This window comes from Bacteroides sp. 3_2_5 (assembly GCF_000159855.2).
Taxonomy (GTDB): Bacteria; Bacteroidota; Bacteroidia; order Bacteroidales; family Bacteroidaceae; genus Bacteroides; species Bacteroides fragilis.
Map to the genome: position 1 here is coordinate 3,143,908 of NZ_JH636044.1, position 57,671 is coordinate 3,201,578.

48 protein-coding genes, 1 pseudogene and 1 riboswitch (2 of these 50 only partly in view) are annotated in these 57,671 nt (G+C 46.2%); of the genes and pseudogenes, 31 read left to right on the forward strand and 18 right to left on the reverse strand.

The annotated features are described in order from the left end of the window. From carB to BSHG_RS23785, 4 genes are all read right to left on the reverse strand, one after another. Positions 1-2,415: the 5' portion of a carbamoyl-phosphate synthase (glutamine-hydrolyzing) large subunit gene (gene carB / locus BSHG_RS0220615; RefSeq protein WP_005788239.1), read on the reverse strand. Its footprint begins 816 nt before the window's first position; 2,415 of the gene's 3,231 nt are visible here — the first part of the coding sequence; it begins with the start codon at positions 2,413-2,415; its stop codon lies off the left edge, out of view. 162 nt (positions 2,416-2,577) lie between these two features. After that, on the reverse strand, positions 2,578-3,654 hold the full coding sequence (gene carA / locus BSHG_RS0220620; RefSeq protein WP_005788241.1) for a glutamine-hydrolyzing carbamoyl-phosphate synthase small subunit: 1,077 nt from the start codon (positions 3,652-3,654) through the stop codon (positions 2,578-2,580). 34 nt (positions 3,655-3,688) lie between these two features. Then, entirely contained in the window at positions 3,689-5,572 is a 1,884-nt protein-coding gene (locus tag BSHG_RS05295) for an amidophosphoribosyltransferase (RefSeq protein WP_005793382.1), read from the reverse strand. Positions 5,573-5,692: 120 nt separating this feature from the next. After that, the gene (locus BSHG_RS23785; RefSeq protein ID WP_005815449.1) at positions 5,693-6,142 is read right to left on the reverse strand and encodes a glucosamine--fructose-6-phosphate aminotransferase; all 450 of its coding nucleotides are present in this window, start codon (positions 6,140-6,142) and stop codon (positions 5,693-5,695) included. 554 nt (positions 6,143-6,696) lie between these two features. On the opposite strand from BSHG_RS23785, the gene asnB reads away from it, so the two are divergent. The 6 genes from asnB (at position 6,697) to BSHG_RS05260 (ending at position 14,539) form a co-directional block, all read left to right on the forward strand. Beyond that, positions 6,697-8,373 carry an asparagine synthase B gene (gene asnB, locus BSHG_RS05285; protein WP_008660553.1) on the forward strand — a complete coding sequence of 559 codons (1,677 nt, stop codon included), beginning with the start codon at positions 6,697-6,699 and terminating at the stop codon, positions 8,371-8,373. A gap of 250 nt (positions 8,374-8,623) precedes the next feature. After that, positions 8,624-9,385 (forward strand): glycerophosphodiester phosphodiesterase family protein, encoded by a 762-nt coding sequence (locus BSHG_RS05280; protein WP_005788251.1) that lies wholly within the window; start codon positions 8,624-8,626, stop codon positions 9,383-9,385. 219 nt (positions 9,386-9,604) lie between these two features. Next, positions 9,605-10,918, forward strand: a complete 1,314-nt coding sequence (locus BSHG_RS05275; RefSeq protein WP_008660557.1) for a retroviral-like aspartic protease family protein — start codon at positions 9,605-9,607, stop codon at positions 10,916-10,918. A gap of 208 nt (positions 10,919-11,126) precedes the next feature. Further along, on the forward strand, positions 11,127-12,002 hold the full coding sequence (locus tag BSHG_RS05270; RefSeq protein ID WP_008660558.1) for an outer membrane beta-barrel protein: 876 nt from the start codon (positions 11,127-11,129) through the stop codon (positions 12,000-12,002). 442 nt (positions 12,003-12,444) lie between these two features. Further along, on the forward strand, positions 12,445-13,254 hold the full coding sequence (gene dapF, locus BSHG_RS05265) for a diaminopimelate epimerase (protein ID WP_008660560.1): 810 nt from the start codon (positions 12,445-12,447) through the stop codon (positions 13,252-13,254). A 52-nt stretch (positions 13,255-13,306) separates the two neighbouring features. Further along, complete coding sequence (locus tag BSHG_RS05260; protein WP_005793370.1) at positions 13,307-14,539, forward strand: LL-diaminopimelate aminotransferase; 1,233 nt, start codon at positions 13,307-13,309, stop codon at positions 14,537-14,539. Between the two features lie 132 nt (positions 14,540-14,671). Here BSHG_RS05260 and BSHG_RS05255 read toward each other — a convergent pair whose 3' ends face one another. Then, positions 14,672-15,238, reverse strand: a complete 567-nt coding sequence (locus tag BSHG_RS05255; protein WP_005788262.1) for an HdeD family acid-resistance protein — start codon at positions 15,236-15,238, stop codon at positions 14,672-14,674. A gap of 170 nt (positions 15,239-15,408) precedes the next feature. Here BSHG_RS05255 and BSHG_RS05250 point away from each other — a divergent pair, with 170 nt between their 5' ends. Together BSHG_RS05250 and BSHG_RS05245 are read left to right on the forward strand one after the other, a co-directional pair. Further along, positions 15,409-17,475 (forward strand): RNA degradosome polyphosphate kinase, encoded by a 2,067-nt coding sequence (locus BSHG_RS05250; RefSeq protein WP_005788264.1) that lies wholly within the window; start codon positions 15,409-15,411, stop codon positions 17,473-17,475. Continuing rightward, positions 17,472-18,386, forward strand: coding sequence for a Ppx/GppA family phosphatase (locus BSHG_RS05245; protein WP_005788266.1), 915 nt, complete (start codon positions 17,472-17,474; stop codon positions 18,384-18,386). The genes BSHG_RS05250 and BSHG_RS05245 overlap by 4 nt, the downstream gene beginning before the upstream one ends. A 192-nt stretch (positions 18,387-18,578) precedes the next feature. On the opposite strand, the gene BSHG_RS05240 is transcribed toward BSHG_RS05245, so the two are convergent. After that, on the reverse strand, positions 18,579-19,724 hold the full coding sequence (locus BSHG_RS05240; RefSeq protein ID WP_008660567.1) for an iron-containing alcohol dehydrogenase: 1,146 nt from the start codon (positions 19,722-19,724) through the stop codon (positions 18,579-18,581). A 372-nt stretch (positions 19,725-20,096) separates the two neighbouring features. On the opposite strand from BSHG_RS05240, the gene BSHG_RS23730 reads away from it, so the two are divergent. The 14 genes from BSHG_RS23730 (at position 20,097) to BSHG_RS05170 (ending at position 35,070) form a co-directional block, all read left to right on the forward strand. Then, a complete protein-coding gene (locus BSHG_RS23730; RefSeq protein WP_008660570.1) occupies positions 20,097-20,336 on the forward strand; it encodes a hypothetical protein in 240 nt (79 codons plus the stop codon). A 608-nt stretch (positions 20,337-20,944) separates the two neighbouring features. Continuing rightward, a complete protein-coding gene (gene trpB, locus BSHG_RS05230) occupies positions 20,945-22,117 on the forward strand; it encodes a tryptophan synthase subunit beta (protein ID WP_005788278.1) in 1,173 nt (390 codons plus the stop codon). Between the two features lie 134 nt (positions 22,118-22,251). After that, positions 22,252-23,658 carry an anthranilate synthase component I family protein gene (locus BSHG_RS05225; protein ID WP_005788280.1) on the forward strand — a complete coding sequence of 469 codons (1,407 nt, stop codon included), beginning with the start codon at positions 22,252-22,254 and terminating at the stop codon, positions 23,656-23,658. Positions 23,659-23,801: 143 nt separating this feature from the next. Then, on the forward strand, positions 23,802-24,407 hold the full coding sequence (locus tag BSHG_RS05220; RefSeq protein ID WP_050443357.1) for an anthranilate synthase component II: 606 nt from the start codon (positions 23,802-23,804) through the stop codon (positions 24,405-24,407). A 46-nt stretch (positions 24,408-24,453) separates the two neighbouring features. Beyond that, on the forward strand, positions 24,454-25,449 hold the full coding sequence (trpD, locus tag BSHG_RS05215; protein WP_005793365.1) for an anthranilate phosphoribosyltransferase: 996 nt from the start codon (positions 24,454-24,456) through the stop codon (positions 25,447-25,449). Positions 25,450-25,474: 25 nt separating this feature from the next. Further along, positions 25,475-26,287, forward strand: a complete 813-nt coding sequence (gene trpC / locus BSHG_RS05210) for an indole-3-glycerol phosphate synthase TrpC (protein WP_008660577.1) — start codon at positions 25,475-25,477, stop codon at positions 26,285-26,287. A 90-nt stretch (positions 26,288-26,377) separates the two neighbouring features. Next, complete coding sequence (locus tag BSHG_RS05205; RefSeq protein WP_008769019.1) at positions 26,378-26,998, forward strand: phosphoribosylanthranilate isomerase; 621 nt, start codon at positions 26,378-26,380, stop codon at positions 26,996-26,998. Positions 26,999-27,057: 59 nt separating this feature from the next. Then, complete coding sequence (trpA, locus tag BSHG_RS05200; protein ID WP_005788291.1) at positions 27,058-27,849, forward strand: tryptophan synthase subunit alpha; 792 nt, start codon at positions 27,058-27,060, stop codon at positions 27,847-27,849. Between the two features lie 247 nt (positions 27,850-28,096). Next, positions 28,097-29,143: an asparaginase gene (locus BSHG_RS05195; protein WP_005788293.1), complete on the forward strand. Its 1,047-nt coding sequence runs from the start codon at positions 28,097-28,099 to the stop codon at positions 29,141-29,143. A gap of 215 nt (positions 29,144-29,358) precedes the next feature. Then, positions 29,359-31,785, forward strand: coding sequence for an LruC domain-containing protein (locus BSHG_RS05190; protein ID WP_008660583.1), 2,427 nt, complete (start codon positions 29,359-29,361; stop codon positions 31,783-31,785). A gap of 202 nt (positions 31,786-31,987) precedes the next feature. Further along, positions 31,988-32,353 (forward strand): PleD family two-component system response regulator, encoded by a 366-nt coding sequence (locus BSHG_RS05185; protein WP_005788296.1) that lies wholly within the window; start codon positions 31,988-31,990, stop codon positions 32,351-32,353. After that, positions 32,354-33,514: a sugar transferase gene (locus tag BSHG_RS05180; RefSeq protein ID WP_008660587.1), complete on the forward strand. Its 1,161-nt coding sequence runs from the start codon at positions 32,354-32,356 to the stop codon at positions 33,512-33,514. 17 nt (positions 33,515-33,531) lie between these two features. Further along, on the forward strand, positions 33,532-34,425 hold the full coding sequence (locus tag BSHG_RS05175) for a hypothetical protein (protein ID WP_005788300.1): 894 nt from the start codon (positions 33,532-33,534) through the stop codon (positions 34,423-34,425). Between the two features lie 15 nt (positions 34,426-34,440). Further along, a complete protein-coding gene (locus BSHG_RS05170; RefSeq protein ID WP_005788303.1) occupies positions 34,441-35,070 on the forward strand; it encodes an acyltransferase in 630 nt (209 codons plus the stop codon). 599 nt (positions 35,071-35,669) lie between these two features. Here the strand turns inward: BSHG_RS05170 and BSHG_RS05165 are convergent. Continuing rightward, the gene (locus BSHG_RS05165; protein WP_005788304.1) at positions 35,670-36,278 is read right to left on the reverse strand and encodes a helix-turn-helix transcriptional regulator; all 609 of its coding nucleotides are present in this window, start codon (positions 36,276-36,278) and stop codon (positions 35,670-35,672) included. Further along, positions 36,268-36,972 carry a hemerythrin domain-containing protein gene (locus BSHG_RS05160; protein ID WP_005788306.1) on the reverse strand — a complete coding sequence of 235 codons (705 nt, stop codon included), beginning with the start codon at positions 36,970-36,972 and terminating at the stop codon, positions 36,268-36,270. Before BSHG_RS05160 ends, BSHG_RS05165 begins: the two co-directional genes overlap by 11 nt. 209 nt (positions 36,973-37,181) lie before the next feature. On the opposite strand from BSHG_RS05160, the gene BSHG_RS05155 reads away from it, so the two are divergent. The 6 genes from BSHG_RS05155 to trxA all read left to right on the forward strand — a co-directional run bounded on the left by BSHG_RS05155 (position 37,182) and on the right by trxA (position 41,658). Beyond that, a complete protein-coding gene (locus BSHG_RS05155) occupies positions 37,182-38,357 on the forward strand; it encodes a phosphoribosylaminoimidazolecarboxamide formyltransferase (protein ID WP_005788311.1) in 1,176 nt (391 codons plus the stop codon). A 127-nt stretch (positions 38,358-38,484) separates the two neighbouring features. Continuing rightward, entirely contained in the window at positions 38,485-38,994 is a 510-nt protein-coding gene (gene fldA, locus BSHG_RS05150) for a flavodoxin FldA (protein ID WP_005793355.1), read from the forward strand. 22 nt (positions 38,995-39,016) lie between these two features. Continuing rightward, entirely contained in the window at positions 39,017-39,379 is a 363-nt protein-coding gene (locus tag BSHG_RS05145) for a DUF2023 family protein (RefSeq protein WP_005788315.1), read from the forward strand. Between the two features lie 509 nt (positions 39,380-39,888). Further along, positions 39,889-40,104: a DUF6132 family protein gene (locus tag BSHG_RS05140; protein ID WP_005788321.1), complete on the forward strand. Its 216-nt coding sequence runs from the start codon at positions 39,889-39,891 to the stop codon at positions 40,102-40,104. An 11-nt stretch (positions 40,105-40,115) separates the two neighbouring features. Next, positions 40,116-41,150 (forward strand): TQO small subunit DoxD, encoded by a 1,035-nt coding sequence (locus tag BSHG_RS05135; protein WP_008660595.1) that lies wholly within the window; start codon positions 40,116-40,118, stop codon positions 41,148-41,150. Positions 41,151-41,172: 22 nt separating this feature from the next. Further along, on the forward strand, positions 41,173-41,658 hold the full coding sequence (gene trxA / locus BSHG_RS05130; RefSeq protein WP_005788325.1) for a thioredoxin: 486 nt from the start codon (positions 41,173-41,175) through the stop codon (positions 41,656-41,658). 52 nt (positions 41,659-41,710) lie between these two features. Here the strand turns inward: trxA and BSHG_RS05125 are convergent, their stop codons facing one another. From BSHG_RS05125 to BSHG_RS05090, 10 genes and pseudogenes are all read right to left on the reverse strand, one after another. Next, positions 41,711-42,820, reverse strand: coding sequence for a cytochrome-c peroxidase (locus tag BSHG_RS05125; RefSeq protein WP_008660598.1), 1,110 nt, complete (start codon positions 42,818-42,820; stop codon positions 41,711-41,713). Between the two features lie 158 nt (positions 42,821-42,978). Further along, positions 42,979-43,956, reverse strand: coding sequence for a hypothetical protein (locus BSHG_RS05120; protein WP_005788329.1), 978 nt, complete (start codon positions 43,954-43,956; stop codon positions 42,979-42,981). Between the two features lie 63 nt (positions 43,957-44,019). Next, positions 44,020-44,227: riboswitch (cobalamin riboswitch) on the reverse strand. Positions 44,228-44,373: 146 nt separating this feature from the next. Then, entirely contained in the window at positions 44,374-46,677 is a 2,304-nt protein-coding gene (locus BSHG_RS05115; RefSeq protein ID WP_005788333.1) for a TonB-dependent receptor, read from the reverse strand. A 70-nt stretch (positions 46,678-46,747) separates the two neighbouring features. Then, positions 46,748-47,068, reverse strand: coding sequence for a hypothetical protein (locus BSHG_RS22370; RefSeq protein WP_005788335.1), 321 nt, complete (start codon positions 47,066-47,068; stop codon positions 46,748-46,750). Positions 47,069-47,321: 253 nt separating this feature from the next. Next, positions 47,322-48,509 (reverse strand): DUF418 domain-containing protein, encoded by a 1,188-nt coding sequence (locus BSHG_RS05110; protein WP_008660601.1) that lies wholly within the window; start codon positions 48,507-48,509, stop codon positions 47,322-47,324. 151 nt (positions 48,510-48,660) lie between these two features. Further along, positions 48,661-50,190 (reverse strand): DHA2 family efflux MFS transporter permease subunit, encoded by a 1,530-nt coding sequence (locus tag BSHG_RS05105; protein ID WP_008660603.1) that lies wholly within the window; start codon positions 50,188-50,190, stop codon positions 48,661-48,663. Beyond that, positions 50,187-50,867 (reverse strand): annotated as a pseudogene (locus tag BSHG_RS0220625) (HlyD family secretion protein). Before BSHG_RS0220625 ends, BSHG_RS05105 begins: the two are co-directional and overlap by 4 nt. 169 nt (positions 50,868-51,036) lie before the next feature. Continuing rightward, a complete protein-coding gene (locus BSHG_RS05100; protein ID WP_005788346.1) occupies positions 51,037-52,635 on the reverse strand; it encodes an aspartate:alanine exchanger family transporter in 1,599 nt (532 codons plus the stop codon). Between the two features lie 676 nt (positions 52,636-53,311). Next, positions 53,312-54,220, reverse strand: coding sequence for a cation diffusion facilitator family transporter (locus BSHG_RS05095; RefSeq protein WP_008660613.1), 909 nt, complete (start codon positions 54,218-54,220; stop codon positions 53,312-53,314). Positions 54,221-54,267: 47 nt separating this feature from the next. Next, on the reverse strand, positions 54,268-54,612 hold the full coding sequence (locus BSHG_RS05090) for a DUF6686 family protein (protein WP_005788354.1): 345 nt from the start codon (positions 54,610-54,612) through the stop codon (positions 54,268-54,270). A 441-nt stretch (positions 54,613-55,053) separates the two neighbouring features. Between BSHG_RS05090 and BSHG_RS05085 the strand changes: the two genes are divergently transcribed. The 3 genes in view from BSHG_RS05085 to BSHG_RS05075 are tightly spaced (at most 42 nt apart) and all read left to right on the forward strand, a layout consistent with a single transcriptional unit that may run on beyond the window. Next, positions 55,054-55,899: a calycin-like domain-containing protein gene (locus BSHG_RS05085; protein WP_005788356.1), complete on the forward strand. Its 846-nt coding sequence runs from the start codon at positions 55,054-55,056 to the stop codon at positions 55,897-55,899. A 42-nt stretch (positions 55,900-55,941) separates the two neighbouring features. Further along, positions 55,942-56,610, forward strand: a complete 669-nt coding sequence (locus BSHG_RS05080; RefSeq protein ID WP_008660616.1) for an HmuY family protein — start codon at positions 55,942-55,944, stop codon at positions 56,608-56,610. A gap of 29 nt (positions 56,611-56,639) precedes the next feature. After that, positions 56,640-57,671, forward strand: partial view of a TonB-dependent receptor gene (locus BSHG_RS05075; protein WP_008660619.1) — the beginning only. 1,113 nt of this gene lie beyond the right edge of the window; the window shows 1,032 of its 2,145 coding nt (coding positions 1-1,032); the start codon lies at positions 56,640-56,642; its stop codon lies beyond the right edge, outside the window.

Below are 57,671 nucleotides of genomic sequence, written 5' to 3' on the forward strand. Positions count from 1 at the left end.
ATACAACTTCTGCGGCGGAAACTGGATAGTGGCGTCACCGGAATGTACTCCCGCAAACTCAATGTGTTCGGAGATTGCATAAGCGATGATTTCACCGTTCTGTGCCACAGCATCCATCTCCACCTCCTTGGCATGTTCGATGAACTGGCTGACCACTACCGGATGCTTCTTCGATACGTTGGCCGCCAGTTGCAGAAAGCGTTCCAGCTCTTCTTGGTTGGAGCATACGTTCATTGCCGCACCACTGAGCACATATGACGGACGGACAAGCACAGGGAAACCTACCTTATCGACAAACGAGTTAATGTCCTCAAGTGAAGTAAGGGCACGCCACTCCGGTTGATCCACTCCGATACGGTCGAGCATGGCGGAGAATTTGTCGCGGTCCTCGGCATTGTCGATGCTCTGGGCGGATGTTCCGAGAATGTGGATGTTCTGGGCATCGAGACGCAGGGCGAGATTGTTAGGTATCTGTCCGCCGGTGGAAACAATGACTCCGTGCGGATTCTCCAGTTCAAGGACATCCATCACGCGTTCGAACGTCAGTTCGTCAAAGTAAAGCCGGTCACACATATCATAGTCGGTCGATACGGTTTCGGGATTATAGTTGATCATCACCGAACGCCATCCTTCCTTACGGATCGTATTAAGCGCCTGCACCCCGCACCAGTCGAACTCCACGGAAGAACCGATCCGGTAGGCACCCGAACCGAGAACGACGATAGAACGATGGTCACCCAGGTAAGTGACGTCGTTGGCTGTGCCGCTATAGGTCAGGTAAAGATAATTGGTCTGTGCCGGATATTCGGCAGCCAGCGTATCGATTTGCTTCACCACGGGAACAATGCCCAGGCTCTTACGGTAATTGCGGACATAAAGGCTGCCGTCTTCCATATCACCTTCGTAGCCGATGGCACGTGCAATCTGGAAATCGGAGAATCCCTGACGCTTGGCTTGCTTGAGCAGGTCGGCAGGCAAGTCGGCTATCTGCTTGTGATTGTTCCCCCACTGATGGAGTTCCTCAGAAGTATTCATGATATTCATCAATTTCTGGAGGAACCACTTGTCGATCTTAGTCAGTTCGTGCACCTGATCGATGGTATATCCGGCACGGAAAGCCTTCGAGATGACAAAGATACGTTTATCGGTCGGTTCGTGCAGTGCTTTGTCGATGTCGGGGATAACGAGTTCCTTGTTTTCCACAAAACCATGCATCCCCTGTCCGATCATTCGCAAGCCCTTCTGAATCGCTTCCTCAAAAGTGCGGCCAATGGCCATTACCTCACCGACGGACTTCATCGAAGAGCCGAGTTCCTTGTCCACACCGTGGAACTTACCGAGGTCCCAACGCGGAATTTTGCAGACTACATAATCGAGTGCCGGCTCAAAGAAGGCACTGGTGGTTTTCGTCACAGAGTTCTTCAGGTCGAACAACCCGTAGCCAAGTCCGAGTTTTGCAGCCACAAAGGCAAGTGGATAACCGGTAGCCTTGGAAGCCAGGGCAGACGAACGGCTCAGGCGGGCATTCACCTCGATCACGCGATAGTCTTCACTTTCGGGGTCGAAAGCATATTGCACGTTACATTCTCCCACAATGCCGATGTGGCGGATGATGCGGATGGCGAGCTCGCGCAGTTTATGATACTCCTTATTGGTCAGGGTTTGTGAAGGAGCTATCACGATAGACTCACCGGTATGGATGCCCAGCGGGTCGAAATTCTCCATATTGCAGACCGTGATACAGTTGTCAAAACGGTCACGCACCACCTCGTACTCCACCTCCTTCCAGCCACGGAGGCTCTTCTCAACCAATACCTGCGGAGAGAAGGAGAAAGCTTTTTCCACGAGTAGGTCCAGTTCTTCTTCATTGTCACAAAAACCCGAACCCAATCCGCCCAGTGCGTAAGCTGCACGGACAATGACCGGATAGCCTAATTCCCGGGCAGCACGACGGGCGTCTTCTGCGTTCTCCACCGCCTCGCTCTTGATGGTCTTCACATCGATCTCGTTCAGCTTGTCGACGAAAAGTTCACGGTCCTCGGTGTCGATAATGGCCTGTACGGGAGTTCCCAGAACTTTCACATTATATTTCTCCAGAATCCCTTCGCGGTAAAGGGCGACCCCGCAGTTCAATGCCGTCTGTCCGCCAAAGGCGAGCATAATGCCTTCGGGACGTTCCTTCCGGATCACCTTCTCCACAAAGTAGGGTGTCACGGGAAGGAAGTATATCTGGTCGGCCACGCCTTCCGATGTTTGCACGGTAGCGATGTTGGGGTTGATCAGGATGGTTTCAATGCCCTCCTCTTTCAAGGCTTTGAGTGCTTGGGAACCGGAATAATCAAATTCACCGGCCTCACCGATCTTCAAGGCACCGGAACCAAGCAGCAGTACTTTCTTTATATTGTTTTCTTTCATTATTATAATGTTTTTGAGTTTGTTTTACCACAGAGTAACACAGAGTTCCACAGAGATTATTTTCTCTTAACATCTTATAAACAAGAAATTAAAACTCTGTGAGACTCCGTGTTACTCTGTGGTAAAACAGATTCGTTTCTATCTCTTTATGCAGAATATACTTTAGAGCAACTTCACGAACTCGTCGAAGAGGAACTCCGTATCCGTGGGTCCGCTGGCTGCTTCCGGATGGAACTGTGCAGAGAACCAGGGATTCGTCTTATGGCGTATTCCTTCGTTAGAGCCATCATTCATATTGATAAACAGCGGTTCCCAGTCGGTGCCAAGTGTATTATTGTCTACCGCATAACCATGATTCTGCGAAGTGATGAAACAACGTTCCGTGCCAACCATGCGTACCGGCTGGTTGTGGCTGCGATGCCCGTATTTCAGCTTGTATATTTTAGCCCCTCCGGCTTTGCTCAGCAACTGGTTACCCATGCAGATACCGAAAATAGGTAACTTGGGATTCTGCATCGCTTTACGGATGTTCTGCACGGCAGCATCACACGTATCCGGATCACCCGGTCCGTTGGAGATGAAGAGTCCGTCGAACTTCAGATGATTGAAATCATAATTCCAGGGTACACGGATCACTTCCACATCCCGGCGAAGCAGGCAACGGATAATGTTCGTCTTCACACCGCAATCCACAAGCACCACTTTCTTCTTGTCCGCCCCCTCGTTATAACGGATCACCTCTTTGCATGAAACCTTGTCTACGTAGTTCACTCCACTGTATACAGCTTCCGGAGCACTCTCCGGTTCATCGTCAAATACGATCCGTCCCATCATCACCCCATGTTCACGCAACACTTTGGTCAGTTCACGGGTATCGATCCCTGTAATGCCCGGCACCTGCTCACGCTTCAGCCAGTCAGCCAGACTCTCAACGGCATTCCAATGACTGTATTCCTGTGAGTAATCGCTTACGATAATAGCTTCGGCATGGATGCGTTCGCTCTCCATAAACGTAGCCAGTCCGTTGGGCTCTATGCTAAAAGGAGGTACACCATAGTTGCCCACCAGCGGATACGTCAGTGTCATCAACTGCCCCGCATACGAAGGGTCGGTCAGACTCTCCGGATAACCGGTCATGGCGGTATTGAACACTACTTCACCTGCCACGGGCTTTTCGTAACCGAACGACTTACCGTGGAAACGGCTCCCGTCGTCAAGGATCAAAGTCACATTCTTCATTCTTATCTTTTCTTTATTTAAGTTCACCTTTCTTTTAAAATTGGTACACCTGCTCGATGTAGTTAATAAATGCTTCGTTCAGCAGCTTCACCCCGCCCGGTGTAGGATAGTTGCCACTGAAGTACCAGTCTCCCGTATGATTGGGACACGCCTCGTGCAGCCCCTCGAGCGGCTGATAGACAATCTGCACTTTCGCTTTCGTTCCTTTCGGCGTCAGCAGTTCCACCATCTTCTCCGAAATCTCCTCATCGGTGAAAGGAGCATAAATATCCTTCACATAGTTTACCATCTGCTCTTTCGGCAGTCCCACCTGATCTTTCGACTTCCGGTAAGCCGATGCGATCACATCTTTCATATCCCGGTCCTTCAGCAATTCAATTGCAGCTTTAAAGGCGATGAATTCGGACATCTTCGCCATATCAATACCGTAATAGTCGGGATAGCGAACTTGCGGAGAAGAAGAGACGATGACTATCTTCTTCGGTCCCAGACGGTCGAGGATACCGATAATACTCTGTTTCAGAGTAGTACCGCGAACAATGCTGTCGTCGATAATCACCAGATTGTCGATACCGGAACGGAGACTGCCGTATGTGATGTCATATACGTGTGCTGCCAAGTCATTCCGGCTATTGCCCTCGGCAATGAAAGTGCGCAGTTTGATATCTTTGATAGCCACTTTCTCCGAACGGATACGGCGGGACAGAATCACTTCCAGTTCATCGTGATCCGGATGATGTCCCAGGCTCGCAATCTGCCGCACCTTCTCTTCATTCAGATAATTGTCCAGCCCCTGAAGCATACCGTAAAATGCCACCTCTGCCGTATTCGGGATGAACGAGAAGACGGTATGGTCGAGGTCATTATCAATCGCTTTCAGGATGTTCGGAACCAGTTTCTCACCCAGTTGTTTTCTCTCCTTGTAAATATCCGCGTCACTGCCTCGCGAGAAGTAGATCCGCTCGAACGAACAGGCTTTCTTCTCCCGTGCCTTATTGATCTGTGCCGTACGCAACTTTCCCTCTTTACTGATCAGGAGGGCCTGTCCCGGCAGTAATTCCCTGATTTCTCCTATCGGAACATTGAGTGCCGTCTGAATCACCGGACGTTCGGAAGCAAGCACCGCAATCTCGTCATCCTGATACCAGAACGCCGGACGAATCCCCCACGGGTCACGCAATGCAAAGCTCTCTCCGCTACCGGTCAGTCCGCACATCACATACCCCCCGTCCCATTCTTTACTCGACGTGCGCAACACGTTGGCAAGGTCGATGTGGTCCTCAATGTAATGCGTCACGCCCATGCCGGTCAGGCCTTCAGCCTCAGCCAGGTTAAAGAGACGTTCCACTTCACGGTCGAGCCTGTGCCCCACTTGTTCCAACATAATATACGTATCGGCATACTTACGGGGATGCTGGCCGATGGCTGTGATACGGGCAAAAATTTCATCCACATTAGTCATGTTGAAGTTGCCGCAAAGAGCAAGATTCTTCGCCCGCCAGTTATTTCTTCTGAGAAACGGATGAACATAAGATATCCCGGATTTTCCGGTAGTCGAGTAACGCAGATGCCCCATATAAGCTTCTCCGGCAAAAGGCAGCGTCCGTTTGGCAAACGCGGCATCGTGCAACTGTTCTTTGCTCAGATCCTTGAAGTTGCTTTGTACTGTCTCAAATATCTCGGTGATGGCACCGGAACCCAATGCCCGCTCACGGAACATATACTCCTCACCCGGATTTGCTTCCAGTTTCACACACGCCAGACCGGCACCTTCCTGACCACGGTTATGCTGCTTTTCCATCAGCAGATAGAGCTTATTCAGCCCGTACATCCACGTTCCGTACTTCTTTTCATAGTACTCCAGCGGTTTAAGCAAACGTATCATGGCAACGCCACATTCATGTTTCAGTTGTTCCATCTATTCTCTATTTAGCAGTTTACGCGAATCAAAAATTAAAGGACTTATCGTTTTTCCCAAGAGTTCAAACATATCTGCTCCAACTCTTGATTCGTATTATTTATACATGGGTTATCGAACTCACTCCATAGTCACACTCTCTTCCCTTATCCCGGTCGCTTCATCTTTCCCGCCTTGCAACAGTGTGTCAGAAAAAGCCTCTCTAATTATCAACGAATCAGAGCACTTTAATGTTTCCGGCCTCACAGCACGAGAAGCCGTTATCTTACAAAACTGATGCATCGGGCGGAAAGAAGAAAAGGAATAAACGGGTACCTCTGTATAGGTACTGTTACGGAAGATGTAACTTTGGGATGGAAATTCTTGGAGGATAACGGTGGGAGTCTCGATAATGCCGTCAGAAGCAAACACGAACGTTTCGCCTTGCGGCCGATATACATTTAACAGCTGGTTGTCGTTGATGATCGCTACCCCGGCGCTGTCGTATCCGCGATACTTCAGTCGCTTCAGCCCCTTGATAAGGATGGGGTAGGCTTCTCTCTTACCAATGTAGCCTACGATTCCACACATATTATCCTTTTTTGTTTTCGCGTGCAAAGATACACAATCTATATGACATAAAGATAAGCTTTCCTATAAATATTTGACATAAACGTACAAAAAAGTTGTTTTAATACCAAAACGTTAAATAATCTATTATTTCAATCTCAAAAAGAAAGAGATTATGATTGTTTAACGATAGAATGGAAGCAACTTACAGATCGAAACAAAAAGTAGTTAATTCGCTTACAATCCGAAACATTCTAGTTTAGATAAGATAATTAGTGTCAAGCAAACCAACCAAATATTCATCATAATGAAATTAAATCCCTATATTTACCGAACATTTTGATAGGACAACCGAGTATTATCATATAATAAAGCTAAACAGAATGAAGAAACGAGAACTTTTTAACAGCAAAGTCAAAGCAAAGGGGCAGGCAATAGAACCGTGAGATGGTTCCCGGCCCATCGTGTATGTCATGGCAGCTACATGTATGCCTGCGGTGAAGATAGAGGAATATTTCAGATGAACGGTGAAGTTATTATCATAAAAACATAAATCCTTTAAAACAATTACAATTATGTGTGGAATAGCAGGAATCTTCAATATAAAGATTCAGAGCAGGGAACTCAGGAACAAGGCTCTCCGAATGGCACGCAAAATACGTCACCGCGGGCCCGACTGGAGTGGAATGTATTGTGGCGGAAGTGCCATCCTGGCACACGAGCGTCTTTCCATAGTCGATCCGCAAAGCGGAGGACAGCCTCTTTATTCATCCGACCGGAGGCAAGTACTGGCGGTTAACGGCGAAATCTATAACCACCGTGACATCCGCGCCCAATATGCCGGCCGCTACGAGTTCCGGACCGGGAGTGACTGTGAGGTGATCCTCGCCCTTTACCGCGACAAAGGTATTCATTTCCTTGAAGAGCTGAACGGCATCTTCGCCTTTGCCCTTTATGATGAAGAAAAAGACGAATACCTGATTGCCCGGGACCCCATCGGTGTAATACCTTTATATATAGGAAAGGACGCCGAAGGACATGTCTATTTCGGCAGCGAACTCAAAGCGCTCGAAGGGTTCTGCGACGAGTACGAACCCTTCTTACCCGGACACTACTATCACAGCAAGGAGGGGACGATGAAACGCTGGTACACCCGTGACTGGATGGAATATAAAGAGGAGAACGACAAGCAGGCGGACAGCCGCTCTCCCACCCGGCAGATTCAGGACGCCCTTGAGAATGCCGTACACCGTCAACTGATGTCCGACGTACCTTACGGAGTGCTTCTTTCGGGCGGGCTGGACAGTTCTGTTATCTCTGCCATTGCCAAAAAGTATGCCGCCAAACGCATTGAAACCGATGGAGCAAGCGATGCATGGTGGCCGCAGCTACACTCCTTTGCCATCGGACTGAAAGGTGCACCGGACCTGATCAAAGCACGTGAAGTAGCCGAATACATCGGTACGGTTCATCATGAAATAAACTACACCCTTCAGGAAGGGCTCGATGCCATCCGGGATGTTATCTATTTCATTGAGACATACGACGTAACTACCGTCCGTGCTTCTACACCGATGTATCTGTTGGCACGTGTCATCAAGTCGATGGGCATCAAGATGGTATTGAGCGGTGAAGGTGCCGACGAGATCTTCGGCGGCTACCTTTATTTCCACAAAGCACCCGATGCCCGTGCCTTTCACGAAGAGACTGTACGCAAACTGTCTAAACTACATCTATACGATTGCCTTCGCGCCAATAAGAGCCTCGCAGCATGGGGTGTGGAAGGACGTGTCCCTTTCCTCGACAAAGAGTTTCTGGATGTGGCCATGCAACTCGATCCCGAAATAAAAATGGCTCCGGGAAAAGTCATCGAAAAGAAAGTCCTGCGCGAAGCCTTTGCGGATATGCTCCCTTCCGGCATCGCCTGGCGCCAAAAAGAACAGTTCAGTGACGGTGTGGGATATAGTTGGATAGATACGCTGAAAGAGATTACCGCAACGGCTGTCAGTGACGAACAGATGGCACATGCCGCAGAACGTTTTCCCATCCACACCCCTATGAATAAAGAAGAGTATTACTACCGCAGCATCTTCGAAGAGCACTTCCCCAGTGAAAGCGCCGCCCGCAGCGTACCCAGTATCCCCAGCGTAGCCTGTTCGACAGCCGAGGCACTGGCATGGGACACCGCGTTCAAGAACCTGAACGATCCCAGCGGACGTGCCGTAAAAGGAGTACACGAAGAAGCATATTAAAAAGGGTGTAGCTCCAACAGGCAAAGGGTGTAGCCATCGGACGCCCTGGGTGTAGCCCCGACAGACGGATGGCTACACCCTATCCACGGAAGCGTTTCTCCTATTCATACTCCCGTTTTCGGTACACAGGAATGTATTGTAAAGAGATTTAAAAGAATTTTATAGCTTTGTTTAACGCAGATTAGCATCCTTATCCGGCTAAATTGCGTTACTTTTTATATCTTTGAAGGCGAACCAAAAACTGAAATATATGAAAATTAAAAAACTTCTGTTTGCCTCTGCCCTGCTTTTCTCAGCATACAATGCCTCTGCGCAAACTCAGGTCATTGCCCATCGCGGATTCTGGAAAACCGAAGGTTCTGCGCAAAACAGTATCGCCGCCTTGCTAAAAGCCGACTCCATCGGATGCTACGGTTCGGAGTTTGATGTATGGCTGGCAGCCGATGACCAGTTAGTGGTCAACCATGACCCCACATTTAAAGGGAAAAGGATGGAAAACTCACCTTCCACCGCACTGACAGCCATCAAACTCGATAATGGGGAAAGCCTGCCTACCCTTGCCAAATACTTGAAAGCGGCACAACCGCTACACACCCGGTTAATTCTTGAACTGAAAGCACACAGCACCCCACTCCGCGAAACGAAAGCCATCGAAAAAATCGTTGCCCTGGTCAAAGACATGGGACTGGAGGAACGGATGGAGTATATCACCTTCTCCCTGCATGCCACCAAAGAATTTATCCGCTTGGCTCCGGAAGGCACTCCCGTCTACTATCTTGACGGTAACCTGTCACCCAAGGAGCTGAAAGAACTGGGGTGTGCCGGTCCGGACTATCATTACACCGTATTCCGCAAACATCCCGAATGGATTCAGGAATGCCATGATTTGGGCATGAAAGTGAATGCCTGGACCGTGAACAAGACGGATGACATGAAATGGCTGATCGATCGTAAAGTAGATTTCATCACCACCAACGAACCGGTACAGCTGAAAAATCTACTGAAAAAATAAATCTCGGTATCCAATCATTTTTTACATTCTCCCTTGAGTGAGTATCTACCCGCTCAAGGGATTTTTTTTCGGGCCCCCGAAAAAGTATGTTTGGGGACATGCCTATAATAATTCAAAACCAAGTCTTCCAATATTTCAAATTAATTATCTACATTTACGGTCATGCAAAAAGACATGGCATTTACAAACAGAACGTACACAACATAAAAAACATCTAAAATGAAAAAAATCCTATTCTTATTAACGATCCTTGTTTCAGTTCCCGCTTTTTCACAAAGCGCCGATGAACGTATAGGAACTTTTTTAAATCAAGCGGATTGGTTCGGACTTGAAAAAAACTATCCGATACTAAAAGACTCCATGCAGGCGGATTTCCTAAAGCTAATGTCCGAGGCACTGATCGGCTATTACTTCAATCGTCCGGATGAAGCCCTACAAAACATCCATAAACTACTGGTCAACCACCAAGCCGAGATTGGCGGTCAAAATGCACTTAACATGGCTATCCTTGCATGTCAGATTGATGGTCTCAAAGGGAATTATGCCACAGCCGCACAAAACTCGCGAAGCATTATGGAACAACTCAAACAGCAAAGTGCAGAACAAGGAATGTACAAAAGCCTCGAAGGTATCTGTTATTTCTATGATCAGTTGAAGAACATTCCGGCTCCGGGCATCACATGTCCGCAAGAGGATATCATCATTCCTGTCGATATCGAGAAAGTGAAGTTACCGACAAGCATCGAGCCCAAAGGATGGCGCGGTACGACAATTCTAATACCTGTGACCATTAACGGAAAAACCTATCAATTTATTTTCGATACAGGAGCCGGAACAAGCTACATGTCGCAACGCATGGCTAAAGAAACAGGTGTACGCATTTTAAGTGACTCTTTGATAATAAATTCCAATTTACCCGGAGCCATGACGGGAAATTTCGGAACTTTGGAGAATATGCAAATCGGGAGCATTACTTTCCATAACTCCCTCATCACCATAGCACCCCCCAATGCGTTTGACAGTATTATGATAGTTGACGCGGTTCTCGGTATGGATTTTATCGGCTTATTCGATGAAGTCCGCATTTATCCCAAAGATAAAAAAATCGTTTTTCCCAAGAGCTCCACACCTCTCCCATCTTACGGACGTAACTTGATGAAGGTTGACCGTGCACTGAAGTTGAAAGCCCAGGCAAACGGCGAAACACTTATGCTGCATTTCGATACGGGCAACAGCACAGCCGGATTGTTTTATCAGTATTACGAAAAGCATAAGACCGAATTCGAGAGTATCGGCAAAAAAGAAAAAATAACCGGTGGCGGATTCAATCATGTCGTTACAAAAGATATATTACGTTTGCCCTCATTCGATATGGAGATTGGAGATGCAACCGCCCACTTAAAAAATCTCGCAGTGGATATTACCCCCAACGGCATCCCGGCCGAAGATGACGGAAACATCGGCATGGATATGATCAATCAATTTGATTGCGTAACGATCAATCTAAAAGACATGTTCTTAAAACTCGAATAGTGTCTCAATCAGGACTACTGTAAACAGGGGGGCTTCGGACAATGCCGTCAGAAAAGACGAAACAGAGTACCGAAGCCCTCATTATTTCTTCTTTTTCTTTTCGGAATCCCAACAATGAAAATGCAAAATTCATCCTCCACGCCTAACATTCATAAAAATATTTCTATATATTTGTACTTAATTACACTTACATAAATTAAAAATAAAGATGAAAAAGTTATTTGCATTATTATTCATTTCTATGATTTCGGGAATGATAATGGCCCAGATCCCGGAGGTTTCGGGCACTATTGTGTTTAAAAAGGACGGACAGCCCGTCGTTGGGGCATTGGTGAGCGTATTAGGAACAGATATCAGCACCATCACAGACATCGACGGACGTTTTACTTTAAAAGAAATCCCCGAAAAGGCACAGAGAATACGGGTAAAATACATCGGTATGCAACCCAAAGACGTAAAAATAAGACCCATAATGAATGTTACCCTCGACTTAGAGAAAAAACTGGCATTCTTTATACAAGCCGGGGTTGGAGTCAGCGGATACAATCTTGAAAACAATAACGAAGACATCTATGGAGGCAACAATCATTTATACATCCAGGGCGGAGTCGGATTGAACTATAATTTCTCAACCTATTTTTCATTGCAGCCTTCTGTCAATGTGGTGGCCAAAGGTTGTAAGAACATGGGCAGAAGAGGCTCCGATGGCCAAGGAGAAATCACTGTCGACCCTGTATATCTGGAAATCCCTGTCCTGATAGCCGCCCGCTTCATCATATCGGATTTCGGCCGACTGATTTTCAATGCAGGCCCGTATGCCGCCATCGGAATAGCCGGCAAAGGAAAATACACCGACGAATGGGAGGGGACAAGCATGAAATTCGATCTGTTTAGCGGTGACGAAGCCGTTCTCAAACGGTTCGATGCAGGAGTACAGGCAGGGTTTGCTTACGAAATCAAACACATCGGTTTCTCGTACACTTTCGGATACGGACTCCTAAAACCATTTAAAGAATGGAATAAAGAATGGGGAGCGACTCCACACAACATCAGCCACAACTTCGGACTTAAATATATATTCTGATACAGTCCGGATAACGTCATAGAAAAAGGAAGCACTTGAGAAAGGGTGTTTCATAACCCACCACAGATTACACAAAACGATTTTAATCTACTGATACCAATACTATTTATCTGTATAAATCCGTGTAATCTGTGGTGAATACGACTTTTCGACACATCTCCTCTTTTATAAAAAGATCCAATTGACCTGAATCAATCCATCCCTCCCATTACAAAATTCCCCCAAAGGACACAGAACAAAATCGCTTTATTACAGTTTATTAAAATACGAAGTATTCTTATTTCGATCCGGAAGCAAAAACGAGCAAAAGTATTGCAGAATGGAAGACAGGGTAAAATAAATAGATATAAGACATGCTTTTTATAAAAACAAAAGTCAAAAAGACATATCTTTGTGCGGTAACAATACAAAAGGATACATAAATCAATCAATATTGATAAAAATGGCAAGAGCGATTCAATTCACCAAGATGCATGGAACAGGGAATGATTACATCTATGTAAATACTCTCAGATTTCCAATCGCCCGTCCCGAAAAGGCAGCCATCGAATGGAGTGCTTATCATACGGGAATCGGAAGTGACGGCCTTGTGTTGATCGGACACTCGGATAAAGCGGATTTCAGTATGCGCATATTCAATGCCGACGGTTCGGAGGCCATGATGTGTGGCAATGCAAGCCGATGCATCGGCAAATATCTCTATGAATACGGACTGACCTCCAAAAACGTTATCACACTGGACACCCTCTCGGGCATCAAAATATTGGAACTACACCTTGAAGGACGGACCGTAGAAACTGTAACGGTCGACATGGGGGTACCACTGGAAACCGGTACGATTGACTTCGATGGCGAATTTCCGTTCCTTTCTACCCAAGTGTCAATGGGCAACCCGCATCTCGTCACTTTTGTGGACGACATCCGGACCGTCAATCTTTCGGAGATGGGACCGAAGCTGGAAAAACATCCTCTGTTCCCCGACCGTACAAATGTAGAGTTTGCCCAGATAATGGGAAAGAATACAATCCGGATGCGGGTTTGGGAAAGAGGATCGGGCATCACACAAGCCTGCGGGACAGGTGCCTGCGCTACAGCCGTAGCCGCACACCTCACGGGACGGACGGGGCGAACCGTAAACGTAGTAATGGACGGAGGAACACTGACCATAGAATGGGACGAAGCAACAGGCCATATATCTATGACCGGACCGGCCGTAAAAGTTTTCGATGGAACCATAGAACTGAGAGAATAGTTACCCATAAAATCAGGTATCAACCCAACTGAAAAGCTAAAACAAGAACAATATGGCATTAGTAAACGAACATTTTTTGAAATTACCGGGAAGCTATCTGTTCTCGGACATAGCAAAGAAAGTCAATACTTTTAAAATAACGCACCCGAAGCGGGACATCATCCGGCTGGGGATCGGTGACGTGACCCGTCCCCTGCCCAAAGCCTGTATCGAAGCCATGCACAAGGCAGTTGAAGAGATGACATCGGCCGAAACTTTCCGCGGATACGGCCCCGAACAAGGATATGACTTCCTGATCGAAGCCATCATCAAAAACGATTATGCTCCGCGCGGCATACATCTTTCACCTACAGAGGTATTTGTCAACGACGGTGCCAAAAGCGATACGGGCAATATCGGAGATATCCTCCGGCACGATAACAGCGTAGGTGTCACAGACCCCATTTATCCGGTCTACATTGACAGTAACGTCATGTGCGGACGTGCCGGAGTATTGGACACCGAAAGCGGAAAGTGGAGCAACGTCACTTATATGCCCTGCACTGCCGAAAATCATTTTATTCCGGCCATTCCGGAGAAGCGTATCGACATTGTATACCTCTGCTACCCCAACAACCCGACCGGTACGACGCTGACAAAGGCGGAACTGAAGAAATGGGTGGATTACGCATTGGCCAACGACACCCTGATTTTGTTTGATGCAGCCTATGAAGCTTACATCCGGGAACCGGACATCCCCCACTCCATCTACGAAATAAAAGGGGCCAAGAAATGTGCCATCGAATTTCGCAGTTTCTCAAAAACAGCAGGCTTCACAGGAGTGCGTTGCGGATATACCGTCGTACCGAAAGAGCTGACAGCAGCCACGCTCGAAGGAGAACGCATCCCCCTGAACCGGTTGTGGAACCGCCGGCAATGCACCAAATTCAACGGTACGTCGTACATTACGCAACGTGCGGCAGAAGCGATCTACACTCCTGAGGGAAAAGAACAGATTCAGGAAACAATCAATTACTACATGACCAATGCCCGGATCATGAAAGAGGGCCTGGAATCTACCGGCCTGAAAGTGTACGGAGGGGTGAACGCACCCTATTTATGGGTAAAAACTCCAAAGGGAACAAGCTCGTGGCGCTTCTTTGACCAGATGCTATACGAAGCCAACGTAGTAGGAACTCCGGGAGTCGGATTCGGCCCCAGTGGAGAAGGATACATCCGCCTGACAGCATTTGGCGAGCGGGATGATTGTATCGAAGCGATGCGACGCATCAAGAACCGACTGTAATGACAGACAGTCATGTCACCACAGATTACACGGATTTTCACAGATTAATAATTTATTTCATTGAAAATCAGATTAAAGCATCTGTGTTAATCTGTGTAATCTGTGGTGAATACTTGCCCCATCTTTCTTCTATTATTCGATAATCTCCGCATCCTCAATCTCTCCTTTCAGGGGAGTCTTGGGACGACGGCGGGCAAACTTGAACCAGTTGATCAGCTCGGAGACGGCATAAACCAAACTACTGACACCGATAATCATAAAGGCCGTATTACGTGCTCCGGTAGGATTAAACAGGGCTACGATACCCGCTATCAGGATCAAGACCGGTATCACATAGAAACCTCCCGGAACGGGCGTCCAACGACGTGCCATCGAAAGAGAGGCAATCTGTTGCACACCTCCCATAATCAGGATAAAGCCCAACAGAAACATCAGTACGTCGGCAAAGAACCCCGGCATCGTGACCAGCCAAAGTCCGAATAGCAGACTGCCCACTCCCTCGATGGGGAAACGGCGGGACACACCCGGTTCCGGCTTTGTTCCGAAATAGCCGATCAGCACAATAAATCCCGGAATCAGGAACAGGACGCCGATGGTTATGACAATATAGTTAATTGCCGCATCCGGCCAGAGTACCAGTACCAGACCGATGACAAGCGCACAAATAGTGCGGATAAGAGAATAATTCATTGATTTCATATCTTACATTTTTTTAACGGGATATCCCGCATACATTCTGCGAATATACGTGTTTCTGTCTACATATAAAAAGAACAAATGAATTTTGTAATAAGTTCATAGCAAGATTGTAATATCTATTACATCATGCAAGCGTACTTTTGCAAAAAAATAAGTAAACTCTTATCCGAATGAAATCAGACGAAGCGAAACGTAAAAAGCTTTATGTAGAACGGGACATCAGTTGGATGTATTTCAATCAACGCATTTTGCTTGAAGCTGCCCGCCCGGAAGTTCCGTTACTGGAACAACTTACCTTTCTGGGCATTTACTCTAACAATTTAGACGAGTTCTTCCGCGTTCGCGTAGCTACACTGAACCGCATTGTAGAGTACGATGACAAGAACATCCGTGAAGAGCGTGACACGGCCGCACGCACCTTGAAACAGATCGGAAAGCTGCACAATCAATACTACCGGCAGTTTGAAGAAACATTCGCTTCGATCATGGAGAAGTTAAAGCAAGAAAACATCCACGTCATCAAAGATACCGAACTGACACCGGAACAGGAACACTTCATCACTTCACTCTACCGGAACCGGCTGAATGGGTCTACCAATCCGCTCTTTCTTACTAAAACGTCCCGTCATACGGACGACCAGACCGATGAAGACATCTACCTTGCCATCCGCCTGTTGCGCAAAGACAGTGAGGGAAAAGTGAAAATGAAAGATTATGCCGTCATCGGGCTCCCCACCGCCGAGTTCGGACGCTTCATCCGCCTGCCGGATTCGGAAGGCAAAACCTATCTGATGTTTCTGGACGACGTTATCCGCTACTGCTTGCCGATGATCTTCATAGGCATGAATTATACGGACTATGAAGCTTACACTTTCAAGTTCACCAAAGACGCCGAAATGGAGATAGACAGTGATCTGCGTACAGGTGTGCTCCAAAAAATATCGAAGGGGATCAAAAGCCGGAAACGGGGCGAACCGATCCGTTTCGTCTATGACAAAGAGATGCCGAAAGATCTGCTGCGAAAGCTGACCGACCGCCTCAACGTGGATAAAAACGACACCCGTGTAGCAGGCGGGCGCTATCATAACTTCAAAGACCTGATGAAGTTTCCCGACTGCGGACGGTCCGACCTGAAATATCCTGCCTGGCCTCCCGTCTTCAAACAGGAACTGAACGGGACGGAAAGTATCCTGAGACTGATCAGGAAACAGGACCGGTCGCTGCATTACCCCTATCAATCGTTCGATACCGTGATCCGTGTATTGCGCGAGGCAGCCATCAGCAAAGAAGTGAAAAGCATCAAGATGACTCTCTATCGCCTGGCCAAAGACTCGAAGGTAGTGAAAGCTCTGATCTGCGCCGCACAAAACGGAAAAAAAGTAACGGTTATCATCGAATTGCTCGCCCGTTTCGACGAAGCGTCCAACATCAGCTGGAGCAAACGCATGCAAGAGGCAGGAATCAAAGTGATATTCGGAGTGGAAGGTCTGAAAATCCACTCCAAGCTGGTACATATCGGAACACGGTTTGGCGACCTGGCCTGTATCAGCACCGGAAATTTTCATGAAGGAAACGCACGGATGTATACCGATTTCACCATCATGACAGCACATCGCTCCATTGTGAGGGAAGTAGACCGGGTATTCGACTTCATAGAGAAGCCCTACCTCCCGGTGAACTTCAAGGAACTGCTCGTATCGCCCAACGATATGCGCAAACGGCTGACAGCCCTGATCAACCAAGAAATCAAGAACAAGCGACAGGGAAAAGAGGCATACATCCTTGCCAAAGTGAACCATATTACCGACCGGATACTGATACAGAAACTCTACGAAGCTTCGACAGCCGGTGTACAAACAGACCTGGTGGTCCGGGGCAACTGCTCCCTGGTGACCGGCATCCCGGGAGTCAGCGACAACATCCGGATCAACGGCATCATCGACCGTTATCTGGAACATCCGCGCATCTTCATCTTCGCCAACGGAGGGGAAGAAAAATACTATATAGGATCGGCCGACTGGATGCCCCGCAATCTGGACAACCGCATCGAAGTGCTTACGCCTGTATACGACAAAGTGATACAAGCAGAACTGAAACGTGTGGTCTGCTACGGACTTCGCGACACAGCCAAAGGGCGAATCGTGGACGGAAGCGGCGAGAACAAGACTTGGGAAAATAGCGATGCACCTTTCCGCTCGCAGGAAGAATTATACAAATACTATAAAGAATCAGAATGAAAAAGGTAAACTATGCCGCCATCGACATTGGCTCCAATGCCGTGCGGCTACTGATAAAGAGTGTAAATGAAGAGGGTTCGCCCGAGGGTTTGTTGAGGAAAGTCCAACTGATACGCATTCCCCTCCGGCTGGGCGAGGACGCTTTCACCACCGGAGAAATATCAGAAGGGAAAGCAGAAAAACTGATCCGGCTGATGAAAGCCTACAAGCAACTGATGAAAATATTCGAAGTTTCGGATTACCGTGCCTGCGCCACATCTGCCATGCGCGATGCACGCAACGGAAAAGAAATCACGCGCAAGATAGAAAAGAAAACCGGCATCCGTGTCGAAATCATCGACGGTCAGGAAGAAGCGCATATCGTCTACGATAACCACATCGAACAGCTTTTTGCTTCGGGCCAGAATTATCTGTATGTCGATGTCGGCGGCGGCAGCACAGAAATCAATCTGATCTGTGACTCCGAACTCAAAAGTTCACGCTCCTACAACATCGGAACCGTGCGCATGCTCAGCGGCATGGTGAAAAACGAAGAAAAAGAGCAAATGCGAACCGACCTCCAGGCATTGGCTGCCGAATATGCTCCCATACAGATCATAGGATCAGGAGGCAATATCAATAAGCTTTTCCGGCTGGCGGACAAAAAGGATAAGAAACAGTCTTTCCTCCCGATTGAATCGTTGAAGGAAATCTGCGAAACCTTGAAAGCGCTATCAAAAGAAGAACGGATCAAGCAGTTTAAACTGAAACCCGACCGGGCGGATGTAATTGTTCCGGCAGCGGAAATTTTTCTGGAAGTGGCAAAACAAGTAAATGCAACGGGGATCACAGTCCCGACAATCGGACTGTCGGACGGTATCATCGACAGCCTCTATACCAAGAATATGCGCATGGAAACGGACGCTAAATAAAACGGGTCACCACAGATTACACAGATTAACACAGATTATTTATCGTGTTGATTCATGGTATAAAAGAATCTATGCAAATGTGAGCTATGATTCACCACAGATTACACGGATTTTCACAGATTAATAATTTATATTCATCGGGAATTAAATAATCTGTGTTAATCTGTGTAATCTGTGGTGAAATACAAAAGCCTATAGCGAGCTTTTCAGTATTTCCTTTGCAACCGCTCCGGTGACATCTTCATTCTCGCCATATCTCACGCCACGTTCATTGAAGCGGCGTTCTATTTCGTCAATTGTTTCCATGCCGATACCCTCTTCACTTAAGCGGGTGGTCAATCCCAGTGAACGGAAAAATTCTTCGGTGCGGCGGATAGCTTCATCGATGCGTTCGTCACGGCTTCCGGACGTAATGCCCAGCACCCTCTCTCCATATTGCAGAATCTTGTCACCTTTTGCTTTACGGAGCACACGCAACGTACCGGGGAAGACAATGACCAGTGTGTGTCCGTGGGTCAAGCCATGCAACGCAGTCAGTTCATGCCCGATCATGTGTGTAGCCCAATCCTGAGATACTCCCATGGCGATAAAGCCGTTCAGTGCCATAGTGGCCGACAGCATAAAATCGGACATCAACTGATAATCGTGCTGATTCTCACGGATCTTGGGAGCTATTTCCATCAAGGTCTGCAAAATGCCTTCCGCCCAACGGTCCATTACCCGGCTCTGTCCCGGAGTAGTCATATATTGCTCCATCACATGCACAAACGTATCGGCAATTCCACAAGCCACCTGATGGGGCGGCAAAGTAAACGTCACTTCCGGATCGAGGATAGAGAACAGAGGATAATTGGAATAGAAAGGATATTTTTCTTTGGTTTCATGGCGCGAAATCACGGCTCTGCTATTCATTTCCGATCCTGTGGCAGGCAGGGTAAGAACAGTGGCAAGAGGGACGGTGTGGGTCACCGGACGCCCGGCAAGTACCAGATCCCAGGCGTCGCCGTCATACAGCAGTCCGGCGGAAATCAGCTTGGTGCCATCAATGACCGATCCTCCTCCTACTGCAAGCAGATAGTCCACCTTTTCCTCCTTTCCGAGAGCGATGGCCTTACGCAAGGTCTCGATGGAAGGGTTAGGTTCAATTCCCCAAAACTCTACAGTGAAATGATTCTTCAGTGCTTCTTTCACCTGGTCATATACACCATTCTTTTTCACACTACCACCACCGAAGGTAATCATCACCCGTTTGTCCGCCGGTATTTCTTCACTCAAGCGACTGATCATCCCGCGTCCCATGATCAGTTTTACGGGATTCTGAAAAATAAAATTATCCATAGGTTATTACTTTATATCGTCATTTGTACAGAATTCAATCTGATACAAAAATAATCGCTTCTTTCCAGAAAACAAAAAGATTCGCAAGGTATTCCATACGGAAAAAAGACTTAAGCGTTTCCCGCAAAAGACTTAAACGTTTTTTGAAAACGCTTAAACGTTTCACCGAAAAGACTTAAGTGTTTAGTATGAAAGATTCAAGTCTTTAGTTTACAGGCAGCCAGGCATTGATATCTTCGGCTACAAAAAGCCAGTAAAGCAGCAATAGGATGAATATGACAACGGCAATCGCAATTAAAACTTTTCTTTGTTTCATAATGTTGGTTTCTGTTTTTAAATAAATTATATCTGAGAAACAATATAAATAACAAAATGTTTAAAAAGAGTTTCCTTTTCAAACGATCAATAATTCTTCCTTACATCTCATGTACATATAATGTACATCTGTTAGGGCCAAAAATCCAAGGGCCATTCTATGCGCCAATTGAATCGGAAAAGAAAAATAAAAAGACAACAATAACAGCTAATAATCAAATAGTTACAAATAACAACCAACAAAAGCAGTGGACTAAAAAAAGCAGAAAGGTGAACAGTAAAAAGAATACGATTTAAAGTACATGTATAATATAATATATTTTACATTTTTCAAAAAATGAAGCGAAGTGTCCCCATGACTCATAAAAGTTTCTTTTCACAACACACTAACTTCCTTTAGGGGGGTAGACTGGCACATAGAGTGGCCCTTGGACTTTTGGCCCTTGATTTTAATTTCGAAAAAGAATTAACCATCTAATAATTAATAAATTAAACTTAAAAAGAAGCCAAAACAATGTGGTCACGAATAGCTAAACGAACAACCACTACAGATGGGTGTACAAAGAGCAAAAATACATACAATAGACACTTTAAAAACAATTCGTTTTTGGGGGACAAAACAAAAAATAAAAAGGAGGGCAATAAAAAAAAGAAAGATTTTATTTGTTATTCCAAACAAAGTATCTATATTTGCCCCCGTTAAATAACAATTAGCAATGATGACAATGCAAGTAAATACATATTGGTGGTGGCGCCCGTTACAACTCCGACAGTCGTAAGGGAGCAGCGCTCGTATGTATATACCTCATTAAAGATATAACAGAATTTAGAAAGAGCCCTGTCGCAACCTGCGACGGGGCTCTTTTTTTTAACCCCAAATACAAATAACAAATAAAGATAGGATTATGAAAAGTTTTTTAGTTGATCAGGATGGCTATTACGGAGAATTTGGAGGTGCTTATGTACCTGAAATCCTCCACAAGTGTGTAGAAGAGTTGCAGAATACTTATCTCGACGTAATAGAGAGCGAGGACTTCAAGAAAGAGTTCGACCAATTGTTGCGTGACTACGTAGGACGCCCTTCCCCACTCTATCCGGCCCGCCGCCTGTCGGAGAAGTACGGTTGCAAGATGTATCTGAAACGGGAAGACCTGAATCACACGGGTGCCCATAAAATCAATAACACCATCGGACAAATTCTACTGGCAAGACGCATGGGTAAGAAACGTATCATTGCAGAGACCGGTGCCGGACAGCACGGGGTGGCAACAGCCACAGTCTGTGCCCTGATGAACATGGAGTGCATCGTATACATGGGCAAAACGGATGTAGAACGCCAGCACATCAATGTAGAAAAGATGAAAATGCTGGGAGCGACAGTCGTTCCGGTCACTTCGGGCAACATGACTCTGAAAGATGCCACGAACGAAGCCATCCGAGACTGGTGCTGCCATCCCTCGGATACGTATTACATCATCGGTTCTACCGTAGGGCCGCACCCATATCCGGACATGGTGGCCCGTTTGCAGTCGGTCATCAGCGAAGAGATAAAAAAACAGCTTCAGGAGAAAGAAGGACGTGACTATCCGGACTATCTGATTGCTTGCGTGGGCGGAGGAAGCAACGCTGCCGGAACCATCTATCATTATATCGACGACGAACGGGTACGGATCGTATTGGCCGAAGCCGGCGGCAAGGGAATTGAAACCGGGATGACGGCAGCCACCATCCAACTCGGAAAAATGGGGATCATTCATGGGGCACGTACGTTTGTGATCCAAAACGAAGACGGACAGATTGAGGAACCTTATTCCATCTCCGCCGGACTGGACTATCCCGGTATCGGCCCGATGCACGCCAACCTGGCAGACAAAAAACGGGCAATGGTACTGGCTGTCAATGATGACGAAGCCATCCGTGCCGCTTACGAGTTGACCCGGCTGGAAGGAATCATTCCTGCCCTGGAATCGGCCCACGCATTGGGAGCCTTGGAAAAAATAACTTTCAAGCCGGAGGATGTAGTCGTACTGACAGTATCGGGACGGGGAGATAAAGATATAGAAACTTATCTGGGATAAATCATTTCACCACAGATTACACAGATTAACACAGATTTTTAAACTCTCGTTTGTGGAATATCAAAAAAAACTCTCTGTGAAACTCGGGGTTACTCTATGGTGAATCCAAAATCAAATTAAAAAGAAATGAAATTATGAATGCCTTCAATTATACCACCCATAGCAAGCAAGTCCTGGGCGACCTGCACACTCCGGTAAGCATTTACCTCAAAGTACGTGATATGTATCCGCAATCCGCATTAATGGAAAGCTCGGACTACCATGCCGGAGAAAACTCTCTCTCGTTCATCGCCCTCTGCCCATTGGCAAGCATCGGCATCAACAGTGGAATCGTAACCACTACTTACCCCGACAATACCCGCCGGGAAGAACCGCTCAGCCAATCGTTCCGGGTAGAAAATGCGCTCAACCGCTTTATCAACCGGTTCCATGTGGAAGGAGACGACAAGAAATTCTGCGGGCTATACGGCTACACCACGTTCAATGCCGTGAAGTATTTTGAACACATCCCCGTGAAAGAAAGTCATGACGAACAGAATGACGCTCCCGACTTACTATACATATTATATAAGTATATCATCGTCTTCAATCACTTTAAGAATGAACTCACTCTGGTAGAGATGCTGGCTGAAGGAGAAGAAAGCAATTTGTCACAACTGGAATCGGCCATTGAAAACCGTAACTATGCTTCATACAATTTCTCTGTGACCGGCCCTGTCACCAGCACCATCACCGACGAAGAACACAAGGCAAACGTACGCAAAGGCATCGCCCATTGCCTGCGGGGAGATGTCTTCCAGATTGTGCTTTCCAGACGGTTTATCCAACCTTATGCGGGTGACGACTTCAAAGTGTATCGTGCTTTGCGAAGCATCAACCCCTCTCCCTACCTGTTCTATTTCGATTTCGGCGGCTACCGCATCTTCGGCTCGTCACCCGAAACGCATTGCAAAGTGGAAAGCGGACAGGCGTATATCGACCCGATTGCCGGCACCACACGCCGCACGGGAGACACCATCAAAGACAAGGAACTGACGGAAGCTCTTTTGGCTGATCCGAAAGAAAACGCAGAACATGTAATGCTGGTGGACCTGGCACGCAACGATCTCAGCCGGAATTGCCACGATGTACGGGTAGTATTCTACAAAGAACCCCAATACTACAGCCATGTCATCCATCTGGTGAGCCGCGTCAGCGGTGCTCTGAACAACGGAGCAAATCCGCTCAAGACCTTTATCGACACTTTCCCTGCCGGAACCCTGAGCGGTGCGCCCAAGGTACGTGCCATGCAGCTTATCAGCGAAATAGAACCTCACAACCGCGGAGCCTACGGAGGTTGTATCGGCTTCATCGGCCTGAACGGAGAATTGAACCAGGCGATAACGATCCGCACTTTCGTAAGCCGCAACAACGAATTGTGGTTCCAGGCCGGAGGCGGTATCGTAGCACGCAGTCAGGACGAATACGAACTGCAAGAAGTCAATAATAAACTGGGGGCCCTGAAAAAGGCAATAGACCTGGCCGTAAAACTAAAAAACTGAAGTAAAATGAATAGGTTCACCACAGAGTAACACAGAGTTCCACAGAGTTTTAATCTCTTGCTTATAGGATGTTTACGAGAAAATATCTTCTCTGTGAAACTCTGTGTCACTCTGTGGTGAATCCCCCAAACAATTTCAAAACAATGAACAACGAGATAAATACCCTTAACAGACAGAAAGGAGCGATTCTCCTTCTGGACAATTATGACTCTTTCACCTATAACCTGCTGCATGTGGTAAAAGAACAGGGAGTGACCGACATTGAAGTATTCCGCAATGACGAGATAACACTGGACGAGGTGGAACGTTTCGATAAGATCATCCTCTCGCCGGGACCGGGCATACCGGAAGAAGCCGGACTGTTACTGCCCATCATCCGGAAATATGCGGCAACCAAAAGTATCCTGGGAGTTTGTCTGGGCCATCAGGCCATCGGCGAAGCATTCGGAGCCACACTCGAAAATTTGACGGAAGTATATCACGGGGTTCAGACTCCGGTCAGCATATTGAAAGAAGATATCCTCTTCAGTGGATTGGGACGTGAAATTCCCGTAGGACGCTATCACTCCTGGGTGGTGAGCCGCAAGGATTTCCCCGGATGCCTGGAGATCACGGCCGAAAGCCGGGAGGGACAAATCATGGCATTACGACACCGGACGTACGACGTACATGGCATTCAGTTTCATCCCGAATCGGTGCTGACCCCACAGGGAAAAGAGATAATCAAGAACTTCTTAAACAACCGATAAGCGCGCCTTATGACCGCGCATGCGTAACATTGAAAAAACAAACTATATGAAACAGATTTTATACAAATTATTCGAACATCAATATCTGGGTCGCGACGAAGCCCGCACCATATTGCAGAACATTGCACAAGGCAAATACAATGATGCACAGGTGGCCTCGCTGATCACCGTCTTCCTGATGCGTAACATCTCGGTAGAGGAACTTTGCGGATTTCGTGACGCACTGCTTGAAATGCGGGTCCCGGTAGATTTGAGTGAGTTTGCCCCAATAGACATTGTGGGAACCGGAGGGGACGGCAAGAATACCTTCAACATCTCCACCGCGGCTTGCTTCACAGTAGCCGGTGCCGGATTTCCGGTAGTCAAACATGGGAATTACGGTGCCACTTCCGTCAGCGGAGCCAGCAACGTGATGGAACAGCACGGAGTAAAGTTCACCGACCATACAGACCGCCTGCGCCGCTCGATGGAGAAGTGTAACATCGCTTATCTGCATGCACCTCTGTTCAACCCGGCTCTGAAAGCGGTGGCACCGATACGCAAAGCATTGGCCGTACGCACGTTCTTCAATATGCTGGGCCCGTTGGTAAACCCTGTCATCCCCACCTATCAACTGCTCGGAGTATACAACCTCCCGCTGCTCCGCCTGTATACCTATACCTATCAGGAAAGCGCTACCCGCTTTGCGGTAGTACATAGCCTGGACGGATATGACGAAATCTCTCTGACCGACGAATTTAAAGTGGCGACATGTGGAAACGAGAAAATCTACACTCCGGAGAGCCTGGGATTCAACCGCTGTCGGGAATCCGAACTCGACGGTGGAAATACCCCGGAAGATGCCACAAGAATATTTGACGCCGTAATGGAGGGAACAGCCACCGAAGCACAGAAGAATGTGGTGATCGTCAATGCGGCCTTTGCCATCCGGGTGATTTGTCCGGAGAAACCGATAGAAGAATGTATCGCCCTGGCACGGGAATCACTGGAAAGCGGCAAGGCACGGGAGACTTTAAAGAAATTTGTCGAACTAAACGGATAGAAAAGCTATCACCCATCAAAGAAACATGAAAGATATATTATCTGAAATCATTGCCAATAAACGTTTTGAGATCGACCTGCAGAAACAGGCCATCCCATCGGAACAGCTTCAGGAGAAGTTATCTGACGAGGTACAGCCGGGCTACTCCATGAAGCAGGCACTGGCCTCTTCGGCTACCGGTATCATTGCCGAGTTCAAACGCCGGTCTCCGTCCAAAGGCTGGATCTATGAAAATGCATGTCCGGAACAAGTCGTGCCGGACTATATAGCCGCCGGTGCTTCGGCGCTTTCTATACTCACGGATGAAAAATTCTTCGGAGGAAGCCTGAAGGATATTCGCACAGCACGCCCTTTGGTGAATATCCCGATCCTGCGCAAAGATTTTATAATCGATGAATATCAACTGTTCCAGGCCAAAATTGTGGGAGCCGACGCCATATTGCTGATAGCCGCCGCACTGGAGGCCGATCAATGTCATGCGCTTGCCGCAAAAGCCCATGAATTGGGACTGGAAGTCTTGCTAGAGATTCATACTGCCGAAGAACTGCCATTTATAAATAAGGAGATAGACATGGTAGGTATCAATAACCGCAACCTGGGCACTTTCTTCACAGATATAGAGAATTCTTTCCGGTTAGCCGGACAGTTGCCTCAGGATGCGCTGTTGGTATCGGAAAGCGGCATCTCGGATCCGGAAACAGTGAAACGCCTGCGTAAAGCCGGGTTCCGGGGATTCCTGATCGGAGAAACGTTTATGAAAGCCCAACAGCCCGGACAGAAATTAAAAGAATTTATAAACGACCTGAATTCACCACAGAGTGACACAGAGTCTCACTGAGAATTTTTCAAAGAAAACATTTATAATAAAAAAAATAAAACTCAGTGAGACTCAGTGTCACTCTGTGGTGAACCCAACTTTAAACCCAAAATGATGAACGACAAATTAATAAAAGTCTGCGGGATGCGCGAAGCTGAAAATATTCGTGAGGTAGAGCAACTAAAGGTGAACATGATAGGCTTCATCTTCTATCCGAAATCTCCCCGTTGCCTCTACGAACTTCCTGCCTACATGCCGGTCAAAGCAAAGCGTGTCGGTGTCTTTGTCAACGAAGACAAAAAGGAGATCGAAATATTTGCCGACCGTTTCAGCCTGGATTATATCCAGCTGCATGGCAATGAATCGCCGGAATACTGTCATTCGCTCCGGGCTACCGGACTGCGGCTGATCAAAGCGTTCTCCATTGCCCGAAGAAAAGACTTTGAAAACATCGGAACTTACGAAGAGTCCTGCGACTATTTCCTGTTCGACACCAAATGCGAACAACATGGCGGCTCAGGAAATCAGTTCGACTGGAGCATGTTAAACAGTTATAAAGGGAAAAAGCCTTTTCTGCTTAGTGGAGGCATCAATCCATACAGTCCGCCTACACTGAAAGAGTTGCGCCATCCACAACTGGCAGGCTTCGATCTGAACAGCCGTTTCGAAACAAAACCGGGATTGAAAGATGTGGAAAGACTCAGGCACTTTCTGGAGGAACTGAGGAAATAACCCGCATCTGCACCAACCCTATATTCACATAAGACAGTAACAGATAAAAATAAAAGTATATGAACAGAATAAACCAACTTTTCGACAGCAATCCCAGAGATTTGCTATCCATCTATTTTTGTGCCGGCTATCCTACTCTCGAAGGGACAACCGAAGTAATCCGTACTCTTGAAAAACATGGAGTGAACATGATTGAAATCGGTATTCCTTTCAGCGATCCGATGGCTGACGGTATGGTGATTCAGAATGCCGCCACGCAGGCCCTCCGCAACGGAATGTCACTCAGACTATTGTTTGAACAACTGCACGACATCCGTCGGGATGTAAAAATCCCATTAATCCTGATGGGATATCTCAACCCGATCATGCAGTTCGGCTTTGACAACTTCTGCCGGCAATGCGCCGAATGCGGCATTGACGGAGTCATCATTCCCGACCTTCCTTTCAAAGACTATCAGGAACACTTCCGCACCATTGCAGAGCGGTATGACGTGAAGGTAATCATGCTTATCACCCCTGAAACAAGTGAAGAACGCGTACGCGAGATTGATGAACACACCGACGGATTCATTTATATGGTTTCATCGGCTGCCACCACAGGAGCTCAACAAGACTTTGACGGGCAAAAACGTGCTTACTTTAAAAAGATCGAAAAAATGAATCTTCGCAATCCCCGGATGGTCGGTTTCGGTATCAGCAACGAGGCTACCTTCCGTGCCGCTTGCGAAAATGCCTCGGGAGCCATCATCGGCAGCCGTTTTGTCACTCTGCTCCATGAAGAGAAGAACCCGGAGAAAGCAATCACACGCTTAAAAGCTATTTTGAATTTATCATCCAATGATTTGAGATAAATCAATCCCCCAAAAAGATGTATCCACCACAGAAGCTCACACAGATTTGCACAGATTAATTTCATTAGTTATCAATAGACTAGCTACACAATATGGAATTCTGTGTGAACTTCTGTGGTGAATGCTCCCCCCTCCCCGCCGTTCATCATCGAAAACCGTTTGTCATTGAAAGTTTATTGTTTTTCATTCGCCGTTCATCACTTAAAATTGTTATCTTTGTCGGGAAAATAGCAAAAATGACACAGATATGAAAGCAGATTACCCCTCCGTACTACTTATTTATACGGGTGGAACTATCGGAATGATAGAAAACCCAGAAACCGGTGCTCTGGAAAATTTTAATTTCGACCATCTACTAAAACACGTACCCGAACTAAAAAGATTCAATTATCGTATCTCTTCTTACCAGTTTGATCCCCCCATCGACTCCTCGGATATGGAACCGGCATTTTGGGCCAAACTGGTTGAAATAATAAACTACAACTACGATTCTTTTGACGGCTTTGTGATCCTGCACGGCACCGACACAATGGCCTATACAGCTTCTGCTCTCAGTTTCATGCTCGAGAATCTGAGTAAGCCCGTCATCCTGACCGGCTCTCAGCTCCCGATCGGTACGCTGCGGACGGACGGTAAGGAAAACCTGATTACAGCCATTGAAATCGCGGCAGCCAAAAATCCGGACGGTACGGCCATCGTTCCCGAGGTCTGCATCTTTTTTGAAAACCATCTGATGCGGGGCAATCGCACGACTAAAATCAATGCTGAAAACTTTAACGCTTTCCGTTCATTCAACTATCCGCCACTGGCCCGGGTAGGTATACATATTAAATATGAACCCAACCTGATTCGCAAACCGGATTTGAGCAAGCCCCTGAAACCACACTATCTATTCGATACCAATGTAGTAATACTCACGCTTTTCCCCGGAATACAAGAGGGCATTGTTTCGGCACTGCTTCATGTACCGGGACTCAAAGCAGTGGTACTCAAAACTTTCGGATCGGGGAATGCTCCCCAGAAGGAGTGGTTCATCAGAGAACTGAAAGATGCCACCGACCGGGGAATCATCATCGTCAACATCACCCAATGCGCTTCCGGCGCCGTCGAAATGGAACGTTACGGAACAGGAATCCAATTACTGCAGGCAGGGGTGATCAGCGGCTATGACAGCACGCCGGAATGTGCAGTAACCAAATTGATGTTCCTCTTAGGACACGGACTCGATAATAAAGAGATCAGATACAAGATGAACTCTTGCCTGATCGGTGAAATAACTAAAAGGGTCGAATAAAAAATGTTTTATTGATCGCTTCCACACAACAATAACCTGTTTGAATTCCGCTTTTCCGTCTCAGGGGAGTGAAAGGGCTCTTTTCAAAGCATGCCCCTCCCCTTGATAAATTTTGTTAATTGAGTTATAGATAGTTATTAACTAAACCATATACCTCAATTTATAGTTGTATATTTGTATTGCATATTTGCAAATATTGAGCAAAACAAACAGGTATGAAAACATCAATTAACAAACTATGTATTGCTGCGTCGATACTGGTTACGGCTGCGGGCATATCCGCTTGTGTAGACGACAACAAAACTCTCTATGATCCGGAGTATAAGACTCCTAATCCGATGGAGGAAATCAGTGCACCGACCGGATTTGACTGGTCGTCGACCCATTCCATTAAATTCAATGTAGAGGTTAACGACGAATTTGACGGACAGTATTATTATACCGTAGAAATAGTAGATAAAAACCCGCTTGAAGCAACGACAGAAGAGCCCTATAATACCTTAGCCAAAGGAGTTGCCAGGAAGGGAGAAACTTATCAGACCGAAGTGGTATCTTCCAAAGATACCAAATATCTTTATGTCCGTCAGACTGACCCACGTGGCAGAGACCGGATTAAACAGGTAGAAATCGACGAGTCAACCTCCCATATTCAGTGCTCTTTTACAGGTACATCTGCAATCAAAACGAGAGCTTTTGCAACCACCAGGGGGAATAACGGAGGAATTGACATTCCGAAAAGAACAGAACAAAGCTATGACATCAGCCGGGCTATCCCGGTAACAAGTCCTTCACAGGTTCTGCAAGGAGGCCAAACCTATATTGTTACGGGAAACTTTTCAGGTAAATTCACAGATACCTCTCTCAGCAACTCGAACAAAGCGACCGTCTATATACAAGGAACCTGGGAACTGGCACAGGTCACCCAAGACTTCCTGGATATTATTGTTTTGAAGGATGGAAAGATTAATGGAAAATATCTGATGCTGCAGAATACAAGTACTTTAACAATCCAATCCGGAGCAGAAGTATCTTTATCCGATCAATTGATATGTAACACATACAGCACTATTTGCAATTTCGGTGATCTGAAAACAAAGAATATGAAATTGAACACCAACGATATTCTTTACAATGGACACAAAACGGACATCACGAACAGTCTGGATGCTTCGCAAGGAGGCAACATCCACAATTTCGGGAAACTGGATGTAGAGAATACGATAAAGCTAAATACGCCTTCCATTGTATATAATGCGCCAGAATGTAAGATAGAAGCTAAGACATATGAAGCTGCGGGAAGTACGAATGTGAACTTCGGCGAAATGGAATTTGATACTTATGATAGCGGTGGAGCGGGAGGTTCGCTATATAACAATTGTATGCTGTTTGTAGAGCACATGAAGGCAGGCGGCATCGTTTATCTGGATCATGGAGTGATAGCCGAAGAAAAAGAAGACGATGAAGAGAACGAACTCTTCGAAGAAGCCGATGATATTGAGTTCTATGACAATGCTAAAGTGACTTTAGCGAATGGTTCGATGATAAAAGCCAAAAATATAATTGCTAAATCCGGTTTATCGGTTAACGGTGAAGGCAATGAAACCTCTTTATTAAAAGCGACCGAAAAAGTACAAATCCAAAATTGGGATGTCCGTTTTAATGGCAGATTGTGTATCACCGGAAAGATCAGTTGCTCCAATCCGGACATGTATCAGGCAGGAAGTGAAGTAACCTTCTCCGAAAGTCCGGACGTAATCATTACCGGCTGCAACGGAAAAGCAGAGGTACCCGATCCGGCTCCCGAGCCTTCCGATCCGGTGTTCCCCATCATTGTAGATGACAATCATAACTATACATATCTGTTTGAAGACCAATGGCCTTTGTATGGAGATTACGATATGAACGATATCGTACTGGAGGTTAAAAAGAGGAAAATAAGCATAGATAAACACAATAAAGTCACCGAATTCGATCTGTCTGTCGAACTGCGTGCAGTCGGTGCGCAGAAGACAATTGCCGCAGCGATCATGTTTGATGAAATTCCGGCATCTGCCGTCACACAAGCTGTCACCTACGCCGACAATTATCAGCCGGTATCTTTTGAGCTGACAGACAAAAACATAGAGAAGGGACAAGAGTATGCAGTAGTTCCTCTATTCGACAATGCACATACATTGATGGAACGTCCGACAGGTTCGTTTGTCAACACGGTATCCGGAAGTGACAACAATCAAAAGAATACCAAGACCATTCATTTCACACTCAGATTCGACTCGTCTGTTGCACCAAGCAGTGATGCTCTTAATATCAATAACTTGAATATTTTTATCATCACAGACAGGGGAAGCAAACGAAAAGAGATCCACGTAGCCGGATACCGGCCGACCCAACTGGCAAACACTGAGTTATTCGGAGGGAATAACGACGCCTCTTCTCTCAATGGAAAGAAGTATTACATCAGTAAAGATAACCTGGCTTGGGGAATCATGGTTCCGACCCAATTTAAGTGGCCATTGGAATATACACAGATTCAAAAGGCATATTCTCAATTCGCCGGATGGGTCACCACGGGCGGAGCGGATAACAAGAAATGGTGGAACGATTTTGATAACACAAAAGTGTTCCAAACCAATAAAAATTAAAACAAACAATTGTGTGAGCCGGGCAATAAACGTTTCCCGGCTCTTTTTTATGTCTAAAAGAGAGTCTTCATATAAAAACACTTCTTTTAGAGAACATTGTTACAAAAATATTATATATATTTGCAGTATAGAGTAAGCATACTCCATACATATCAAGAGAACAAACAGCAAGACAAACAACATAACTCTTACTAATCACATTATGAGAAAGCTAATATTACTTGTTGACGATAAAGAAACTATCGCTAAGGTCGCATCAATCTATTTAGGAAAAGATTATGATATTCAATATTTTCCCGACCCCATCCACGCACTTGAATGGCTACATGAAGGAAAAACACCCGATCTGATTATATCGGATATACGCATGCCGCTGATGAGAGGTGACGAATTTCTACATTATTTAAAATGTAATGAGTTGTTCAAAGACATACCCGTCATCATGCTTTCCAGTGAAGAAAGTACCAGTGAAAGGATCAGGCTGCTGCAAGAAGGAGCTGTAGATTATATCCTGAAACCTTTCAACCCAATGGAACTAAAAATACGTGTCAAAAAAATCATAGAATAAATGTTACATCTCATTTATATTGGGAGACATGCTGATACTATCGAACAATTCTCTAAGATAGCTGAAGGGGCATTTTATGCCATTCAAAACAGTAGAAAAGCAAGCGAATTTATCGATAAAATACGTGAGAAATATGACATAGTGATTCTTTTCGAGCAACGGATCATCTCAAAAGACATCCCCGAAATCCAATATCTGAGAAAGAAATTTCCGGGAGTATATATCGCTCTCGTTACAGAGGGAATCAATAAGGAAGACCGACCCGCTTACCTGAAGGCCGGTATCAATAATTCAATACCATTTAATTCTACCCCCGAAACTTTTAAAGACATAACGGAGTTTATGATGCGGCGCAAGCAGCAAAAGATTAATGATATCCACAAAAAAGGAGCAAATCTACTGTTCTTCAAGCTCCCTTTATGGAAAAGATTATTTGATATCGTCTTCTCTTCTATCGCCATATTATGTTTGTCGCCAATACTGATAATTACGGCTGTAGCCATCCGCCTGGAAAGTAAAGGTGCTGTGGTATACAAGTCGAAACGGGTAGGAAGCAATTATAAAATATTCGACTTCCTGAAGTTTCGCTCCATGTACACTGACGCAGACAAACATCTGAGAGACTTCAACCAGCTCAATCAATATCAGACAGAAGAAGAACCGGAACTGAGCGGAGAAGAGTTCCTGATCGGTGACGATATAGAACTGAACGAAGAAGAGACCATGTTAATTTCAGATGACTTCATCATATCCGAACAAAACTATACAAGCAAAAAATCGATAGAAAAAAAGAATGCATTCGTTAAATTGGAGAATGATCCCCGCATCACCAAAGTAGGACGCATCATCCGCAAATACAGTATCGACGAGTTGCCGCAATTGGTCAATATATTGAAGGGAGATATGTCTATCGTAGGCAACCGACCCCTCCCGCTTTACGAAGCGGAACTGTTGACAAGCGATGAATATATTGACCGCTTTATGGGACCGGCAGGACTAACCGGGCTTTGGCAAGTAGAAAAACGCGGAAGCAGTGGAAAGTTGTCTGCCGATGAACGTAAACAACTGGACATTAAATATGCCCAAACGTTTTCTTTCTTACTCGACATGGAGATTATCCTAAGGACTTTCACCGCGTTTATACAAAAAGAAAACGTATAACCGTACGATATCGGATCATGGATACTTTTATTCAAACAACAGATTTCATCTTATTTCTATGCTTCAGTCTGATGACTGTTTATCTGGGAGTTTTGGCAATAGCAGCTTCTCTAAGAAACGACACTCCATATCCCCAAGCAGGAAAAAGACATAGATTCGCCATTCTGGTTCCCCCGGGTAGCACTTCCCTCCCCTTACCCCATTATCCGGAAGAGCTATATCAAGTATTCACTTATGAAGATCTGACAGAAGCTATAGCCGCACTGAATGAAAATGATTTCGATGGTGTAGTCGTCCTGGGAGAAACCACCCGGATCGAACCTGCCTTCCTGGAGGAAATCAACAGCGTTTTCGATGCCGGCATCCAAGCCATTCAACTCCGTCACATCACGGAAAAACGTTCGACCCGCAAACAATACTTTCAGGCTCTGAACGAAGAAATCACTCAGGCCCTGTTCGGGACAGGGGCAACCCGCCTGGGAGTGTCATCGGCTTTATACGGTGCGGACATGGTATTGGACTTGAAATGGCTGAAAAAGAATCAAAAGAGCCGCAAGAGCAATCTGGAAAGAAGATTAGTCCGGCAAGGTATTTTCGTGGAATATCTGGAAAAAGTGAAAGTTTATAGCAGCGACATACGTGCTCCACGCTATAAAGTAAGATTTTCCAAAGCGCTCCGCGCACTTCCGGAAGCAATATTCACTGCCCACTGGGATTATTGCAACAAAATACTCAGATGGATTCTTCCTTCCCGGAAAACGAATTTAATAAGTATTGCACTTATTGCAACGGCATTGCTTTGCTACGACTGGAGTCTGTCTCTGAAGTGGTGGAGCTTACTTTATATACTGATGTTCATCATTTGTCTGGCTATCCCGGATTATCTGGTACGACAAAAAACAAAAAAATAACCAACTCTCCCGATTATGGCACTGAAAGAGAAAATCAAACAGAATCCCGCACTGAAACAAGCTGTACACCGTTTTATTATGCATCCGGTAAAAACACGTCCCAACTGGTGGATACGTATATTCTCTTTCCTCTACCTAAAACGTGGAAAAGGCTCTGTGATTTACCGTAGCGTACGCCAGGATCTTCCCCCATTCAATCTCTTCTCTCTCGGGAAGTATTCGGTAGTGGAAGATTTTTCGTGTCTGAACAATGCTGTAGGCGACCTGATTATCGGGGAATATACCCGAATCGGACTGGGCAACACCATTATCGGCCCCGCAACCATCGGCAACCATGTAAACCTGGCACAGAATGTAACCGTAACCGGCCTGAACCATAATTATCAGGACACAGGCAAGCGGATAGACGAACAAGGAGTAAGCACACAACCCATCACGATTGAAGATGATGTATGGGTAGGTGCCAATTCGGTAATTTTACCCGGCGTGACACTGGGCAAACATTGCGTAGTAGCTGCCGGAAGTGTAGTCAGTCGCTCCATCCCTCCCTACTCTGTCTGTGCCGGCAGTCCGGCTAAAGTAGTCAAACAGTTCAATCCGGAGAGCCGAACCTGGGAAAAAACAGTCTCAAAAAACGGAAAGTAACTACATATAGTGAGATACTCTACATAATATACCCTAAAAAGGGGATTGTGGCAACCGCCGAAACCGCCTATCTTTGCAGTATCAGAATTTAATTAATTAGTCATAATTTTATTACGTAGCCACATTTGAGTAAAAGAAACAATCCCGCCGAAGTGATTTCGTCGGGATTTTGTTATGAATCTATTTCACCACAGATTACACGGATCAATACAGATTCCATCATCTGATTCTCAATGAAATAAATTATTTATCCACATAATTTGCAGTGAGTTCCGAGCATAAAAAAAAACGAGTAAATTCTTAAGTAGAATTACCCGCCCCACATCAGAAAAGCCATAAAGGCTTTTCTTTATTACCTCAAAATTCCTAAAAACACAATCTTCTTTTTACCTAAAAAACTTTCAATAACCTATTCTTCTTTTACCTTTAAAAATCTTTACCTAATTGAAAATCACTTGAAACTTTTTAATACCTTAAATCTTTATCTAATACCTAATATTCTATTTTACCTTAAATAGCAATTTCTCAACTGCACTGCAAAGGTACGGCTTTTTTCGGATTCAGCAAACGCTTTTATGTTTTATAACATTCTTTTAGAGCTATAAATCCTTCACATCACTAAGCTCAACCAGCTTATTTACAATAGCATAGATGGTCAGACCGGCCGCACTGTGTATTTGCAACTTCTTGCTGATGTTTCTGCGATGTGTAATCACAGTATGAATGGAGAGGAACAGCTTTTCGGCTATCTCCTTATTGGTCATTCCTTTCACCACACAAATCACAATCTCCTTTTCACGCTGGCTCAAATTCTCTTGACTGTCCTCCTCTTCTTCGGGCTCGATATTCTGCAAAAGATTGATTTTATTGGCCAATGCCTCCAAATCATCGAAAATAGAAAAAGACGCATCGTATTTACTGAGCAACGAAGCATCGATAAACGAACTGACCAACGCTACTACCCGGATTCCTTTGCCGGCAGTCTCTTCACGGAAACGCGCCACATCAAAAAAGTCACCAAAGGTGGGATTGACAACCAGTATGTCAGGAAACTGCGTACGCAGACAATCATTAAGCGCCTCTACCGACAACAACTCCACCGGTTGAATCTTTAAATTGGGTAAACGTTTCAGGGCCAGTGTCAGACCACTGCGTATGATCACCGAAGTCTCGGCGACAGCTATACGGATTGATTCATTATTTTTCATTTTCTCGCATCCTCCTTTCCAATTTCAGAATGGCAGGAACAAACAGATAATCTTCTACTTTGCAATGTGATTCAAGTCCCTCTTCGCAAGCATATATATCGAACAAGGCAGCATTCAGCACATTGGTATTGGCCTTGGCAGGACAGTATTTAATAATAATGTTCTTCAGTTCCGTTAGGCGTTCCCCTACCTGATCGTGATGTTTCGAGAAGGTGCTGATCTGATAATTCTTGGGAGCATTGCCATGAATCAGCGTATCTACATACTTAAACACTGTCTTTTCTTCATACTCCATGTGCTTGCGTACCTCCCGCATATATCCGTCAAAGAACTTTAGAATAAGGAAGGAGACATCGTCCTGCGAACAGTCAATGGCTTCAATCAGTTTCCTCCGGATGGCAGGCAGGCAGTAATCAAGAAAATAAATATGCGCCTGTCTCAGATAATCGACCAGGGCCGGTATCGAAATATCGTCGGCACTGCCGTCCATACGCGAGAATCCCTCGGCCATGAAGTTAACGACTACCAGAAACGTCTGACAATCGACATTATTCATTTCGCAGACTTCTTTCACCGTTTTGTCACCAAACCCCAGCGAAAGTCCAAACCGGCTCATAACTTGTAAAAGAGAATAATTATCACCGATAAGGTCGATCATTTTATCGGTAGGCTTATATTTTTGCAGTTTATCCATCAAACACCTTATTTATATTACGGGTGCAAAGAAACACAATATTTTAATGGTATACAATCACTATAAATAGGTATTTTCACTATAAACAGACTAAAAAAGGACAAGAAATGACTAAACAGGACGGTCTGCAAGCAACAAAATCACAGATTATTATTCATCGTTCACCACTATTTTTTACCTTTGCACAATTCAACTAAAACATAAACAATATGACAAACGAACTGGAACTGAAATACGGTTGCAACCCCAACCAAAAGCCCGCGCGTATCTTTATTAAAGAAGGTGAGTTGCCTATCGAAGTCCTGAACGGACGCCCCGGATATATCAATCTATTGGACGCCCTCAACAGTTGGCAATTAGTGAAAGAGCTGAAAGAAGCGACCGGACTTCCGGCAGCTGCTTCATTCAAGCATGTAAGCCCGGCAGGTGCTGCGGTAGCAGTAGAAATGAACGACACGTTGAAGAAGATTTATTTCGTAGACGACATGGAACTCTCTCCGATGGCAACTGCATACGCCCGTGCCCGAGGTGCGGACCGAATGTCATCATACGGAGACTTTATCGCCCTTTCCGATATCTGTGACGAACCGACTGCCCGAATCATCAACCGTGAAGTATCGGATGGCGTGATTGCTCCCGGCTATACTCCGGAAGCACTTGAGATCCTGAGAAACAAACGTAAAGGTACATATAATGTCATCAAGATCGATCCGGCCTACCGTCCGGCTCCCATCGAACATAAGGATGTATTCGGAATCACATTTGAACAGGGACGAAACGAACTGAAGATAGACGAAAGCCTGCTAAAGGAAATGCCTACCCGTAACCGGATCATCCCGGCCGATGCCCAACGCGACCTGATTATCGCACTGATCACTTTAAAATATACACAATCCAACTCTGTCTGCTATGCCAAAGACGGACAAGCTATCGGCATCGGTGCAGGACAGCAATCACGCATTCATTGTACCCGCCTGGCCGGAAACAAAGCCGATATCTGGTATTTGCGCCAACACCCGAAAGTAATGAATCTGCCCTGGAAAGAAAAAATACGCCGTGCCGACCGCGACAATACAATCGATGTATACATCTCGGACGACTACATGGACGTACTGGCCGATGGTGTATGGGAACAATTCTTCACCCGGAAACCGGAAGTGCTGACCCGTGAAGAAAAACGTGCATGGCTCGATACCCAATCGGGCGTAGCTTTAGGATCGGATGCTTTCTTCCCGTTTGGAGACAACATTGAGCGCGCGCACAAAAGCGGTGTGAGCTACATTGCCCAACCGGGAGGTTCTGTTCGTGACGATCATGTGATAGAAACTTGTGATAAATATGACATAGCAATGGCCTTTACAGGTATCCGCCTGTTCCACCATTGATAACAATCGCCCCCCACTCCTCCCCATTTATAGTGATAGCTACCCTGCTATTTCCATTATAAATGGGGATTTTCTATTTCTGCCGGACCGCCTATCTTTGCCGTATCATTTAAAAACAAGATCAGAAATGAATAAGATTGGAGTATTTTACGGTTCCACAACGGGGACTACCGAAGATGTAGCCCACCGGATTGCAGAAAAACTGAACGTTCCCAATGGTGACATCCACGATGCCTCAAAACTGAACGACGAGTTAGTGAAAGAATATGATGTATTAGTACTGGGCACCTCTACGTGGGGAGCAGGCGAGCTTCAGGATGACTGGTACGACGGTATCAAAGTGCTGAAGAAGGCTGACTTGTCTCACAAATTCGTAGCCCTCTTCGGTTGTGGCGATTCAGACTCTTACAGTGACACCTTCTGCGACGGTATCGGCATCTTATACGAAGAACTTAAAGACACCCACTGCACCTTCTGCGGAGCAACCGATCCGTCGGGCTACACATTCGACTCTTCTGTTGCGGTAATCAACGGCAAGTTTGTAGGACTTCCTTTAGATGAAGTGAACGAAGATGGCAAAACCGACGAGCGTATCGCTCAATGGACTGAAGCCTTGAAAAAAGAATGTATCAACTAATTTAAAAACTCCAACGAACGTTATGGCTATCGAACGAAAGGTTCCGGGTGAAATACGAATTTTCCTGAACCATGTATACGAATTCAAGAAGGGAGTACGCAACATGGTACTCTATACGATGAACAAGGAACACGAAGCTTTTGCCATACGCCGTCTGGAAAGACAGAATATCAGCTACCTGATACAAGAAGTAAACGCCAATAAGATAAATCTGTTCTTTGGTAAGGCCGAATGTATGGATGCCATACGACATATCATTATTCGGCCTTTAAACCATCTCACTCCGGAAGAAGATTTCATTCTGGGTGCCATGCTCGGATACGACATCTGCCAACAGTGCAAACGCTATTGCAACAAAAAAGGGAATATAAAGATTGCCGGCTGAGTTGCAGCTTGCTTTCAGTACAGGTAACAAGGTTCATCAGGCCAATGCATTAATGCCATAGGGAGATGAACTATTAGAAAGTCTCACCATCACAGGGTAACACAGAGTTCCACAGAGAAGAAAATAACAGAAAACTCCGTAGAACTCTGTTTCAATTTGTGGTGAAATCAATTCACCCCCCAACCGAACTACCTCTCTACCGGATACAACACACCTACTACCTCCTTCCTTCTTCATTTCATAAAGAATGTTATTCCCGTAGTATTTTCCGTTGGAAATTTGTTTTATAAGAAAACAATTAATTAAGAACCTGTTTAAATTTTCCTGGAATAAACTTTTATATGGTTTTTATCGATCTGTTTTGAGTCTCTTTTTCGATCTATTTCCTTGTTTTCATGCGTCACATAGCCCGCTATGCCTTCACAGAGACGAGAGAATATCCTTGAAAATAAATCTCAAAACAATCTCGAACAAAATTCTGACAGATTCTAAAATACCCTGAAATAAAGATGATTAAAGCATTTTTGAAAAAGAACAGACTCACATTTATCGGTCTCGTCATTGGAGCTGTAGGAGGATTCCTGTATTGGAAATACGTAGGTTGCACCAGCGGAACTTGTCCCATTACCTCTTCACCGGTCAACAGTACCCTTTGGGGAGCTGTTATGGGCGGCCTGCTCTTGAATCTGTTTAAAACAGACAGTACCCCTAAAAAAACAAACTAATCACACCTCTTATGACAACCACAAACGAACAAGAACAATCGAGAGCCTACATACTTGCAGGCCTCTTTACGCTCTCACTACGTCTTGTAGTGGGATGGACTTACTTTTCGGCTTTCTGGCGACGCCTCGTACTCGAGAATAAGCTGATACCGGACAGTGCCGGATACATCGGAGAGAAGTTTAACCATTTCCTTCCCAATTCGATAGGTATCCGCCCGGTCATCGAATATCTGGTATCGACACCTGATATGTTATGGTGGGCAATGGTGATTTTTACTCTTGTAGAAGGTATAGTCGGACTGCTTTATATGTTGGGGTTCTTCACCCGTCTGATGAGTATCGGCGTATTCAGTCTGGCCACCGGCATTCTCCTGGGGTCAGGATGGTTGGGAACCACCTGTCTGGACGAATGGCAGATCGGTATTCTGGGTGTAGCCGCCGGTTTCACCATCTTCCTTTCCGGCGGAGGAAAGTACTCGGTCGACCATCTGATAGAGCGGAAATTCTCTTTAAAGAAGAAAGCAGCCTGGCTGTCATGGCTGACTTCCGGAGAATTGCCTGTAAGCGCCAAGCGATTTGCCAATGTCAGCGTGGCAGGTGCCATCGTTATCTTCACACTGAGCCTATATACCAACCAAGAGTTCCACAATGGCGTCTGGGGCCCCCTTCATAACAAGTCCGTCAAACCGAAAATTGAAATATCCGACGCACAAATAGAGAACAACTCTCTGTCATTCAGTGTTTATCGCGTTGAAGGTGTCGATGTATACGGTTCTTTCCTGATTGGTATCAGCCTGAAGAATGCCGATGGAGACATTGTGCTGGAAAAGAAAGGAGAAGAATTAGCAGACTTCCCGATCGGAAATATCGATAATAAATGCATTGCCCGGGTAGCTCCGGGTAAGCACAGCCTGGTAATCCCACTCGGAAGCAAAGCGACCCTTACAATCGATGATACGGCTATAGGCAGTTTGCCCAAAGGAAAGTATGAATTAGTACTGACCGACATCAGCGGTATCACCTGGAAAAAAGAAATCATCCATTAATAACCATTAAAAAGCAGAAAAAATGAAAAAGAGTATTCTTATCCCCTTCCTATTCATGGGACTGTTGGCTTTCGCATCTTGCAAAGGAACATCCGAGAATAAATCGACCACCGCTACAGATACGGTACAAGCCGAAAAGCCACAATCGGGCACCATTCACCTGACCCGTGCGGAATTTCTGAAAAAGATAGCCGACTACGAAAACCATTCCAAAGAGTGGAAGTATCTGGGTGACAAACCGGCTATTGTCGACTTCTACGCCGACTGGTGCGGTCCCTGCAAAATGGTGGCCCCGATACTTGAAGAATTATCCAAAGAGTATGCCGGAAAGATTTATATCTATAAAGTAAATGTCGATAAAGAGCCGGAACTGGCAAGAGACTTTGGTATTCAGAGTATTCCTACCATTTGGTTTGTGCCGATGAAAGGCGAACCCCAGGTCAATATGGGAGCTTTATCCAAGGAGCAATTAAAAGGATACATCGATAAAGTATTATTGAAACAATGATTCCTAACGCGGCCTCTCCTTCCAACAGGTATCGAGGCCGCTCTTCGTGTTTCTAGCGCTTCTCCGATTTATGCACTTTCATATAGCCGTCGGTCAGTGTTTTCATAAATGCCACGATATCGGCTTCTTCTTCCTGTGTCAGTCCGAGGTTTCCCAGTTCCTCCTTGTTCACGGTGGCAGGATACTCGGCAGGAGGAAATTCATCACTCACATCCCGCACGTTATAGAAATGTACAATCTCCTCGAGTGTCTTAAAATAGCCATTGTGACCATACGGAGCCGTCAGTTCGACATTTCGCAACGTGGGTACACGGAACTTGCCATTTTCGCTTTCGGCATTCACAATGGCTCCCAGTCCCAGATCAACCGAATCCGCAGCTAACAGAAAATATTCTGCCGCTACCTTATAGTGAGGATGATCCGGCAACTTCGGAATGCCCAGATTATCATAAGTATGATCGGTAAACAGCGTGCGATGCGCACGTTTGTCACGGTCCAGGATATGACATTCGGCACACTGCCCCTTATCTTTGAACAGTTCCTTGCCTCTCGCTTCCTGTTCGGTCAGCTGATAATTTCCTTTTTTATACGCATCATACTTGGATGTAAAGGGATTGATTTCCCTGGATGCCTGATAAGCGGCCAATGCGTCCGTAACATGGGCAAACAAAGAATCGGCATGTTCTGTCTCTCCATATATCTGCACTATCCGGTTATAATACGGAGTCCGCTTCACTTTCTCCGCCACCATCTGTTTGTCCCTATTTCCCATTTCTACAGGATTCAAGAGCGGAATGCCTGCCTGATCCTGCAAGGAGGGAGAACGACCGTCCCAGAACAAACCTCCCACATAGTTTTCGTCATCATCGTCATAATGCAATTCGGGCACAAAGGCCGCATAGCACACTGACATGGAGTTGCGCTGGGAAAAGAGTCCCTGGACGGCTCCTTCGGATATGGCACGGGCTTGTTCATCGGCAAATCCCTTGGAAGAAGCATGGCAGGTGGCACACGATTGCCCGGGTGGCTCGGACAGTGAAGTATCATGAAAAAGGAGTTTGCCCAGCGCTTCCTTCTCACTTCCGGTTTTGTGAGACGGATGACCACAGGAGATGCAGACAGTGCCCAGCAGTATGACGAATAGCAGTTTATGTGTCTTCATAGTTGTAAAAACAGAGATATGGTTATTTCAGAGGTCAAAGATACATTATTTTCCGGAAAGAGATAAAAAAGTCCGGTCGAAATCACATCGCCCGGACCCCTCTAAACAGCTTCTCACGAATCTGTTCCACGAAAATATACTATAGTTATAAAGAATTTCTATCCTTCTTCCGGCCAGAGTTCTCCGGCAACCATTTCAGCCATTTTCAATGTATGCCACTGTTTTTCTTCAGCAGCTTCATAAGATTCCGAAGGCAACACTTCGGCATTGGGTATGCACAGCGAGAAACGGTGCGAAGGAATATAACGTATGATCTGGTCGATCTTGGCTCTCAACTCTTCCAGCTCTTCCTCCACGGGATAATGGGAAAGTACGAAGCCAAACACAGATTGCTTCTCGCGGATGAACCACAACAAACGGTTCTTGCCGCAACATTCCGAATCGTAATCGAGGAAAAAAGCATGAATCCCCTGTAGCGAGAAAAGCATCTCGGTAGGTGAATGAAAAGCAATGAAAAGATCGGCGGGAAGATTCTCCAATGCCATGTTGTTGACACGGATCGCGTTATCCGTCACCGTACGCGTTGCATCATCGAGTTGCAGATAGCGGCATCCCGATCTGTACAGTTCCATAATCAGTTTCTGATACGTCTGTGCAAGGTCTACCAACAGTATCTCACGGTCGGGATAGACCGAATCGAGTTCGGTCCGGTTTGCGTCTTTCATTAATTCTGCCAGCAGGCGCGAAGGCGCAGGAAGCACTTGCTTAGCTATTACATCTCCACCGGTCACCCCGGTAAGAAAGACAAAATCATCGAGCACAGGATGGTGATGTACATCGATCCGACCGGTCAGTTCGACAGAGGTCTTTCTGTCATCCCGGAACCGGATACCATCCAATCCGCACATAAAGTCGAGCGGCCACGCATCACTGCGGAAACGGCCGTCAGTGACCACCTTCAACCCTTCTGCCTTCAGTCTGTCTACCAGATTCCGTATCTCGGCATCTTCGACAGCACGCAAGGTCAGCAGGCTGATTTGTTCGTTTCGATATTGCTCACGGGCTTCTCTCAATGCAGCAGGCAAAAGAAAAGTACCGGCAACGTCTACTTTGAACGGAGGAACTACGTTTTCCATACGTTCTACGTTTTTAATATTGATTGTTACTATCGTGCTTCGCTCCTAACCCACGAGGAACCAAGACTTATCAGCGAGAGTGGCAGGTCTTCTGACTTAGCTTCCATTCCGAACGCCTTCCCGACTACACGAGTCAGTGGCCAAAGAGTATCCTGTCGGAATGTTTATAATAAAGCTTCACAGCAGCGGGACTGTCCGGGAGTTACACCCGATTCCCTTTTAATCGCCCAAAGCAGGAAAGCTTCGGCGAACCAATCTGCCGACAAATATAAAAACAATAAATCAGATATTTGTGTTCAACATGATACTTTTTTCAATCAGAGCCTCCGTCCGGGCAAAATAAAGGCTCTGTCCGGTCGGAACAGAGCCTTCATCTCGACCGAACAGAAGCTCGGTTTCCATTCAAATGTAACGGGGTTAATAGCTGATCTTTATTCCGGCGAAATAGCTTCGCGGAGCAGCCGGACCATAAATATATCCGGAGTCACGCTCCACTCCCTGGTCGAAATCGTTCTGATAAGCATTGAACACATTCTGCACACCTGCACTCAATTGCAGGTCCACCGATTTATAAAGTTTGAAATCATAGGCCACCTTGACTCCCATATCGAAGAAATCGCGCGTATTCACCGCCACATCCTTGTCAATATAACCGGCCATGTGCTGCACCAGCATCGATCCGGTGTACGTGCCCGACAGGGATAATGACAGAGGCTTGATCGGCATATACGTTGCCGTAAAGTACCCATAGGTATTCGGCGTACGGAAAATCTTCTTCTCGGCCGGTGCCGTTTCGCTCCACTTTTCCGGTTCGTCATAACGGCTCTGTTGCAACGTGACTCCTGCCTGTAACTGGAACAAAGAGAGATAAGCCATTTTTCCCTCCATCGACAGTCCCAATACTTTGGCTCCCGATCCGTTACGGCGCTCTTTGATAAGAATGCCGTCCCGCTCTCCGATGTTCTCGAGTACAAATACATCCGACAGTCTGGTATAAAAACCTTCAACCAGGAAGTTTACCTGAAAAGCACCGAAACGATGATACATATCGGCTGAAGCGCTGAAACTCTGAGATTTTTCCTCTTTCAGATTCTTGGCACGCTCAATCATCGACACCGTTCCGCCTACATTCTCAATATGCAGGTCTTCGTCGAAAGCCTGCGGGGCACGGAAGCCCGACGAATAACTCAGGCGAAGATTAATGTCCTCGGAAGGATTGAAACGGAGATTGGCACGAGGGCTAAAGATAACATGGTTGATCAGATTGTGCTTATCCAGACGTCCGCCCAACAGAATGCTCCATTTCTCGTTTTTCCATTCATTCTGCAAAAAAGCACTACCAATATTTACCGTCTGCTTCGTATAACGGTTGTATCCCCACATATCGTCCTTCAGGTTATCCCGGTTATACTCCAATCCCGCAGTCAGGTCGGCAGGCATGAAAAGGCATTTACCGAAACTGTACACATATTGAGAACCGCCGATAAATGTCAGGTCCGTTGTCTTTCCATAGGCGTTCTGGTCTTTTTTGCTGCCATAATAACTGTCGCGGTCCGTATGCTGTGCCGAAGTATAAACGGTCAGACGGTGTTTTTCATTCGGAGCAAAATAATCGAATTTCAAGCCACCACCGTTGATGGAGTGCTGAATCTGCTCGGCAATGTCAGCCTCGTGAGGCGGACGGTTCAGCAGGTTTCCGCCACGACGAAACTCCTGTAAGTGATGATACTCAAATGTCAACTTAGAATAAGTGCTTGTCTTGAGGAACGAACGGAAGCCGACTGTCTGGTTTTTAAGTTTCGGCATTTCGGAATAACCGTCTCCATCATGATCGTACGCATCCCGGTGACGGTTCTGTCCGAACACATAAAGTCCCGCCCGATGATCATCGGTCACCAGCGATGCGTTCAGCGAAGTATTATTATCGAAAGACGAGCTGCCGCCGATAGAAGTAAGAGTATGTGCCAACTGCCCCGAATTGCGCAATGGCTCCTTGGTGATGATATTAATGGTTCCGGCAATAGCGGACGAACCGAACAGGGCAGAACCTCCGCCTCGCATCACCTCTACCCGCTCGATCATATTGGCAGGAATCTGTTCCAACCCGTAAACACCGGAAAGGGCACTGAAGATGGGACGCGAATCGATAAGAATCTGTGTATACGGACCGTCCAGTCCATTGATGCGCACCTGCTGGAAACCGCAATTCTGACAGTTCGTTTCGACCCGGACACCGGGCTGGAAGTTAAGCCCCTGCGAAAGTGTAGGCGAGTTTGTATTCTCAAACATCTTCATATCTACCACATTGACCAATGTAGGTGCCAAGCGCCGTTTGGTCACGCTGCGATTGGCCGAAACTACCACTCCGTCAAGCGCCACGGCATCTTCTTCCAACTCAAAATTTTCTTCAAGTGTCTTTCCTTTCCTGAGACTGACATTGCGACTGATGGTTTTATACCCCACCGAACTGGCTTCGAGCACAAAATTCCCTTCGGGAAGGTTTTTCAGGAAATAGTGTCCGGTGGCATCCGTCACCGTACCGATGGTAGTTCCTTTCAGGGCGATTGTTATATAAGAGAGGTGTTCACCTGTTTTTTTATCGAGTACATGGCCGATGATATTGGCATCAGACGCTTTCAGTTCCGGATGTTCCGGTTGGTCGGCCATAGCAGGCAACAGGGCACAGCACAGGCTAACGAGGAAAAATATATATTTCTTCATTTTCATTTTTGGATAGTAGAATTACTAAATAAATTTCTCTAAATAATGCAGTGAGAGTGAGAGAGATGTTCTATCTCCCGGCAGGAGGTGCCCGCAAAGATACCACGCCCACGACGGACGAACAGTATCCTGCCCTATCCGGACGCCACGAAAGGGTATAGAGCAGACAAGCAATAAACTGAAGAGAGAGAAAAAAGATACCGGCTCCGGTAGTTACCACGTGGTTCAGCAAATGAATCAATTGAAATTCGACCGTGGTGTGACTATGGGGAGAGTCTTTCTTAAACGGGTGCGAATGGACAATGGTCACCCCATTCACTACATGCGAGTGAGTAAAGAGTGTGATACCTGCCATGTACGATATAAATAGCACAGGCAGAAACCATCTCATTATTTTCAGGCACCCTTGTTTCATCCGTTTAGTTTTGTGGCAAAGATAAGAAGTATTCCATAATGGAACAATCCCTATTTATAGGGATAATAAATGTAACACCGCATCCGGACAGATTGTTCACACATTTTTAATCTTATTGGATATTTCCGGTCTCCAGGCGGCATATATAAAAAAACGGGGTGTGTCATTATTCACAGATGACACACCCCGTTTCCATAGATACGGCCGATGGACGAATCCATCCCAGCCGTTATTCCGAACGAATCCAGGTCAGTTTATGCCAGATGCTTTCCAAAGGTCCCTGCTTATGCGCCTTCAGCCACCATTTACAGAAACGAACCTGCAAAAGGAAGAATGCAAAGCCTATCAGCAGGCTGACGGTATAACCGCAATAAGGGGCCAGATACAGCGCGAACGGGAAATAAATAATAGCTCCGGCAATAGACTGGGAGATGTAGTTCGTCAGACTCATCTTACCATAAAACCGCAAATCGGCTGTCAGCTTCCTGAATTTCTCCGTTTGATATAGCAGTACGAACGAAGCGACCAATACTATTGTGAAAGCAAACTTTTGCCACATATCCATCACTACCCCTACCGTCTGGCGTATCATATCCGGCTGTCCGGCATCCATCAATTGCACTTTCAGCTGATAGAGAGGACCAAACAGAACGGCACTCCAGATCAGGGCTTTCACCCAAAAGCGGATCGTGGCCTCCGAAGCAACGAAGAGTTGCTTTCGTCCGATCAACATTCCCAGCAGAAACAGTCCGGCTGTCTGCAGGAAGCGTCCTGCACCTATTGCCCAGAACAGGCTCGCTTTTTGTCCCAAGGTTACATTTCCCCAGATAAACTTCCAGAAATCTCCTTCCTTGGTATATTCGGCTACTTCGCCATACATCTGACCGACTCCCAGGTCGGGCAAAGAATGGGCGGGATTGAAAAGATTCATCACGTAATGATACCATTCCACCGGTTGCAGCAGCAGGAAAATGGCCAGGATAAATACCGTACGGTCACTCCACTTACGGACAATAAACAGGAAAATACCTACCACACAGAATAGCAGCAACACATCTCCTGCGGGGAAGAATGCCGCATTCAAAGTGGCAAAACCACCCAACAGGAGCAGACGCCAAAGAAAACGGTAACCAAAATCCTTGCCTTTCTTCTGTTGGTTGGTATACTGTATGTAGAACGTCAACCCGAAAAGCAAAGCAAAAATAGCATACGCTTTCCCGGCAAATAAAGAAAATATTACACTGAATACCCCTTCGTCGAGGATATTGAGCCATCCCGGTTGGGAGGCTGCGTCGGGATATACAGGAAAGATAAAGTGCTCAAGATTATGAACCAGCAGGATCGCCATCACGGCAAAACCGCGCAATGCGTCCACTACCTCGATACGGGGAGTTTTTGAAGCAATTGTTTGTCGCATGTTTTTGTTGTTTTTATAATGTGATTATTGAATTAGGGACAAAAGTAATAAAATGAATCAGAACCGGGAAAAATAAAGTCAATAAAGTAGATAACCTTGCAGCACTCCTTACAGAAACAAACTCAGGCCTCAACTCCCGGCCTGCTTCATGCTATCCTTTCTTCGTCTTGAGAAACAGTACCGGAACGACACACAGCAACGTGACGATAAAGGCGATAAAGAAATCGTCGTTAATGGCACTGATGTATCCCTCCAGATCGATACGCTTCAATATCAGCATCTCCGCCACTTCTTGGGCTGTATCGGGCGTTCTGCCCCCTGTATGTTCTATAAACCGGCTCAAGGAATGAAGGGTCTGCCGGTATACGTCTCCTGTATAGTTGAGTGCTTCGCCATATCGCTGCGTGTGAAAAGCCGTACGCTGTGTCAGCAGATGACTGAAGATGGCTACTCCGAAACTTCCTCCCATCTGCCGGACAATGTTCGTGATACTGGAAGCCTGTGCCATATCACTGTTACGGATATTCACCAGCGACAGGGTCAGCAACGGGGTGAAGAGCAATCCCATACTCAGTCCGCGCAGATAAAGACTCAGCATGATGTACCACTTCTCGGTCAGAAAAGACAGATAATAGTTCATATAGAAACTCAAAGCCATCAACAGGATTCCCGACACGATAAAGACCTTGGGGTTGATCCGTTGCATCAGTTTGCCGGACAAAGGAGAAGCCACTCCCTGGATAATCCCCACTGGCATGAAAAACATACCGGCCTGCAAAGCCGAATAGCCCAGATTGTCCTGTAAATAGAGCGGAATCAAAAACGTACTGCCGAACATGCCGATACCAAAAACAAACAGAATCAGGTTGGACAACGCAAAGTCCCTGTCGACAAACAGGCGCAGATTGATCAGCGGTGTCTTGACGGTAAACTCGAAATAAAGGAAAAGAATAAAAGTGACCACTGCAATCCACATGGCACCAAGTACTACGGGACTGCTCCATCCCATGGAATTGGTTGACGAATTGACTTCGGAAAGCCCGTACATGAAGACAGGCAAGAAGATGGCTGAAGTGATGAAACCCGGGATATCGAAAGGAACTCCGGTTCCTTTCACATGTTCCTTTTGCACAATGGCAGTGACGATCAGGGCCAGGATTCCTATCGGGATGTTGACATAAAAGATATAGTTCCAGTCCATATAATCTACCAGGTATCCACCGATAGCAGGCCCGAAAGAGACCGAAGCGGCAGAAGCGATGGACCAGAACCCCAATGCCGTCCCCCGTTGTTCGGGAGGGAATACATCGCTCACAATAGCCATGCCGACAGGAAGGAGCATGCCGCATCCGAAACCTTCGATCACCCGCCAGAAGATCAGCTCTTCGATGGTAGATGAACTGCCACACATGAAGGAACCGGCCGTAAATACGAGTAGGGACAAGAAATATATCTTTTTATAACCGAAGCGTTCGGACAGCCATCCGGCAGCAGGAAGAATACTCGCCATCGAAAGCATGTATCCGGTCAGTACCCATTCGGCCACATTGATATCCGCACCGAGCGTACCCATAATTACAGGCAGCCCGGTATTGACGACTGTAGAATCGAGCACCGCCATAAAGGTGCCTATCATGATGTTGCCTAATACGATCCATTTATAAGAAGAACTTTCTTTCATTCTTTGACGATCTTCACGTTAGCAGACATCCCCGAAAGCAGTCGGAGATTGGCTTTCAGTTTCTCTTTACCTTCTACCCGGTCGATTGATATCTTCAGGGGAATCCGCTGGGCCACCTTTGTATAGTTGCCCGATGCGTTATCAGGGGGAATCAGAGAAAACTCGGATGCAGTATTGGCACCGATATAGAAGATTTTGCCGTAAAACGTCAGTCCGGGATAGGCGTCGAGGGTGAAAAGAGCCTGTTGTCCCATACGGACTTCATCAAACTTAGTCTCCTGCAAGTAGACAGTCACCCAGAGTTTCTTGCCCTCGTTCAAGGTAAAGATGTTCTCGCCCGGCTGCAACAGATCGCCGGGAACCACCCACTGCTTGGCTATCAAGCCATCGACAGGTGAAACAATCCGGTAATCCTCAGTCATCGTGCTGTCGAGCACAGCCAGCAGTTCACCTCTCTTCACGCTGTCACCCTCCTGCTTGAAGACAGCAGACAAAGGGGCCATCGCACGGACGGACACATTCACACGACTGCCATCCAGGTTTGCATCTATGGTAGATACGTATTTTCGATAGTTCCACTACCAGACAACGGCTACGACAATAGCGATGATAAGCAATATCACCAGCCAGATAAACTTTTTCTTATCAGAGGGATTCGATGTATTTGCAGCGTCCATAATTCTTGAGATTAGTTACAAGGGTGTAAACAAAATCCGCAAGAAAAGGTTTGATGGCTGTGGGAAAGGAATCGCTGCCGGCTATGGAAGACACGGAGGGCACAGAGCGCTATTCCTAAGAATAGTTATGCTCTGTGCCCTCCGCAGTATCTTTTTATGGTCAGCCGGCTTAGTACACCACTGTCGCAATCACCTGTATAAACAGGATCAGGAATACCATTGCAATCGGATATACCGTCGCATAGGCTACACTCGGGATATTGCTGTCTACCATCGAGTCGGCAGCCGCAAGTCCCGGCGTACTGGTCATACCGCCGGTAATGGTACCCAGCAAATCGAGCAAGCTGATCTTAAACACCAGACGTCCGACGAACGCAGCAATCAGCATCGGCACTAAAGTAATGGCGGCACCTACTCCGAACAGCAGCAGACCGCTCTCCTGGAAAGTAGCGACCAGATTCTTACCTGCCGACGTACCTACCTCGGCAAGGAAAAGCAACAGTCCCAACTGACGAAGCAATTGGTTGGCAGGTCCGGACATAGACCAAAGGATAGGCCCGGTCTTGCCTATTGCGCTCAGCAGCAAAGCCACCATCAGCACACCACCTGTCAATCCCGGTGAAAAGGATAATCCGCCCGGGAACGAGATATTGAGTTTGCCAAACAGAACTCCCAGCACAATCCCCATAGCAATGGGGAAGAAATCCGTGTCGGAAAGCTTCTTGGCATTATTACCCAGCAGACGGGCTACTCCCTTGATGCCTTCTTTCTCACCAACGACCATCAGTTTATCGCCAAACTTCAATGCCAGGTCGGGTGACGGAGAGAGGTCGATACCGCTTCGACGGACACGTGTCACGGTACAACCGAAATTCTTCATCAGGTTCAGGTCGCCCAACTGCTTATTGATCATATCCTTCTTGGTCAACAGCAATGATTCGATTTCTTGCGTGTTTTCCAACGGAAGTTCACCTTCTTCACGTTCACCTACCAACACGGCAAGTTGTGTCAGAGCTTCTTCGCTACCCACTGCCTGAATGTAGTCCCCTTCATGGAGTACCGTATGGGCTGTCGGAATGGATATCTCCTCCTGATGCTTCAGGCGTGAGATAACGGCTCCTGTCATGGCACGTGCATTGATCTGCATCAGGCTACGGCCGAATACACTCGGATTCGTGATACGATAAATGCAGGTTCCCAGTTCCGGAAACTGTCCGCGACGCTCTATCTCAAGACGACGGGCCTCTTTGTCAAGGTCGATACGCATTATCTTCGGCAGCAACTTCACAAACAGGATGACACCAATCACGCCAAATGGATAGGCAATACCATAAGCGATAGAAGCCAACGGAGAGTTGGTGCTGTCGATGGCAACGGCCAAACCCGGTGTACTGGTCAGCGCTCCGGCTACCAGCCCCACCACACTCGGTGTATCGATGCCAAACGCATACTTTAACCCGACAGCAGTCAGACAGGCAGAACTGATGATAAGCATGGTAATAATGATCAGCGTCTTCCCCTTACTGCGGAAAGAATCGAAGAATCCCGGCCCCGCCTGGATACCGATGGTAAAGATAAAAAGTACCAATCCGAAGTTCCCCAGTTCCTTGGGAATAATCACACCGAAATGCCCGAAAAGAAGGGCAATGAAGATAACCGCCGACACGTCGAGCGATAGCCCCTTAATCTTGATTCTTCCCAACATGAAGCCCAACGCAACAATAAGGAAGAGAGAGAAATAAGAGGAGTGCAATAAATCAGTAAACATAAATAAAAAGGTTAATTTTAGTTGTTATGTGCGCAAAGGTACGTAAAAAACTGTTTTCGACTATAGCAAAAGAAGAAGTTATTTTCTTCGCCAAACCCCAAAGCCTTCACATAAAGAAAGCGGAACGGATATTTCACAATCAAAAAGACAGAAATTAAAAGATTCTGCTAACGCACCCTCTATTTAAAAACGGGCATATAGGGCAACCGGAAGACTTAGCAGCCAACTTCACCCCTTCCAGAAGTCCTGAAAACGGGGTTCTGTTTTTCACTTTTACAGAAAAACAATAAGGATAGACAAAAAAGGGAGTAACCATCCGGCCAGTATGCCGTAACCATACTTACCGGATGAAGTAATCATCCGGTCAAAATGGTATAACCTAACCGGAAAAAGGCTTTGAAAAAGACTGTTTTACTCTACTTCGTCCACGCTTCCGAACGGCGACCAAGTGTCAGAAAGCAACGATATAGGTAATAAGAGATCCATATTTCACATATTACAACCGAATCAGCGACAGATAGCAGTTCATGCGGCACATTAAGTATCCGAACACAAAATCGCCAACGGCATTTACCGGTGTTTTTCCGAACAACTCCCAACGAAGGATACAAATACGGGATTCTACAAGATTTTAAATATCAATTTGACAAATTGCTCTTTTCTTCGAAAATATACTTTAAGAAATACAATCCTCCCCTTCGCAACATGCTCCTTTATACTCAAATTCTAAAGTGGCATGAGTGATCCCGGCATGTTCCAGTTCATGCTTAACCTCGCGCTTTACCTCTTCCATACGGCGGAGATTGCCTATCACGATATGGGCAGTCAATGCTGTTTCGGTAGTGCTCAATGCCCAGATATGCAGATGGTGATAACTCTCCACACCGGGTTGCTCCAGGATAACCCGCCCGATCTTTTCACTATCTATTCCCACCGGGACTCCGTCGAGCGAAAGGCGGAGGCTGTCGTGCAGTAAGCTCCAGGTTGAAATGACAATAATGACGGCAATCACCAGGCCGATGATCGGGTCGACAAGTGTCCAACCGGTGTACATGATGATAATACCCGAAATGACCACTCCCACCGATACCAACGTATCGGCAGCCATATGCAGATAAGCTCCTTTCACGTTGAGGTCTTTTTCCTTATCTTTCATAAAAAGCCAGGCTGTAACGGCATTGATAACCACTCCCACACCTGCCGTCCAGGCAATGGCAGCACCTTCAACCGGAACGGGATGGAACAACTTCTCTATACTCTCGGTGATGATAATGCCGACGGCAACCAGAAGAATAACGGCATTGAGCAGAGATACCAGTACCGTACTCTTTTTATAACCGTATGTATAACGACTGTTGGGATGCACCTTTGCCAACCGGAAAGCAAGCATGGCAAGCACAAGGCTTGCCACATCTCCCAAGTTGTGCCCGGCATCGGAAAGCAACCCCAAAGAATCATAATAGAAACCGATGCCGAACTCAACGAGGACAAACAGAATATTCAGCGTAATGCCAATTATAAAAGATTTATTGAGCGACGTCAGTTCGTGGACGTGCTCGTGATGATGTTCGTGAGAATGTGCCATGCTCGATTAAGATATTTATCTATTCTAAAAACAGACAAACCGGCAGATTAGTTCAATGAAATATCATGCATAAAAGGTATCAAGCCATCCGTTTCTTCAACGGCCGGCGACTGCAGCAAGACCAGAGACTTCAGTTCTTCAAGTTCGGCCGTACAGACACAGAAATAGACATTCTGGGCCGGCAATTTCAGAAAGATCTTCCGGTTGGCATTCATTTTCCTGTTCGACCTCTCACAGTAAGGTCCGTTAATCGATACAATATAATTGCGTAGACACTCAAATCCGGCTTCGGACAGACGAAAGAAAAGGTTGCCAAATTCCAGATGATACACTTTACAATGGGCACAGTAAGTGATCATTCCATTGCGGGTTCTGCTGATTAGTTCCATCATAACTTTAACGTTTTGGTGATGGCACAAAAGTACGCAGATCACCAGGTGAAGGCAATACCTACTAATATCTAATTATCAGGCAACCGATAGCCACATATGGGGAGACAAGTCTGCCGTACGATTCCGCACACCCGTTCCCGGTCTCCCGATAACATGAATTAAGCATCTCTTTCGCGGTATAACTCTCTTTGAAAGACTTCCGGTGGATACACCGGTTCTATAAATGAAACCGATAAAACAAGGGGGACGGCATCATCAATCATTTGATTTTACTAATTAGTATTACTTATTTATGGGTATCCGCTAAGTCCTTTTTCATACTATTTAGGTATTGTCAACCCTTTTTATTGCCTCTAACTTTGCAACCGGATTTATAAACATCCCGACATAGATAAAAAAAACGCATCTATTAAAATACTAACTACTAAAATAAAATGCCAAATGAAAATTAAGAGTTTACTGACTATGATGTTTGTGCTGTGCGCTTGTGCAGCTTGTAATGACGACAAAAATGAAGAAACACCTCTCAATCAAGTAGTAGCCGGAAAATACGACGGATACACCAAAGCTGTGGCGCAATACTTCCCCGCAGGACAATATGCTGACAAACAAAGCATCACACTGACTCCTAACGACAACGGAACAGTAAACATTGCCTATACCTCCGAGTCATTCGGTGAATTCAGTATCAGCAATGCCACTGTGGAATTAAAAAATGACGCGTACCTCGTTAAAGGAGACGGGAAAACAACCATGGGTATGAATGGGGGCACCCCTAAAGAATATGATTGCACATTTGAAGGAACAATCAGCAAAGACAAGAAAACATCTGCCCTCGAGTTCAATGTACCGGCAGTAATGAACGGACTGACTGTCACTTTCACTCAAGGAGAAGCTCCGGCAGCAGTAATGGCAGCAGGCTCTTATAAGGGATATACTAAAGCCGTTGCCCAGTATTTCCCTAACGGACAATATGCTGCAGACCAGACTATCAAAGTGACCGCCAATGAAGACGGTACTGTAAACGTAACATACACTTCGACTTCGTTCGGTGAATTCACCATTAACAATGCAACTGTAAAATCAGAGAACAACGCATACACTATTAATGGAGAAGGAAAAAGCGTAATGGGCATGGAAGGCAAAGAACCTAAAGAGTATGCCTGCACCCTCAAAGGAACAATCGATGCAGCCAAAGCAACCCCCACTTTCGAAATATCGGTACCTGCCGTAATGAACGGACTGACCATTACTTTCGCCACAGGGGACGTACCGGAAAATAAATGAATTAAAACGAAATAACTAAAACAACAGAACATTCTCAGTTATATGAAAATAAATTCTCTGTTAATAGCCATTACTCTGCTGGGAACGATGCTTATATCGTTCTCAGCTTGTAATGGGATATTGAGCAGCCTATATGATGAACCGGAAACCGCAAAGGATTTCGGCTTCATTACGATAGATCATGCCAATCATAGCGGTACGGTACGGGTGGATGCTACCCAATATACAAAATGGAACTACATCAATCTGCACACCCTGCAGATTGACTCGGCCAAAGTTACCGCAGAAGGTGCGGATGATCCGGACACATGGGACCTTGCCATTCATCGATACGATGTAAAGACTAATGGCGGTGAGGTGCTTGAAACCGATTACCAAAGCCTGAGTGCACTGAAAAACGCAGGCAGCATGCCTCAAGGTACCTTTGTCGCCGACGAATGGACCACAAATAAAATAGCTGTCGACGTTTCACACATGATGGAGGATAACGGTTATCTGATTTATGCTCCGTCTGACTTCAATCCGGAACTTTCAAAATGGCTCAACGTCGATACCAGTGAAATGCCTCCCATTTACACTCCGTCCAACAAAGTCTATCTGCTCAGGATGAAAGACGGCACAATGGCTGCCATCCGCCTGGTGAGTTACATGAATGCTGCGGGCATAAAGGGATACATGACTTTTGACTACATCTACCCATACGAACCATAATGCTTTGATAAAGACAAATAAAAATAAATATGCAAAGACTACTAAAATCGGCATATTGCTTCTTCGCAGCCCTCTTGTTGACGACAGCAGCTGCCGCACAACATAAAATATCCGGCAGGGTGATCGATACCACCCAGGAACCTCTGGTAGGTGCCACCATCACCCTGAAAGAAAAACCGTCTGTCGGCACCACCACCGATACGGAAGGACGCTACACCCTGACACTGCCGGACCAGAAAGAATATACCGTACAGGTCTCTTTTGTGGGATATGTGACCGCTACAAAAAAAACAACAGCTGCCCGTCAAAGTCGTCTCGATTTCATTCTGAAAGAAGATCAGATGAATCTGAGTACCGTAGTTATCACCGGAACACGTACTCCGAAACTACTGAAAGATGCTCCGATCATCACCCGGGTAATCACAGCCGGCGATCTGAAGAAAGTGGACGCAACCCATATCGGACAATTGCTTCAGGTAGAACTACCGGGTATCGAGTTCTCTTATTCAATGGATCAGCAGGTAAAGCTCAACATGCAGGGATTTGGCGGTAATGCCGTCCTCTTTCTGGTAGATGGCGAACGTCTGGCCGGAGAAACACTGGATAACATAGACTACAACCGCCTCAACCTGGACAATGTAGAACGAGTGGAAATAGTGAAAGGCGCGGCCTCTACGCTGTATGGTTCAAGTGCCATCGGGGGGGTAATCAATATCATTACCAAAGCTTCGGACGATCCGTGGAATCTGAACCTCAATACTCGTTTCGGAGTACATAATGATCAGCGGCATGGGGGTACGGTAGGATTCAATGCCGGCAAGTTCTACAGCCAGACCAACGTACAATATACCAACATAGACTCCATTCACGTAAAACAGGGGGATTATACGACCATCAACGGCAATAAAACCTGGAACGTGAAGGAACGCCTGATGTTCACCCCGAACGAGCAATTGCGACTGACGGCACGTGCTGGCTATTATTTCCGTGAACGGGATGCCTCCTCGGAAACCAAGAACCGTTATCGCGGATTCAGTGGCGGGCTGAAAGGAAACTACGAC

Excerpts from the sequence above, each read along its gene's own strand:
- BSHG_RS22370 (WP_005788335.1), bottom strand. The coding sequence starts at position 47,068 with ATGAGATGGTTTCTGCCTGTGCTATTTATATCGTACATGGCAGGTATC.
- BSHG_RS05090 (WP_005788354.1), bottom strand. The coding sequence starts at position 54,612 with ATGATGGAACTAATCAGCAGAACCCGCAATGGAATGATCACTTACTGT.
- BSHG_RS05245 (WP_005788266.1), top strand. The coding sequence starts at position 17,472 with ATGAAAAAGGTAAACTATGCCGCCATCGACATTGGCTCCAATGCCGTG.
- BSHG_RS05095 (WP_008660613.1), bottom strand. The coding sequence starts at position 54,220 with ATGGCACATTCTCACGAACATCATCACGAGCACGTCCACGAACTGACG.
- BSHG_RS23785 (WP_005815449.1), bottom strand. The coding sequence starts at position 6,142 with ATGTGTGGAATCGTAGGCTACATTGGTAAGAGAGAAGCCTACCCCATC.
- BSHG_RS05120 (WP_005788329.1), bottom strand. The coding sequence starts at position 43,956 with ATGGAAAACGTAGTTCCTCCGTTCAAAGTAGACGTTGCCGGTACTTTT.
- dapF (WP_008660560.1), top strand. The coding sequence starts at position 12,445 with ATGGCAAGAGCGATTCAATTCACCAAGATGCATGGAACAGGGAATGAT.
- BSHG_RS05260 (WP_005793370.1), top strand. The coding sequence starts at position 13,307 with ATGGCATTAGTAAACGAACATTTTTTGAAATTACCGGGAAGCTATCTG.
- BSHG_RS05275 (WP_008660557.1), top strand. The coding sequence starts at position 9,605 with ATGAAAAAAATCCTATTCTTATTAACGATCCTTGTTTCAGTTCCCGCT.
- BSHG_RS05165 (WP_005788304.1), bottom strand. The coding sequence starts at position 36,278 with ATGAAAAATAATGAATCAATCCGTATAGCTGTCGCCGAGACTTCGGTG.
- BSHG_RS05270 (WP_008660558.1), top strand. The coding sequence starts at position 11,127 with ATGAAAAAGTTATTTGCATTATTATTCATTTCTATGATTTCGGGAATG.
- BSHG_RS05145 (WP_005788315.1), top strand. The coding sequence starts at position 39,017 with ATGGCTATCGAACGAAAGGTTCCGGGTGAAATACGAATTTTCCTGAAC.
- trpA (WP_005788291.1), top strand. The coding sequence starts at position 27,058 with ATGAACAGAATAAACCAACTTTTCGACAGCAATCCCAGAGATTTGCTA.
- BSHG_RS05225 (WP_005788280.1), top strand. The coding sequence starts at position 22,252 with ATGAATGCCTTCAATTATACCACCCATAGCAAGCAAGTCCTGGGCGAC.
- BSHG_RS05100 (WP_005788346.1), bottom strand. The coding sequence starts at position 52,635 with ATGTTTACTGATTTATTGCACTCCTCTTATTTCTCTCTCTTCCTTATT.
- BSHG_RS05080 (WP_008660616.1), top strand. The coding sequence starts at position 55,942 with ATGAAAATAAATTCTCTGTTAATAGCCATTACTCTGCTGGGAACGATG.
- BSHG_RS05105 (WP_008660603.1), bottom strand. The coding sequence starts at position 50,190 with ATGAAAGAAAGTTCTTCTTATAAATGGATCGTATTAGGCAACATCATG.
- BSHG_RS05250 (WP_005788264.1), top strand. The coding sequence starts at position 15,409 with ATGAAATCAGACGAAGCGAAACGTAAAAAGCTTTATGTAGAACGGGAC.
- BSHG_RS05190 (WP_008660583.1), top strand. The coding sequence starts at position 29,359 with ATGAAAACATCAATTAACAAACTATGTATTGCTGCGTCGATACTGGTT.
- BSHG_RS23730 (WP_008660570.1), top strand. The coding sequence starts at position 20,097 with ATGTTTAAAAAGAGTTTCCTTTTCAAACGATCAATAATTCTTCCTTAC.
- BSHG_RS05280 (WP_005788251.1), top strand. The coding sequence starts at position 8,624 with ATGAAAATTAAAAAACTTCTGTTTGCCTCTGCCCTGCTTTTCTCAGCA.
- BSHG_RS05180 (WP_008660587.1), top strand. The coding sequence starts at position 32,354 with ATGTTACATCTCATTTATATTGGGAGACATGCTGATACTATCGAACAA.
- asnB (WP_008660553.1), top strand. The coding sequence starts at position 6,697 with ATGTGTGGAATAGCAGGAATCTTCAATATAAAGATTCAGAGCAGGGAA.
- trpD (WP_005793365.1), top strand. The coding sequence starts at position 24,454 with ATGAAACAGATTTTATACAAATTATTCGAACATCAATATCTGGGTCGC.
- BSHG_RS05160 (WP_005788306.1), bottom strand. The coding sequence starts at position 36,972 with ATGGATAAACTGCAAAAATATAAGCCTACCGATAAAATGATCGACCTT.
- BSHG_RS05255 (WP_005788262.1), bottom strand. The coding sequence starts at position 15,238 with ATGAAATCAATGAATTATTCTCTTATCCGCACTATTTGTGCGCTTGTC.
- trpC (WP_008660577.1), top strand. The coding sequence starts at position 25,475 with ATGAAAGATATATTATCTGAAATCATTGCCAATAAACGTTTTGAGATC.
- BSHG_RS05115 (WP_005788333.1), bottom strand. The coding sequence starts at position 46,677 with ATGAAGAAATATATATTTTTCCTCGTTAGCCTGTGCTGTGCCCTGTTG.
- BSHG_RS05220 (WP_050443357.1), top strand. The coding sequence starts at position 23,802 with ATGAACAACGAGATAAATACCCTTAACAGACAGAAAGGAGCGATTCTC.
- BSHG_RS05185 (WP_005788296.1), top strand. The coding sequence starts at position 31,988 with ATGAGAAAGCTAATATTACTTGTTGACGATAAAGAAACTATCGCTAAG.
- BSHG_RS05155 (WP_005788311.1), top strand. The coding sequence starts at position 37,182 with ATGACAAACGAACTGGAACTGAAATACGGTTGCAACCCCAACCAAAAG.
- BSHG_RS05175 (WP_005788300.1), top strand. The coding sequence starts at position 33,532 with ATGGATACTTTTATTCAAACAACAGATTTCATCTTATTTCTATGCTTC.
- BSHG_RS05170 (WP_005788303.1), top strand. The coding sequence starts at position 34,441 with ATGGCACTGAAAGAGAAAATCAAACAGAATCCCGCACTGAAACAAGCT.
- carA (WP_005788241.1), bottom strand. The coding sequence starts at position 3,654 with ATGAAGAATGTGACTTTGATCCTTGACGACGGGAGCCGTTTCCACGGT.
- trxA (WP_005788325.1), top strand. The coding sequence starts at position 41,173 with ATGAAAAAGAGTATTCTTATCCCCTTCCTATTCATGGGACTGTTGGCT.
- BSHG_RS05110 (WP_008660601.1), bottom strand. The coding sequence starts at position 48,509 with ATGCGACAAACAATTGCTTCAAAAACTCCCCGTATCGAGGTAGTGGAC.
- BSHG_RS05295 (WP_005793382.1), bottom strand. The coding sequence starts at position 5,572 with ATGGAACAACTGAAACATGAATGTGGCGTTGCCATGATACGTTTGCTT.
- fldA (WP_005793355.1), top strand. The coding sequence starts at position 38,485 with ATGAATAAGATTGGAGTATTTTACGGTTCCACAACGGGGACTACCGAA.
- BSHG_RS05205 (WP_008769019.1), top strand. The coding sequence starts at position 26,378 with ATGATGAACGACAAATTAATAAAAGTCTGCGGGATGCGCGAAGCTGAA.
- trpB (WP_005788278.1), top strand. The coding sequence starts at position 20,945 with ATGAAAAGTTTTTTAGTTGATCAGGATGGCTATTACGGAGAATTTGGA.
- BSHG_RS05140 (WP_005788321.1), top strand. The coding sequence starts at position 39,889 with ATGATTAAAGCATTTTTGAAAAAGAACAGACTCACATTTATCGGTCTC.
- BSHG_RS05195 (WP_005788293.1), top strand. The coding sequence starts at position 28,097 with ATGAAAGCAGATTACCCCTCCGTACTACTTATTTATACGGGTGGAACT.
- BSHG_RS05085 (WP_005788356.1), top strand. The coding sequence starts at position 55,054 with ATGAAAATTAAGAGTTTACTGACTATGATGTTTGTGCTGTGCGCTTGT.
- BSHG_RS05135 (WP_008660595.1), top strand. The coding sequence starts at position 40,116 with ATGACAACCACAAACGAACAAGAACAATCGAGAGCCTACATACTTGCA.
- BSHG_RS05240 (WP_008660567.1), bottom strand. The coding sequence starts at position 19,724 with ATGGATAATTTTATTTTTCAGAATCCCGTAAAACTGATCATGGGACGC.
- BSHG_RS05125 (WP_008660598.1), bottom strand. The coding sequence starts at position 42,820 with ATGAAGACACATAAACTGCTATTCGTCATACTGCTGGGCACTGTCTGC.